The 41,011-nt window shown below is 68.1% G+C and carries 43 protein-coding genes; 25 read left to right on the top strand and 18 right to left on the bottom strand.

Features of this window, described 5'->3' with window-relative positions; genetic code table 11:
- The coding region (locus BLW84_RS41815; RefSeq protein ID WP_143061304.1) for a helix-turn-helix domain-containing protein at nucleotides 1–237 on the bottom strand (237 nt) is incomplete at its 3' end.
- Nucleotides 238–365: 128 nt separating this feature from the next.
- Nucleotides 366–581: an HC3 family zinc finger protein gene (locus BLW84_RS41810; RefSeq protein ID WP_093277601.1), complete on the bottom strand. Its 216-nt coding sequence runs from the start codon at nucleotides 579–581 to the stop codon at nucleotides 366–368.
- 106 nt (nucleotides 582–687) lie between these two features.
- Here BLW84_RS41810 and BLW84_RS41805 point away from each other — a divergent pair, with 106 nt between their 5' ends.
- The 5 genes from BLW84_RS41805 to BLW84_RS41785 all read left to right on the top strand — a co-directional run bounded on the left by BLW84_RS41805 (nucleotide 688) and on the right by BLW84_RS41785 (nucleotide 4,039).
- The gene (locus BLW84_RS41805) at nucleotides 688–1,524 is read left to right on the top strand and encodes a helix-turn-helix domain-containing protein (RefSeq protein WP_093277598.1); all 837 of its coding nucleotides are present in this window, start codon (nucleotides 688–690) and stop codon (nucleotides 1,522–1,524) included.
- A 5-nt stretch (nucleotides 1,525–1,529) separates the two neighbouring features.
- Nucleotides 1,530–1,715 (top strand): DUF397 domain-containing protein, encoded by a 186-nt coding sequence (locus BLW84_RS41800; RefSeq protein WP_093277595.1) that lies wholly within the window; start codon nucleotides 1,530–1,532, stop codon nucleotides 1,713–1,715.
- Nucleotides 1,716–1,749: 34 nt separating this feature from the next.
- Nucleotides 1,750–1,962, top strand: a complete 213-nt coding sequence (locus tag BLW84_RS41795) for a DUF397 domain-containing protein (RefSeq protein ID WP_093277608.1) — start codon at nucleotides 1,750–1,752, stop codon at nucleotides 1,960–1,962.
- A gap of 90 nt (nucleotides 1,963–2,052) precedes the next feature.
- Nucleotides 2,053–3,519 carry an AlkA N-terminal domain-containing protein gene (locus BLW84_RS41790; protein ID WP_093277606.1) on the top strand — a complete coding sequence of 489 codons (1,467 nt, stop codon included), beginning with the start codon at nucleotides 2,053–2,055 and terminating at the stop codon, nucleotides 3,517–3,519.
- Between the two features lie 22 nt (nucleotides 3,520–3,541).
- Nucleotides 3,542–4,039, top strand: coding sequence for a methylated-DNA--[protein]-cysteine S-methyltransferase (locus tag BLW84_RS41785; RefSeq protein ID WP_093277593.1), 498 nt, complete (start codon nucleotides 3,542–3,544; stop codon nucleotides 4,037–4,039).
- Between the two features lie 333 nt (nucleotides 4,040–4,372).
- Here BLW84_RS41785 and BLW84_RS41780 read toward each other — a convergent pair whose 3' ends face one another.
- On the bottom strand, nucleotides 4,373–4,954 hold the full coding sequence (locus BLW84_RS41780; protein ID WP_093277590.1) for a TIGR03086 family metal-binding protein: 582 nt from the start codon (nucleotides 4,952–4,954) through the stop codon (nucleotides 4,373–4,375).
- 62 nt (nucleotides 4,955–5,016) lie between these two features.
- Between BLW84_RS41780 and BLW84_RS41775 the strand changes: the two genes are divergently transcribed.
- Nucleotides 5,017–5,751 carry a helix-turn-helix domain-containing protein gene (locus BLW84_RS41775; protein WP_093277588.1) on the top strand — a complete coding sequence of 245 codons (735 nt, stop codon included), beginning with the start codon at nucleotides 5,017–5,019 and terminating at the stop codon, nucleotides 5,749–5,751.
- A gap of 302 nt (nucleotides 5,752–6,053) precedes the next feature.
- On the opposite strand, the gene BLW84_RS41770 is transcribed toward BLW84_RS41775, so the two are convergent.
- Together BLW84_RS41770 and BLW84_RS41765 are read right to left on the bottom strand one after the other, a co-directional pair.
- Nucleotides 6,054–7,214 carry an alpha/beta hydrolase gene (locus BLW84_RS41770; RefSeq protein WP_093277584.1) on the bottom strand — a complete coding sequence of 387 codons (1,161 nt, stop codon included), beginning with the start codon at nucleotides 7,212–7,214 and terminating at the stop codon, nucleotides 6,054–6,056.
- An 84-nt stretch (nucleotides 7,215–7,298) separates the two neighbouring features.
- Nucleotides 7,299–8,051 (bottom strand): MerR family transcriptional regulator, encoded by a 753-nt coding sequence (locus BLW84_RS41765; protein ID WP_143061303.1) that lies wholly within the window; start codon nucleotides 8,049–8,051, stop codon nucleotides 7,299–7,301.
- Nucleotides 8,052–8,230: 179 nt separating this feature from the next.
- Between BLW84_RS41765 and BLW84_RS41760 the strand changes: the two genes are divergently transcribed.
- The 4 genes from BLW84_RS41760 (at nucleotide 8,231) to BLW84_RS41745 (ending at nucleotide 13,779) form a co-directional block, all read left to right on the top strand.
- The gene (locus BLW84_RS41760) at nucleotides 8,231–9,514 is read left to right on the top strand and encodes an MFS transporter (protein ID WP_093277577.1); all 1,284 of its coding nucleotides are present in this window, start codon (nucleotides 8,231–8,233) and stop codon (nucleotides 9,512–9,514) included.
- A gap of 11 nt (nucleotides 9,515–9,525) precedes the next feature.
- A complete protein-coding gene (locus BLW84_RS41755; RefSeq protein WP_093277575.1) occupies nucleotides 9,526–10,491 on the top strand; it encodes a phosphotriesterase family protein in 966 nt (321 codons plus the stop codon).
- A gap of 289 nt (nucleotides 10,492–10,780) precedes the next feature.
- The gene (locus BLW84_RS41750; protein ID WP_093277572.1) at nucleotides 10,781–11,203 is read left to right on the top strand and encodes a hypothetical protein; all 423 of its coding nucleotides are present in this window, start codon (nucleotides 10,781–10,783) and stop codon (nucleotides 11,201–11,203) included.
- Between the two features lie 5 nt (nucleotides 11,204–11,208).
- Nucleotides 11,209–13,779, top strand: a complete 2,571-nt coding sequence (locus BLW84_RS41745; RefSeq protein ID WP_143061302.1) for a DUF4132 domain-containing protein — start codon at nucleotides 11,209–11,211, stop codon at nucleotides 13,777–13,779.
- A gap of 410 nt (nucleotides 13,780–14,189) precedes the next feature.
- Here BLW84_RS41745 and BLW84_RS41740 read toward each other — a convergent pair whose 3' ends face one another.
- From BLW84_RS41740 to BLW84_RS41730, 3 genes are all read right to left on the bottom strand, one after another.
- Complete coding sequence (locus tag BLW84_RS41740; protein ID WP_093277566.1) at nucleotides 14,190–14,372, bottom strand: hypothetical protein; 183 nt, start codon at nucleotides 14,370–14,372, stop codon at nucleotides 14,190–14,192.
- Nucleotides 14,369–15,061: a GntR family transcriptional regulator gene (locus BLW84_RS41735; RefSeq protein ID WP_093277563.1), complete on the bottom strand. Its 693-nt coding sequence runs from the start codon at nucleotides 15,059–15,061 to the stop codon at nucleotides 14,369–14,371. Before BLW84_RS41735 ends, BLW84_RS41740 begins: the two co-directional genes overlap by 4 nt.
- Before the next feature lie 143 nt (nucleotides 15,062–15,204).
- Nucleotides 15,205–16,686 (bottom strand): chlorohydrolase family protein, encoded by a 1,482-nt coding sequence (locus BLW84_RS41730; protein WP_093277560.1) that lies wholly within the window; start codon nucleotides 16,684–16,686, stop codon nucleotides 15,205–15,207.
- Between the two features lie 277 nt (nucleotides 16,687–16,963).
- On the opposite strand from BLW84_RS41730, the gene BLW84_RS41725 reads away from it, so the two are divergent.
- From BLW84_RS41725 to BLW84_RS41715, 3 genes are all read left to right on the top strand, one after another.
- Complete coding sequence (locus BLW84_RS41725) at nucleotides 16,964–18,310, top strand: DUF3100 domain-containing protein (protein ID WP_093277558.1); 1,347 nt, start codon at nucleotides 16,964–16,966, stop codon at nucleotides 18,308–18,310.
- Nucleotides 18,311–18,468: 158 nt separating this feature from the next.
- The gene (locus BLW84_RS41720) at nucleotides 18,469–18,966 is read left to right on the top strand and encodes a DUF2975 domain-containing protein (protein ID WP_093277555.1); all 498 of its coding nucleotides are present in this window, start codon (nucleotides 18,469–18,471) and stop codon (nucleotides 18,964–18,966) included.
- A complete protein-coding gene (locus BLW84_RS41715) occupies nucleotides 18,966–19,178 on the top strand; it encodes a helix-turn-helix domain-containing protein (RefSeq protein ID WP_093277552.1) in 213 nt (70 codons plus the stop codon). Before BLW84_RS41720 ends, BLW84_RS41715 begins: the two co-directional genes overlap by 1 nt.
- Before the next feature lie 491 nt (nucleotides 19,179–19,669).
- On the opposite strand, the gene BLW84_RS41710 is transcribed toward BLW84_RS41715, so the two are convergent.
- Nucleotides 19,670–19,909 (bottom strand): hypothetical protein, encoded by a 240-nt coding sequence (locus BLW84_RS41710; protein ID WP_218157691.1) that lies wholly within the window; start codon nucleotides 19,907–19,909, stop codon nucleotides 19,670–19,672.
- Between the two features lie 430 nt (nucleotides 19,910–20,339).
- Here BLW84_RS41710 and BLW84_RS41705 point away from each other — a divergent pair, with 430 nt between their 5' ends.
- Entirely contained in the window at nucleotides 20,340–20,942 is a 603-nt protein-coding gene (locus BLW84_RS41705) for an ArsR/SmtB family transcription factor (protein WP_093277547.1), read from the top strand.
- Nucleotides 20,939–22,192 carry an MFS transporter gene (locus tag BLW84_RS41700; RefSeq protein ID WP_093277545.1) on the top strand — a complete coding sequence of 418 codons (1,254 nt, stop codon included), beginning with the start codon at nucleotides 20,939–20,941 and terminating at the stop codon, nucleotides 22,190–22,192. The genes BLW84_RS41705 and BLW84_RS41700 overlap by 4 nt, the downstream gene beginning before the upstream one ends.
- Here BLW84_RS41700 and BLW84_RS41695 read toward each other — a convergent pair.
- The 5 genes from BLW84_RS41695 to BLW84_RS41680 all read right to left on the bottom strand — a co-directional run bounded on the left by BLW84_RS41695 (nucleotide 22,177) and on the right by BLW84_RS41680 (nucleotide 26,165).
- Nucleotides 22,177–24,570, bottom strand: a complete 2,394-nt coding sequence (locus BLW84_RS41695; protein WP_093277542.1) for an ATP-binding cassette domain-containing protein — start codon at nucleotides 24,568–24,570, stop codon at nucleotides 22,177–22,179. The two genes, BLW84_RS41700 and BLW84_RS41695, sit on opposite strands and share 16 nt — an antisense overlap.
- 67 nt (nucleotides 24,571–24,637) lie before the next feature.
- Complete coding sequence (locus tag BLW84_RS48095) at nucleotides 24,638–24,814, bottom strand: hypothetical protein (protein WP_177226989.1); 177 nt, start codon at nucleotides 24,812–24,814, stop codon at nucleotides 24,638–24,640.
- 10 nt (nucleotides 24,815–24,824) lie between these two features.
- Entirely contained in the window at nucleotides 24,825–25,235 is a 411-nt protein-coding gene (locus BLW84_RS41690) for a VOC family protein (protein ID WP_218157690.1), read from the bottom strand.
- A 10-nt stretch (nucleotides 25,236–25,245) separates the two neighbouring features.
- Entirely contained in the window at nucleotides 25,246–25,689 is a 444-nt protein-coding gene (locus BLW84_RS41685) for a helix-turn-helix transcriptional regulator (protein WP_093277536.1), read from the bottom strand.
- 53 nt (nucleotides 25,690–25,742) lie between these two features.
- Nucleotides 25,743–26,165, bottom strand: coding sequence for a hypothetical protein (locus BLW84_RS41680; RefSeq protein ID WP_143061301.1), 423 nt, complete (start codon nucleotides 26,163–26,165; stop codon nucleotides 25,743–25,745).
- Between the two features lie 508 nt (nucleotides 26,166–26,673).
- Between BLW84_RS41680 and BLW84_RS41670 the strand changes: the two genes are divergently transcribed.
- Both BLW84_RS41670 and BLW84_RS41665 read left to right on the top strand, forming a co-directional pair.
- Nucleotides 26,674–27,387 (top strand): alpha/beta fold hydrolase, encoded by a 714-nt coding sequence (locus BLW84_RS41670; RefSeq protein ID WP_093277531.1) that lies wholly within the window; start codon nucleotides 26,674–26,676, stop codon nucleotides 27,385–27,387.
- Between the two features lie 968 nt (nucleotides 27,388–28,355).
- Complete coding sequence (locus BLW84_RS41665; RefSeq protein ID WP_093277528.1) at nucleotides 28,356–28,661, top strand: hypothetical protein; 306 nt, start codon at nucleotides 28,356–28,358, stop codon at nucleotides 28,659–28,661.
- A gap of 27 nt (nucleotides 28,662–28,688) precedes the next feature.
- Here BLW84_RS41665 and BLW84_RS46925 read toward each other — a convergent pair whose 3' ends face one another.
- Nucleotides 28,689–29,699: a hypothetical protein gene (locus BLW84_RS46925; RefSeq protein ID WP_143061300.1), complete on the bottom strand. Its 1,011-nt coding sequence runs from the start codon at nucleotides 29,697–29,699 to the stop codon at nucleotides 28,689–28,691.
- A gap of 1,230 nt (nucleotides 29,700–30,929) precedes the next feature.
- On the opposite strand from BLW84_RS46925, the gene BLW84_RS46920 reads away from it, so the two are divergent.
- The 8 genes from BLW84_RS46920 to BLW84_RS41615 all read left to right on the top strand — a co-directional run bounded on the left by BLW84_RS46920 (nucleotide 30,930) and on the right by BLW84_RS41615 (nucleotide 38,216).
- Nucleotides 30,930–31,772 (top strand): hypothetical protein, encoded by an 843-nt coding sequence (locus tag BLW84_RS46920; RefSeq protein ID WP_143061299.1) that lies wholly within the window; start codon nucleotides 30,930–30,932, stop codon nucleotides 31,770–31,772.
- A 1,431-nt stretch (nucleotides 31,773–33,203) separates the two neighbouring features.
- A complete protein-coding gene (locus tag BLW84_RS41645; RefSeq protein WP_093277520.1) occupies nucleotides 33,204–34,409 on the top strand; it encodes a helix-turn-helix domain-containing protein in 1,206 nt (401 codons plus the stop codon).
- Nucleotides 34,410–34,468: 59 nt separating this feature from the next.
- Nucleotides 34,469–34,762: a hypothetical protein gene (locus BLW84_RS49620; protein WP_245761754.1), complete on the top strand. Its 294-nt coding sequence runs from the start codon at nucleotides 34,469–34,471 to the stop codon at nucleotides 34,760–34,762.
- Nucleotides 34,763–34,817: 55 nt separating this feature from the next.
- Nucleotides 34,818–35,159: a hypothetical protein gene (locus tag BLW84_RS41635; protein WP_093277517.1), complete on the top strand. Its 342-nt coding sequence runs from the start codon at nucleotides 34,818–34,820 to the stop codon at nucleotides 35,157–35,159.
- A gap of 192 nt (nucleotides 35,160–35,351) precedes the next feature.
- Nucleotides 35,352–35,603: a hypothetical protein gene (locus tag BLW84_RS41630; RefSeq protein WP_093277514.1), complete on the top strand. Its 252-nt coding sequence runs from the start codon at nucleotides 35,352–35,354 to the stop codon at nucleotides 35,601–35,603.
- A 152-nt stretch (nucleotides 35,604–35,755) separates the two neighbouring features.
- Nucleotides 35,756–36,109 carry a hypothetical protein gene (locus tag BLW84_RS41625; protein WP_093277512.1) on the top strand — a complete coding sequence of 118 codons (354 nt, stop codon included), beginning with the start codon at nucleotides 35,756–35,758 and terminating at the stop codon, nucleotides 36,107–36,109.
- Nucleotides 36,106–37,059, top strand: coding sequence for an ATP-grasp ribosomal peptide maturase (gene tgmB, locus BLW84_RS41620; RefSeq protein ID WP_093277510.1), 954 nt, complete (start codon nucleotides 36,106–36,108; stop codon nucleotides 37,057–37,059). The genes BLW84_RS41625 and tgmB overlap by 4 nt, the downstream gene beginning before the upstream one ends.
- Nucleotides 37,056–38,216 carry a methyltransferase domain-containing protein gene (locus tag BLW84_RS41615; RefSeq protein WP_093277507.1) on the top strand — a complete coding sequence of 387 codons (1,161 nt, stop codon included), beginning with the start codon at nucleotides 37,056–37,058 and terminating at the stop codon, nucleotides 38,214–38,216. The genes tgmB and BLW84_RS41615 overlap by 4 nt, the downstream gene beginning before the upstream one ends.
- Nucleotides 38,217–38,289: 73 nt before the next feature.
- Here BLW84_RS41615 and BLW84_RS41610 read toward each other — a convergent pair whose 3' ends face one another.
- The 3 genes from BLW84_RS41610 to BLW84_RS41600 form a co-directional block, all read right to left on the bottom strand.
- A complete protein-coding gene (locus BLW84_RS41610; RefSeq protein ID WP_093277503.1) occupies nucleotides 38,290–39,468 on the bottom strand; it encodes an IS30 family transposase in 1,179 nt (392 codons plus the stop codon).
- Nucleotides 39,469–40,170: 702 nt separating this feature from the next.
- Complete coding sequence (locus BLW84_RS41605; protein WP_093277500.1) at nucleotides 40,171–40,470, bottom strand: hypothetical protein; 300 nt, start codon at nucleotides 40,468–40,470, stop codon at nucleotides 40,171–40,173.
- Nucleotides 40,471–40,546: 76 nt separating this feature from the next.
- Nucleotides 40,547–41,011, bottom strand: a 465-nt coding sequence (locus BLW84_RS41600; protein WP_218157689.1) for a hypothetical protein, incomplete at its 5' end; no start/stop codon positions are given.

Below are 41,011 nucleotides of genomic sequence, written 5' to 3'. Positions count from 1 at the left end.
CGCCAACTGTTTACGGGCCCGCACGACCGCCTCACGCACCCGCGCCGCGGTCGTTGTCGGCCGTCGGTGCGGGGCAGAAGAGCGGCGGATGAACCCCGCCGCTCCTTCCTGCCGGAATCGGTTGACGTACTTGTAGAACACCGTGCGCGAGATCTTGTGCTCAGCACAGAACCTCGACACGTTGATCTTGTCACCGCCAGCCACCGCAGCCACCGCCGCGACCAGGTCCGGATCCATCGAAAACCCTGTTCCGCCCACCACTGATGATCACAGACAGCAGGCCAGCCAGTGTTCACGAGGTCCTGAGACACAAACTGTTCACGAGGTCCTGAGCGAAGACAGGTTGCTCTAGCGGCCATAGCCACTCACGACCACCCGGCGGTGATGCGCCGCCAGCAGTTCATGCAGGTGTCCTCGCGGATCCAGTCCACTTCGGAGCGGTCGTGCAGCTCTGCTGCGTCCGCTTCTGCTCCGCAGAACGCCGCCACTGGTAGACCGGCGGGGGTTTTCGTTGCTGTGATGGGGAAAGCGTGGCGGCCTCCCGTGACTGGGCGCCAGATGTAGGTCAAGTAGTCGGACATCGAAGCCTCCTTGGTGGTTCTCAGAATTTATCGGCAGTTTCTGAAACTGATCTATTCCCGTTTTGGGTGAACCAGGGACCCGAGTGGACGATCTAGGCTGCTCAGCATGAATGGCAGTGCTCGCGCACGAGGCTTGGGAGCCGAACTGCGACAGCTCCGGAACGGGAGCGGCTACAAGCAGGAGGAGGTCGCGAAGCGACTCGGCCTGTCCAAGGCGACGATGAGTCGCATCGAGAGCGGCGCGAAGGCAGTCACCGAAGCCGACGTGTCCGCGATCCTCGCCGTACTCGGCGTGACAGGTGAGGACCGTAACCGCCTACTGAAGCTTGTGCGCGAACAGGATCAGCCCGGCTGGTGGGAGACCGGTGTTCCAGGCTTGCCGAAGCAGCTCACCGGCTTGCTGGAGTTCGAGCGTGACGCAAGCCAGATCGGCTGTCTCGGCATGATCTTGGTTCCAGGACTGCTGCAAACGAGTGACTACGTGCGCGCCGTAATGCGCGGCAGCGGTGTCGACGCTGCCGACATCGAGGCGCGCGTTGCTATTCGCATTGGACGACAGGAGATTCTCACCAAGCCCACTCCTGTCGTGTTCCACGCTCTCATCGACGCAAGCGTGCTTCGGCGAGTTGTCGGAGGGCCGCGCGTGATGGCGGAACAACTGCGCCACATCTTGAAGATGGCCAGGCGTCGAAACGTGACCATCCAAGTCATCCCGGAAGAAGTCGCAACCCATCCTGGGCTCGAAGGCTCCTTCGTCCTGCTTGAGTTCCCGAAGGCCCGCTCGATCGTCCACCTGGAGCAGCGCAGGCTGGGCGCGTTCCTGGACGAGCCCGCTGACGTTGCCGATTACAAGAAAGTGCTGGATACACTCCAACGGGTGGCGTTGAGTCCTGCAGATTCGGCGAAGCTGATCGCAACGCGGGCTGACGAGCTAGAGGGGTGAGAGTCATGGCGTTCCAGACCTGGCGGAAGTCCAGCCACAGCGCGAGCCAGTCGGACTGCGTCGAGGTCGGCACCGGCACCGACGTGGTCGGGGTGCGGGATACCAAGGACCGGAACGGAGGGACATTGGTCTTCCAGCCGCAGGCCTGGGGATCTTTCCTGACAGCCGTCAAGGCGGAGCGCTTCGGCTGAACCGTGGGCAGCAGGGTTGTTGCTTCTGGAGGCAGTGACAGTGCTGGATTGGTCCCTAGCGGAGTGGCGGAAGTCGAGTAGGTCGGGGTCGACCTCGAACTGTGTCGAGGTTGCAAGGGCAGCAGATTTTGTCGGGGTCAGGGACTCAAAGGATCGAGGCGGGGCCGTGCTGGTGTTCGGGCTGTCGCAGTGGTCGGCGCTCGTCTCGGCGTTGAGGACTGTGAACCTGGCTTGTGACGGTGGTTGAGCGAAGCGCCAGGCGCGGAAGTCGAACGCGGGCACGTTGATGTCGTTTTTCCGCTAGCACCGGCTCCGTGGTGCGGTGATGCTGGGCGGCATGCACGAGGATGTGGCGCGGTGCGTTCGGGCCGTTCAGTCGAAGGACGCTCGGTTCGACGGGTGGTTCTTCACCTGCGTGATCAGTACCGGGATCTACTGCCGGCCGAGCTGTCCGGTGGTGCCGCCCAAGGTGGAGAACATGCGGTTCTACCCGAGCGCCGCCGCAGCTCAGCAGGCCGGGTTTCGGGCCTGCAAGCGGTGCCGGCCGGACGCCAGCCCCGGCTCGCCGCAGTGGAACGAGCGGGCGGACCTGGTGGGGCGGGCGATGCGGCTGATCGCCGACGGCGTCGTCGATCGGGAGGGCGTTCCCGGGCTCGCCGCGCGGCTGGGGTACAGCGTGCGGCAGATCCAGCGGCAGCTGCTGGCCGAGCTGGGCGCCGGGCCGCTCGCGTTGGCCAGGGCGCAGCGCGCGCAGACCGCGCGGCTGCTGATCGAGACCACGTCGGTGGCCATGAGCGATGTCGCGTTCGCCGCCGGTTTCGCCAGCGTGCGGACGTTCAACGACACCGTGCGCGAGGTCTTCGGGCTCGTCCCGTCCGAGCTGCGGGCGCGTGCTTCGAAGCGGCAGCCGGCCGCCGCCGGATCGTTGGCGTTGCGGTTGCCGTTCCGGGCGCCGTTGTGCCCGGACAACCTCTTCGGGCACCTCGCCGCCACCGCCGTGCCCGGGGTCGAGGAGTGGCGCGACGGGGCCTACCGCCGCACCTTGCGCCTGCCGCACGGGCACGGCGTCGTCGCGCTCCGCCCGCAGCCCGAGTACATCGACTGCCGGCTGACCCTGACCGATCTGCGGGATCTGTCGGCCGCCATCACCCGTTGCCGCTGGCTGCTCGACCTCGACGCCGATCCGGTCGCCGTCGACGATCTCCTGCGCGCGGATCCGATGCTCGCGCCGCTGGTCGAGAAGGAGCCGGGGCGGCGGGTGCCGCGGACCGTCGACGCCGCCGAGTTCGCGGTGCGGGCCGTGCTCGGGCAGCAGGTTTCCACCGCGGCGGCCCGGACGCACGCCGCTCGCCTGGTCACCGCCCACGGCGAGGCCGTCGACGACCCGGCGGGCGGGCTGACCCACCTGTTCCCGGACGCGGCGGCGCTGGCCGAGCTCGACCCGGAGACGCTCGCCTTCCCGCAGGCGCGGCGGAAGACGATCACCACGCTGATCAGCGCCCTGGCGGCCGGTGGCATCGATCTGAGCGTCGGCAGCGACTGGCACCGGACCCGCTCCCAGCTCGCCAAGCTGCCCGGTTTCGGCCCGTGGACCGTCGAGACGGTCGCCATGCGCGCCCTGGGCGATCCCGATGCCTTCGTGCCCACCGACCTCGGCATCCGGTACGCCGCCCGTACTCTGGGGTTGCCCTCGACACCCGCGGCGCTGACCCGGTATGCGGCCGCTTGGCGCCCCTGGCGCGCGTACGCCGTGCAATACCTGTGGGCGACCGGCGACCACGCGATCAACCGGCTTCCCGCCTGAGGAGAGGATTTCCGTGCACTCGATGAAGACCGTGATCGACAGTCCGGTCGGGCAGCTCACCCTCGTCGCCATCGACGGGGCTCTGACCGGCCTGTACATGGAGGACCAGCGCCACCGCCCGCCCGAGGAGACCTTCGGCGAGCCGGATGTCACGCCGTTCGGGCCGGTGATCGAGCAGCTGGACGAGTACTTCGCGGGGCAGCGCAGCGAGTTCGACCTGGCGATGGCGCCATCCGGCACGCCGTTCCAGCGCACCGTTTGGGCCGCACTGTGCGAAATCCCCTACGGCGAAACGATTTCCTACGGCGAGCTGGCCGAGCGGATCGGCAAGCCCAGCGCCTCGCGGGCCGTCGGCCTGGCCAACGGCAAGAACCCGATCGGCATCATCGTGCCCTGCCACCGCGTCGTCGGCTCCAACGGCGACCTCACCGGCTACGGCGGTGGGCTGGGCCGGAAGCAGCACCTGCTCGACTTCGAGCGGCGCAACACCGCAGGCGCCCAGGCGGCGTTCGACTTCTAGTCGGCCCAGGCCGCTCCGAAGCCCGGGCGGTTTCGCGCGAAACCGCCACCCACCCTCACGCGGAGTGCCGGTTTCGCGCGAAACCGGCACTCCACGCCGGTCCTGAAACGACCCCTTAGGTCGAGCTCATGGCACCGGCGTGGGCATCCGCCTGGCGGTTTGCCCGCCACCGCTTCGTGCTCTGCGCTATCGCGGGTTGGAAGGCCAAGCTCGACCGGCTCCGCGCCTCGGGCTGAGGCCGCACCGCTCGTGAGTGTTTTGGAGCGCCATAGCGCTCCAAAACACTCACGAGCCGAGTGACCAGTGGAAACCCGGAAGCTCCCGGTAGGCTGGTCATGGCGTCCAGGCGGGGTTTCGTCCGGTGCGGCCGAGGATGCGGTCCAATGTGGACGCGGTGTCCGGGACGGTGACTTCGGCGTCGTAGACGCCCATCGCCCGGCCCTGCTCGGCGGTCTTCACGACCTCGCCGTGCACGTAGTCGAGGACGTCGTCGTCCGGTGCCACGCGCTGTCCGGTGGCCTTCGCCAGATCCCAGCCGTGCACCACCAGTTCCACCACGATCATGCCGCCGACCAGCGAGGCGGGCATCTCCGTCGGGCCGCCCATGTGCGTGGTGCCCTCCCACGCGCTCGGCTCGCTCCAAGAACCCGCGGTGCGGTCCAGCAGCGCCGTCAGGTCCGCCGCCCAGTCGCCGCCGGTCAGGTCCAGGTCCTGCTCGGCCCCGGCGGGCGGCGGCACCGTCTCCTTGCGCGCGGCGGCCTCCAGCGACGGCCCCCAGAACAGCAGGTGGTTCACCAGCTTGCGCACGTCGTACTCGGCGCACGGTGTCGGGGCGTCGAGCTGGTCGGGCTTGATGTTGCGAACGATTTCCCGCAGCGACGCGGCCGCGCGGGTCAGGAACTGTGCTTCGGACATGGCCCCAGACAAGCACGGTGGGCGGCCGACGTCTTGAACGAACGCGACATAGGATCCACCCCGTGACCAGGGACGCCCGCGGACTCGGGGGCGCGTGGACGAAGTACCAGCGCCACGCCGCCCACACCCCGTCGCCGGACCTCGCCCGCCACGTCGAGCGCTACTGGGTCGTTTCCTGGGACTACCGCGAGCCCTACCGGCAGCTGATCGTGCCCTTCCCGAACGTGCACCTGACGTTCCAGGACGGCGGTGCCACCGTGAACGGCGTCTTCAGCGGCCACCAGACCAGGGTGCTGGAAGGCCGCAGCGGGGTGTTCGGGGTGGCGTTCCGGCCCGGCTGCTTCCGGCCGTTCCTCGGCGCGTCGGTCTCGACGCTCACGGACCGGTCGGTCGACGCGCGCGAGATCTTCGGCCCGGAGCTGCCGGACGCGCCGGACGTGGCCGCGGTCGAGCGGTTCCTCCGGGCTCGCTTGCCACAGCCCGACCCGCAGGCCGACGAGGCCGCGGAAATCGTCGCGATGATCGCCGCGGAACCGCGGATCACCAGGGTCGACGCGCTCGCCGATGAGCTCGGCACGAGCGTCCGGCGGCTGCAGCGGCTGTTCGCGGAGTACGTCGGGATCGGGCCGAAGTGGGTGATCCGCCGCTACCGGTTGCGCGAGGCGACCGAGCGGCTGGGGGAGGGGAACTGGGCGGCGCTCGCGGCCGAACTCGGCTACGCCGACCAGGCGCACTTCGCCCGGGACTTCAAGGACATGTTCGGCGAACCTCCCACCTGGTACGCCGAGCGGTGCTAGCGGCGATTTCGCGCGAAATCGTCGCTAGCCCGCCGAGAAGGGGTGTTGATTTCGCGAAATCGCCACCCCCGGAGAGGCGATTTCGCGTGAAGTGGCAGCGACCGGCCCAGAAGCCGCAGTGGTGCTCGGCCGCCAGGTCGACCGGCCCGATCCCGTTGGGAGCGAGCGCCTGGGTGTGCGGAGGGTTCCCGTCCGCGCGGAACTCCGGGCCGCCGGTCTCCGCCGGGTCGCCGACCCTGGCGAAGCTCGTCCAGTAGTCGATTGGCTCCGGGCGCGACTGACCACAGTGGACCCGTCGCCCGTCAGCGGGGTAGGTGTCGTGCGAAGAACGTGCGCACGTGGTCGCGGATCGCGGGCACCGATTCGGCCGGGTCGATCGCGCCGACCAGCTTCGCCCGGTCCTCGGCGCTCATCAGCCCGGCGTCCTGGAGCTGGGGCGCCTGGGCGCCGTAGTCGGTGAACACCCAGTGCGTGGCGTTGTCGAGCTGTTCCCGGCGGGTGCATCCCCGGTGCGCGAGCATCGCCGCCCAGGTGCGCTCGAACCGCTCGTCGCGGAAGCCGTCGGTGCCCAGCAGCAGCAACGGCCGGTCCACGCCGTCCCGGGCGACCGGCAGCAGCTCGCCTTCCTGGCCGGGTTGTTCCGGCAGGTAGTCGAGGTAGCCCTCCATGTTGACGGCGGCGTCGATGCGCCGGTCCTCGTGCAGCGCTTCGGCCACCGTCGCGCCGCCCGCGGAGTGGCCGTACGCGCCGACCCTCCGCAGGTCCAGCGCCCGGCCGAGGTTCTCGGGCAGCGCGCGTGCTTCCGCGTCCGGGTTGCGCCCGGCGGCCAGGTCGACCAGCCGGTCCAGGACGAACCGGGTGTCGGCGACCCGGGTGTCGAGCATGGTGCGGAACAGCTCGGGGTCGGTCCGGGGATCGCCGGGGACGTCGATCGTGCGCACCCGGCCGCCGGGGAACTCGACCTCGCTGGTTTCGCCGGGGTGGTCGATGGTCACCACGACGTTGCCGTGGCTGGCGAGTTCTTCGGCGAGCCCGGTGCCGATGGTGCGCGGGTCGGCGCCGCCCGGGCTGTAGAGCAGCACCGGACGCGGGATGGGCTGTGCGGGCGCACCGGTGTGCGAGTGGGTCGCGGTGGCCGCCCAGTCCACGCCCTCGTCCGGCAGCTCCGGATGCAGGTAGACCGGGTCGAGGCCCTTGAACACCGCCGCCGCCGCGGGCGTCAGCTGCGGTGCGACCGGGTATCCGCGGACGGTGCTCGCGGGGTAGAACACCGTGACCATCAGTTCCCTGGCGGTGCCGTTCCACGGGTCGGTCCGGTCGCGGTCGACCAGGTGCAGCATAGTGGTGCCGAGCCGGTGCGGGCCGGTAGGTGTCGGCAGCCGCAAGGTCGTCGGCTCCGCGTGCGCGATGCCACCAGTGGCGAGCAGTAGCGCGGCGGCCAGGATTGTCGTTCTGCGCAACATGTTTTCCCCTTCTGTTCCCAGGGCATGACAGGTCGAGCCCGCAACTTCCGTTCGGGCTATTCGGCTAACCGGCTGGGTTTCGGGTCAGTTCTCCCGCAGGGCCGCGTAGGCGCGGTCCAGGTAGTCCAAGAAGTCTTCGCCGAACACGAAGCCCCGGTCGTCGGGGGCGGCGCGTTCCCGGAGGAAGCCGAGCATCGACTGCAGGATCGCGGGGTCGCCGCCGGTGAACAGGTCGCCGAGCTCGAACAGGCGCCGCGTGGTGCGCTGCACCTCGGGATCGTCCACCGGGTCGTCGGCCAGGCAGTGCCGCACGAGTTTCGCCGCCACCAGCGGCCATTCCGCGTCCAGCAGCTTCCGGCCCTCCGGGCCGAGCGCGTCGGCGCGTTCGTCCAGGACGGCCTGCTGCTCGTCGGTGATGTACTGGTCGATCGTGGTCATCCGGCCCAGCGCGGTGAGGAATTCGCCGCTCTCCGGGCGCCACGAGCCGTCCAGCTGCTCCAGCAGGTTCCTGGTCCGGCTCCGCAGCGCGTCCAGCCGGCCGGCCTGCTCGTCGAGCTGGTCGAGGTGGCCGACGAGCACCTCGCGCAGCGCGGCGGGATCGGCCAGCACGTCGCCGATCTCCTCCAGCGACATCCCCAGCTGCCGCAGCAGCCGGATCTGGTAGAGCCGCTGCAGGTCGTGCTCGGTGTACCGGCGGTGCCCGGACCGGGTCCGCTCGCCGGCCCGCAGCAGCCCGAGCTCGTCGTAGTGGTGCAGCGTGCGCACGGTCAGGCCGGTCGCCCTGGCCAGCGCCCCAACGCTCCAAAGCGGCTGCTTCTCGCCCCCGGTTCCGGTCACGGAAACGACACTAGGACCTCCCGCTACGTCAGGTTCAACACCGGCGCCGGAAGAATCCACTTCGGACGTGTGGCGGAGGGCCTTGCGGCCCTCGACCGGCCGCCTTACGATCCCTGCTACTCGATCGATCGATCGACGGACGAGCTCCGATCGGATCGGCTCGCGGCGGGAGTGATGGGATGCACGGCACCAGAGAACTGCGGCGAGTCGCTTCCGCGGCGTTCATCGGCACGGCACTGGAGTGGTACGACTACTTCCTCTTCGGCGCGGCGGCCGCGCTGGTCTTCGACCGCGTGTTCTTCCCCGACCTCGACCCGGGCACCGCCCTGATCGCCTCCTTCCTCACGTTCGCGATCGGATTCGTCGTCCGGCCGCTGGGCGGGATCCTGTTCGGGCACATCGGCGACCGCCTCGGCCGCCGCCGGGCGCTGACCGCCACCCTGCTGATCATGGGCCTGTCCACCGGCGCGATCGGCCTGCTGCCGGGGTACCAGCAGATCGGATTCGCCGCGCCGCTGCTGCTCGCCGTTCTGCGCTGCCTGCAAGGGCTTTCCGCGGCCGGCGAGTGGTCCGGCGCGACGCTCATGGCGGTCGAGCACGCGCCCGAGGGGCGGCGCGGCTGGTACGGCGCGATGCCGCAGTACGGGGCGCCGGCGGGCACGCTGCTGTCCAGCGGCGCGATGGCGTTGGCGACGCTGCTGCCCGAGGAGCAGTTCGTGGCGTGGGGCTGGCGGATCCCGTTCCTGGTTTCGTTCGCGCTGCTGCTGGTCGGCTTCCAGGTCCGGCGCCGGATCGAGGAATCCCCCTTGTTCGAAAGGGAATCCCGAAAAGAGGCGCCCGTCCTGGCGGTGCTGCGGGGCCACTGGCGGGAGGTCGTGATCGCGTTGTCGGCGACCATCGCCAACACCGGCGGCCTGTACCTGCTGACGACGTTCCTGGTCGGCTACGGCACGACCGCGCTGGGCCTGCCCAGGCACGTGATGCTGGCGGCGACGCTGATCCCGGCGGCGCTGGAGTTCCCGGTGATGGCCCTGAGCGCCCGGCTGGCCGACCGGTTCGGCCCGGGCCGGATGTGCGCCTTCGGCTCGCTGCTCTCGGCGATCACCGCATTCCCGGTGTTCCTGCTGGTCGACACGCGATCCCCGGTGCTGGTGGTGCTGGGCGCGGCCGTCGGGATCGGCATGCTCACCATCACCTACGCGGCGCTGGGCACCCTGATCGCGTCGATCTTCCCGCCGTCGCTGCGCTACACGGGCGTCGCGATGGGCGTCAACCTCGCCGGGGTGGTCGGCGGCCTGCTGCCGTACTTCGCCACCCAGCTGCTCGTGCTGTCCGGCAACGCTTCCTGGCCCGCGGCGACGCTGCTGCTCGCGATCGCCGTGTGGAGCCTGCTCGGCAGCCTGGCCGCGCAGCGCCGCCTGAGGGCGAAAAGCCAAGCGCGCCAACCCGAATCGGTGGCCTGAGAGGAATAAGCATGCCCAGCGCGATGACCGCATCCGGCCCGGTCGACCGAGACCGGCTCGGCCCGACCCTGCCGCACGAGCACCTGTTCATCAACCTGCTCCGCGAGCGCCGCGGCGACGGCCTGATCACCGACGAGCGGCTGGTCACCGCGGAAGTCGGCGCGTTCGCCGAACTCGGCGGCAGCACGATCGTGGACCTCACCTCCGCCGAGCTGACCATCGGAGCAGCCCCGGACCCCCGCAGCGAGGCCGCAGGCGACACCCGCGATCCGGAGAACGTCCTGGCCGTCGCGCGCGTCGCGAAGGCCGCCGGGCTCAACGTGGTGCTGGGCACCGGGCACTACCGAGACCCGTTCCTGGACCGGGACTGGTTCGACCGGCACGACCCGGATCAGATCGCCGAGCAGCTGGTCCGGGACCTCACCGAAGGCTTCCCGGGGACCGGTATCCGGGCCGGCATCATCGGCGAGATCGGCGCCGACAAGTGGTACATCTCGGCGGCGGAGGAGCGCTCCTTCCGAGCCGCCGCCCGCGCCCACCGCGCAACCGGGGCGGCGATCTACACCCACGCGGCGCGCTGGCCGATCGGGCTGCCGCAGCTCGACCTGCTCGCGGCGGAGGACGTCGCGCCGGAGCGGATCGCGATCGGGCACTGCGACCTGGTCGAGAAGCCGGGCTACGCGCTGGAAATCGCGCGGCGCGGGGCCTACGTCGGGATCGACACCATCTTCACGGCGAACCCGCACGAGGTGCGGCGGCGCGTGGCGCTGGTGGTCGAGCTCGCGCGAGCGGGACATCTCGACCAAATCCTGCTCTCCCACGACGTCTGCGTGAAATCGCAGCTCAGCGCGTACGGCGGCACCGGCTACACGTTCCTGTGGTCGGCCTTCCGAGATGCCTTGCGCGAGGCGGGGATCGACGACGGGGAGTTCGAGCGGATCACGGTGGCCAACCCGGCCCGGCTGCTCTGCGGGTGAACCCGCCGACCGACACCCCGAGATCGCCACCGAGTTCGTCGAGAACCTCACACGCCCGAATGCTGGCCCAGCCCTGATGGTGCCCAACTCCAGCGATCGATCGCGGACACACCTGGCCCACCACACCTGGCAACCGCGTCAAGGCCGGGCCAGGCTGCTCCAAATGCCGACGCGCAGCAAAGCTGTCGGCAGACCAAGGAAGCGTCACGCATCAGGGGGCGCCGAGCGGTAGCGCCGGGTATTCCACTGTGGCCATTTCCTGACAGGGCGCTGTTCTATGGTGGCGGCCATGGTCGACATCGAGGTGCGCAGCCGGGTGCCCGGCGCGTCTGGCGATGACGTGCCGGCGGTGCTGGTACGGCTGGTCGGCGATCGCACGACGGTGCGGGAGCTGATCCGGCGCGCGGTCGAGGAGCAGATCCGGGAGTTGCGCGCCGACGCGGCGCGTTGTCGGCGCGTCCTCGACCGTCAGTACCTGTCCAACGACGATCTCCGGGCGCAGGCCCGCACCGGTGCGATCAGGTTGCCGCGGCAGGCGCCGGCGGACCCGGACGTGACCACGGAGGCTGCTCGGGCGCACCGGGCCTTCGCCCGGGGCACGTTCGTGGTCTTCGTCGGGGGACGGCAGGTCGTCGGCTTGGACGAGGAGGTCACGCTTCGGCCGGGGGAGCCGGTCGTGTTCCTGCGGCTGGTCGCGCTGGCGGGAGGCTGATTGTGGTGGAGCGATCCGTACCAGAGATCTACATCGACATCGTCCACGAACATCGCGAGGCGCTGTGGCGGCTGGTGGACCGGGCGCGGGTCGCGGTGAAGGCCGGCGACGTGGCGGGCCTGCGGGATACCGCCGGGGTGATCCGGCTCCGGATCAGGCAGGGCGAAGACCAGACGATCGGGAACCTGGCACCGCACGTGGCCGATATCGTCGCGGAGCTGGACGAGCTCTACGACGCCGGCTTCCCGGTCGACCGGCCGGACGACATCACCGGCCTGCTGGATGCGCCGTGGCCGACGGCTCATCGGAAAGCCCTGCTCGCTGCCTTTCTCGGGCGCGACGTCCGGCACCGGCTGTTGCTGGACGAGGTGGCGGAGCGGGCCATTGCCGCCATCGACACCCGCCTGCTGCGGGTGCTCGTCTGCACCCCGCTGGGCACCCTGGGCAGGGAGACCGTGGCGCGGATTCTCGACGCGCTGCACCGGGCCGGCGCCCTGGACGCCGCCGTGGTCGAACGGGCTTTCACCGATGACCGCTACCTCGGTTACGCCATCATCGGCCAAACTCCGACCGGTGATGCGACCGCGCCGCCGCTGGCCTGCGCGGGCGCCGTGCGGAACCACGTGGACGCGCTGACCTGGCGGCTCGTCTCCGCACCAGCCCCGGCCGACTGGGACGAGCTGCCCAAGGTGCTGGTACCGCGCGGCCTGCGGTTCGTTCGGGCGGCGCTGACCTGGCACGGCGACGAGCGGGTGGCCGACCACCTCGGCGCGGCGGAACTTACCGGCGCGGAATGCGCCGCCCTGCTCGACTTGCTGCGGGATCGGCCGGTGGAGGAGCAGCGCCGGGTATTCGGGTGGCGGCTGCGTGCGGGTGACGCCGACGCGCTGCTTCCGCTGTTCGGCTTGGAACGCGCCGCGCCGTTGCTGCGCCTGATCCGGGCGATGCCAGTCGGCGAAGCCACCCGCCAGGACCGGGCCGTCTTCCTCGCCGCGATCGAGGACGCCGGTGTGGACGCCGCCCGGCGCCTGCTGGAGCTCGAACCGAACGAGCTGGTCTCCGCGGTCATGGGGTGGAACCGTGCCCAGGTGCTGAAGCGCGTCAAGCACAATGCGCTGCAGGGTATCGCCGCATTCGGGATGCTGCCCCTGGCTTCGGACGAGACGGTCCTCGATCGCTACCTGGCGTTGCGCGAGTCCGCGAAGAAGGGCGCCAAGCTCGGTCCGAACCGCAGACACAGCCACGCCGCCGCGATCGCGGTCGCTCTCGACCACTTGGCGCAGGTAGCCGGAGTTCCGGAGGCGAGCCGCCTCGAATGGGACTGCGAGGCGCGCATCGCCATCGAGACCCCCATGGAGGCGGAGGTCGGCGACTACCGGATCGCGTTGCGGTTCGATGGTGCCGACCCGGCGATGACGGTCAGCCGGGCGGGCAAGACGCTGAAGTCGGTGCCGGCCGCCGTCCGCGCCGACCCCGGCTACCAGGAGCTGCGTGAGCACCAGGAGCGACTGCGGGACCAGGCTCGCCGGATGCGGACCGGGCTGGTGGAGCGGCTGGTCGCTACCGCCGGGACGCTGGCGCCTGACGAACTGGCCCGACTGCTGTCGCTGCCGGCTGGTGCGGCGATGCTGCCCGCGTTGCTCTGGCGAGACCAGGCGGGCGTGATCGACCTGCTCGACCAGGTCGACATCACCGGCCCGGTCACCGCTGTCCACCCGGTCGAATTGCACGAGCGGGGGGTGCTCGCCGACTGGCAGGCGGAGATCGTGCGGCGTCGGCTCCGGCAACCGGTCAAGCAGGCGTTCCGGGAGTTGTACGTGCTCACTCCGGCGGAACGCGAGGCGGGCGACGTGTCGCGGCGGTTCGCCGGTCAGACGGTCAACGGCAAGGTGGCGGGCCAGTTGCTGTCCGGTCGGGGCTGGTTCACCCACGGCGAGTACGACGACCACCAGGCGACCCGCACCGTCGGCGACGGCCTCATCGCCGCGCTGCGCTGCGATTTCCACGGCTACTTCGGGATGGGCGATGTCCAGGTCGGCGAGATCCGCTTCCTGACCGGCGGCGACCGTGACCCGGGCTGCTACGGCACCCCGACCGGCTCGGGCAGCGCCGGCGGCACCCCAGTGCCGCTGGTCGACGTGCCACCCGTGGTGTTCTCCGAGGTCATGCGAGACCTGGACCTTGCGGTGTCGGTCGCCGGCGCCCAGCCGGAGGAGTACCTATCGCCGACGCAGGCGGCGAGTCGGACGCAGGTGCTCGCGGCGCTCATCGCCGACCTCAGGCTGACCCAGGTCACCGTCGAGGGGCACTCGGCCGTGGTACGCGGCACCCGGGCGACCTACCGGGTGCATCTGACCAGCGGCAGCATCCACATCGCCCCGGCCGGCCACCTTTGCGTGGTGCCCGCCTCGTTCGGCGCCACGGCGCACCGACGGCTGTTCCTGCCGTTCGCCGACGAGGACCGGATGACGAGCATCATTTTGAGCAAGGTGCTCCTGCTCGCCGAAGACGAGAAGATCAGCGATCCGTCGATCCTGACCCAGCTCGATTCCCTCACCGGCAAGGCCGCTACTTGACGCGGCCGGCAAGGAAAATCCGCCTACTCGCAGCCACTCGGACGGTTGTCCCACGGGCAGGTTGGCCGCTGGTGCGGTCGATCCGCAGGTCAGCGTCGCTCCCGCAGGAGGCATGAACCACAAGCGGGCAGTTGCTTGCGGCTCGGTCCCACACCTCCGCGCTGCTGGCCGCCGCGTCCAATTGAGCACCTGAAGCCCAGGGATGTCGGACCGCTTCCAACGCCGGACGCCGTGAGCACCTGGAACCCTCCGCGCACGTCACCCAGGGGTGGGATCTTGGCGTTTTCGCGCGAAAACGGCGCGGCCACGCGTGCCGGACGCCGTTTTCGCGCGAAAACGCCGCCGGGGACGCGCCCCCCGGCGGCGTATGACCGACGGCGCAGTGGGGCACACCGCGCCGTCGGCGGCTCCTATTCGGTCAGGTTTCCGCCGTCGGCGACCACGCGGCCGTTGTGGATGACCGTGCGGTCGCGGTCGGCCTGCGGGGCGTGCGGCGTGATGGCGGTGATCCGCCCGTCCTGGATCTCCACATCCGAGGGTTCGCCGCCCCACGGGCGCACGTTGGTGATCAGCATCGGCTCTCCGGTGGTCACGTCGCTGGCAGTACGTCGACGAGGCTGGCCAGCGAAGGTGCCCGGCCAAGCTCGATGTGCGAGTACGCGAGCGCCGCCGCCAGATCGGCGTTGCCCGCGTAGATGGCCTGGCAGATGTCCTTGTGCTCGGAGCACTGGACGCGCATGTCGCGATCCGAGGTCATGGTGAACAGCCACTGCATCAGCCCGAGCGAGGGCTTGAGCGCGTTCTCCAGCATCCGGTTCCCGGTCATCGCGACGATCTCGGCGTGCAGCGCGGTGTTGGCGGCCGGGATCTCGTTGGCGTCGCCGCGCCGCGTCGCGTCCTCGGCGGCGTCCATGAGCTCCCGCAGCCGCGTTCCGCCGCCGCCCGTCGCAACGGCTTCGGCGGCCCGGCGCGCCGCCATCACCTCCAGGCTCAGTCGCAGGTCGAAGAGCTCGTCGACGTCCTTGAGCGTGAGGGCGCGGACGGTGGCGCCGCGGCGGGGCGACGCCACGACGAAGCCGTCGGCTTCCAGCCGCGCCAGCGCCTCGCGCACCGGGATGCGGGAGATGCTGAGGGCCTCGGAGAGATCGCGCTCGCGAAGCCGCTCGCCGGGCGCGTACTCACCCGCGAAGATCCGGCGGCGAATCTCGTCCGCGGCGCGGACCGCGGTGGACGGACCGAGGTCCTGACCCTGGCGGCGATCGGTGGCAGCTGGACCGGTCATGAGCCGACCCTACGCGCGGCGACGCGGCCGCGACTTCGACGCATGCCGGGGGAGAACGCCGACCCCGGCCCGCTGGTGATCAGCAGTTTCAATTGAAACCTCCCGCCGGGAACATCGGTTGACCGCAGTTTCAATTGAAACCGTCATCCAACCGGATCCCCGGTCGTGAACGCCGGGTACGTCGGCGGGAACAGCTCCGCGGCCGGCCGCCGCTGCACGTCGCGCTCGGAGTAGGCCTCGCGCATCTTCTCGAACAGCAGTTGCGCGCGCTTCCGCAGGTCTTCGAGGTCGACGCCGGGGATGCGGGAGTCCGCCAGGACGGTCCGGCCCGCGACGACCGAGTGCGTCGCCTGCCGCCCGGTTCCGTTGAGCAGGAAGGTGCGCACCGGGTCGTCCAGCACGCCGTCGCGGATGTCGTCGATGCGGAACGCCACCACGTCGGCCTGCGCGCCCGGCTCCAGCCGGCCGAGGTCGCCGCGGCCCAGCGCCCGGGCGCCGCCGAGGGTGGCGGCGTCGAGGTAGTCCTCGGCAGGCGCGGCGTCGAACCGGTCTTCCAGGACCTTCGCCAGGTGGACGCCGACGTCCATGCCCCGGATCAGGTCCGGTGGGAAGGAGTCGGTGCCCAGGCACAGGTTGATGCCCGCGTCCCGGTACCTGCCGAAGGTGTGCAGCACCTTCCCGTAGCGCAGGGACGTCTGCGGGCAGTGCACGATCGACACGCCCGCGGCCGCGAGCTTCGCGAGATCGCCCCGGTCTTCGCCGTGGACGTCCGGGTGCCGGTCGGTGACCAGGCCGTGCGGCACGAGCAGGTGGGTGTCGAGGAGACCGGTGCGTTCGAGCATCTCCAGCGGCGTGACGCCGTGCCGGCGCTCGACGAGGTCGCGTTCGATCAGGCCCTGCAGGCAGTGCAGCCGCACGATCGCGTCGCGCTGCCGGGCGGCGGCGGCGGTCTCGCGCATGAGCTCTTCGGTGATCGTTTCGATGCGGCAGGGCAGCAGGACGCCGGTCACCAGCGGGTCGGCGAGTTCGGCGACGTGGTCGAGGAATCGCACCGCGTCCTGCAGTCCGGCGCGCCCGCGTTCCTCGTCGAACGCCACGTCACGACCGCCCTCCGGCAGCGCGACGTTCACGCCCGAGCGGTAGGCCGGGCCGAGGTAGGCGCGCAGGCCCAGCTTGCGCGAGGTCTCGGTCATGGTGACGAGCTCGTCGTAGGGCTCGGCCCACGAGCTGTGGATCTCCGAGGCGATCGGCATGTAGGTGGTGATGCCGTGCAGGGCGAGCTGCACCAGGGCGTACTCGCGGATCGTCGCGCGTTCCTCGGGGGTGAACACGTCGCGGCGCCGGTGCTGGAAGTAGTCCAGCGACCACTGGAGCCCGTCGGCCAGCTCCGGCGTCGGCCAGGAGTCGAGCACCAGGTGGTCGATGTCGGTGAGGGCGTCCAGGTCGATGAGACCGGGCAGCACCAGCGATTCGCCGAGGTCGAGTTCGGCGTCGACGGGCCCGTCGACGCCGTGGCCGACGTGGACGATCACGTCGTCCTCCCAGACCACTTCGCCGTCGCGCAGGAGCGCGTGATGTCCGTCCTGGTGGGCGAGGATGTGGCTGGCCCGCCAACGCGTGCGCATGGAATCTCCTCGGGCTCGGTTCTCGGTGGCCTGGAAGCTCCTCGACATTAGCATTTGGCATACCAAACTCGGATGGTCATTTTGGTGAAGCTGGCCGTAAGGGGCGCCCACGGGGCGCTCCGTGGCGGGGAATGCCTAGCTAGATCGGTCAATATTAAGTCGAGGTAACTCTTCGTCCGTCCGATCTGGCCATTCCGGGGACGGCTCTCTACTCTCCCGTCGGTATACCAGCTAGGCCCGACCGGTCCAATTCACGGACCGTGCCCCGGAGGTAGCCATGGACCACAGCGCCGGCACGACGGCCGCGACGGAGCAGCCGATCACTCGCGCGAACTGGATAACCGCGATCGTGCTGTCCGCCGCGATCTCGGTGGTCGCGGTGCTGATCGGCGAGTACAAGTTCCAGGTCGGACCGGCGGCGATCGCGCTGTTCCCGATCATCTGGGCGGTGCTGATCGGCGCGATCATCGGCGTCCAGCGCTGGCGGCCGGTCTCCGGCGCCACGCGCTCGGTGGCGACCGTGATGCTGGAGATCAGCATCCTGCTGTTCCTCGCGAAGCTCGGCACCGAGATCGGCCCCTCGCTGGCGAAGTTCCAGAACCTGGGCCCGGCCATCCTGCTGCAGGAGGTCGGCCACATCTTCGGGACGGTCATCCTCGCGCTGCCGGTCGCGGTGGCGCTGGGCCTCGGGCGCGCGGCAATCGGGGCCACCTGGTCGATCGACCGCGAGTCCTACCTGGCGTTCGCGATCGAGCGCTTCGGCGTCCGGTCGCCGGAATACCGGGGCGTGTTCTCGGTCTGGCTGATCGGATCGGTGTTCGGCGCCCTGTACGTCTCGCTGCTCTCGGGCTTCATGGGCAGCCTGGGCATCTTCCACCCGCTCGCGCTCGCCCTGGGGCTCGGCCTGGGCTCGGGCTCGATGATGCTGGGCGGCGTCGGCGCGCTGTCGCTGATCTACCCGGAGCAGGCCGCGGAGATCGCCGCCCTGGCGGCGCTGTCCAACCTGGTCACCAACATCGTCGGCTTCTACTCGGGCGTCTTCCTGGCGCTGCCGCTGTGCCGCCGGCTCTACGCCTTCTGGAGCCGCGTCTTCGGCCGCGACGACGAGGGCAATTGGCGCCGCGCCGCTGCCAAGCCGAAGAAGCAGAAGAAGCAGCAGGTGCTTGAGGTCGTGCAGGACCCCGAGGTCAAGCTCACCCCGGGCCTGACGCTGCTGTCCTACGTCGTCGTCGGTGCGGGCGGGTTGCTGGCCAGCGCGATCGGAACGCGTTCCTTCGAGATCAAGGACGCCGTGGGCATCGTCGTCCTGCTCGTCCTCACGTGGGTGTGCGTCCGCCTGGGGAAGCTGGTGCCCATGGTTCCGGCCAGCGTCTTCGTGCTCGGCATCGGCACGCTGCTGTCGGCGAACTTCCTCCCGACCGGCCCGCTGGTGGCGGACCTGATGGAGAACATGAAGGTGATGCTGATCGGTCTCCCGGGCCTGGCCCTGATCGGCCTGACGCTGGGCCGGGACATCCAGGCGCTGCGCCAGCTGAGCTGGAAGGTCGTCCTGGTCGCGCTGCTGACCTACTCGTCCTCGTTCCTCGCGGCGGCGGCGCTGGGCCAGACGGTCCTCCACCTCTGACGGCGAAGGCGGAGCACGTCGACTCCGGGGTCGTGAGCGCTTTGGGCTGCTGTGGCGGACCGAAGCATTCACGGCCCCGGTCGTTTTCGGCCGGAGCGCCAGGCCGCCCGGGAATGGCACCGATTGACTTTCGATAGGTATCGATCGATAATCGATATATGAACCGCATCGTCATAGTGCTGCTCCGGGTCGGCATCGTCGCGGCCGTGCTGCTCGGCCTCTTCGGTCAGATCGTGGTCATCCCAACGGCGGCGGCCGACGAGGTCGACAGCTTCCCGCCGTACGCGCCGTTCGCCGCGCCCTACGTGGCGGTGACGATCATCGGTGTCGCCTGCGTCCAGGCGGTGCTCGTCGCGGTGTGGATGCTGCTGTCCATGGTCCGGCGCGACGCGATCTTCACGCCGCGAGCCTTCCGGTGGGTGGACATCATCATCGGGGCCTCGGTGGTGGCGACGCTGCTGGCGATCGGGACCGCCGGGCACCTGTCCGTGGCCGGCATCCCGTCTCCCGGCGATGGCATGGACGTCGTCAGCGCATTGGCCGCCGCGGTCGCGTGCGTCGGCGTGGGGACGTTGTTCGCGATGCTCGTCGTCGTCATGCGGAGCCTCTTGCGCAAGGCGACGGACCTGCAGGCAGAGATCGCCGAGGTGATCTGATGGCGATCATCGTCGACCTCGACGTCCAGCTCGCCAAGCGCGGCATGTCGGTCGGCGAATTCGCGGCGGCCGTCGGCATCACGCCCGCCAACATCGCGGTGCTGAAGAACGGCCGGGCGAAGGCGGTCCGGTTCACAACGCTCGACGCGATCTGCCGAACGCTCGAATGCCAACCCGGCGACGTGCTCCGCTGGGTACCCGACAACAGCTAGGCACGGCTGCGAACCTGCTTCCCGTGCAGGGTGTTCTGAGCGCCACGCGGACCACAATGGACACAAATGACGCCGGACGTGCATCCGGATGGTCGGCAAGGGCGTGATCAGTCGGCTTGGCTGATCGTTGGGCGCCCCAAGGCTGGCCTTTCTCGACTGCGTCTTAAAATTCTTTCTTGATGCTCTTGTGCTCGCTGTCCATTTTCTCGGCCGTCTTCTTGCCGGATTCGTCAGTAAATGGCGCGTTCCTCCAGCTGATTCCGGCCTAGCCGACCGTGCGGCTCAGCGCTAGCCGGAATACCTGGTACGCCTCCGCGCGCTTGCGGTCGTGACCGCACCACCGCCCGTACGCACGGCGGACACAATGCTGCCCCGGTGTCAGCACACCGGGGCAGCAGGACGTCCGGGACGCGGGTCCGAGGACTATCGGGTTCGTGACGGGGGTCTTGCGGGGTAATAGCTTCGCCCCTGCCACCAATGCGCGCTGGGGGTCAGCTCAGCACCTCGAGGAAGATCCAGCCCCTGTCGCCGATGTAGCACCTGGCGTCCTTGTAGGTGCCGTCGGCCTTGAGCTGCGCTGCCTCCTCATTGCACTGGTCCATCGAGGAATACACCGCGGGTCCGCCGCCGACGGTCTCCCAGCCGGACGCGGAAGCGGCGCCGATGGTCAGCGGCATGGCAACCACGGCGGCGCCGAGGGTCAGACCAGCAGCGAAAAGGGAACGCCGCATCTTCATATGCAACTCTCCTGACAAAAAAGGCCAAAAGGGCCTAGCCGGTTTCTTGCACGGCCGAAATTACATTCACCCGGTTCCGGGGCCGCAACGGTGCACCGAACATGTAGGGATTCCTTGCAGGAGGAGAGGCTCCGCGCGTCATCCGCCTCATCTTGGCCCCGTCGTGTTCGACGATCCCCGCCGGCGACGGACGCGGCAGCGTGGTGCGCACGGTGATGTTCACCCACTCCTGGCCCTCCGCGCTACTCCGGCGCCCCAACTCCTCGCCGCCGGAGTAGCCCTACGCGGACGTGGTGGATCCACTGTGGACTTTGGGTGGGGTTGGCGGTGTTGGCTTGGCGGATCGCGGTCATGACGTCGATGCCTCGCCGGCCATCGCAAAGAAATGTTTGCAAATGGTTCTTTGCAATCGTACGTTGGCGGCATGGCGGACTACGGACGAGACCTGCGGATGGTCACCCTCGACGCGAAACGGCTGCGCGCGCTCGCGCATCCGTTGCGGGTCCGGTTGCTGGGAGCCCTGCGGCTGGATGGGCCGGCCACCGCGACGGCACTGGGCAAGCGCTTCGGCGAGAACTCCGCCAACACCAGTTGGCATCTGCGCCAGCTGGCCGAGGCCGGGCTCGTGGCCGAGGACACCCAGCGCGGGAACCGGCGAGAACGCTGGTGGACCGCGGCCCAGGACCGCACCCAGTTCGACCCGGGAGAACTCTCGGAGGACCCCGAGCTCACCGGATCGCTGGCGTCGTACCTGCACGCGATCAACGCCGTCCACCACGACCAGGCCGGCACGTACCTCGCCACGATGCAGGACTGGTCGAAGGAATGGCGCGGCGCCGCGGAGCTGTCCGACTACCGCTTGTCCCTGTCCGCCCGGGAACTCTCGGAGCTCAACCGGCGCATCCAGGCTGTGGTCGAGGAGTACTGGCGCGAACCGGAACCGGGCGATGTCGAGGTGGTCACCCACTGGCACGCACTCCCGCTGCGCCGCCAGGAGCGCGCCACCGACGCCACCGACGTCTTATGAGGCACCCGCTCGCCGGGCTCATCACCGCGACGGCGATCTCCAGCGTCGGCACCGGAATGACCATGCTCGCGATCCCCTGGTTCGTGCTGGAGTCGACGGGTCGCGGCGTGGACACCGGGCTGGTCGTGATGGCCGAGGTCGTCGGTCTGCTGCTGGGTTCGGCGTTCGGCGGGCCGTGGATCGACCGGCTGCGCCCCCGCAGAGCGGCCGTCCTGTTCGATCTTGCCGCGGCGGTCGTGGTGCTCGGCATTCCGGTGCTCCACCACTACGACGCGCTGCCGCTGTGGTTGCTCGGAGCACTGGGCCTGCTGCTGGGACTGTCCCGGGCGCCTGGTGATGCCGCACGGCAGGTGCTGATCCCGGACATCGCCCTTCGCACCGGTATCGCGGTGGAACGCGTCAGCGGCGCCTACGACGCACCGAACCAGGGCGCGCGAGCGCTCGGTGCTCCGATCGCGGGCGCGGTCATCGCGATGCTCGGCGCCCCGGCGGCGCTCGTCGTCGACGCGGCGAGCTTCGTGCTCGCCGCCGTCATCACTGGCTTGACGCTCGACGAAGCAGCGATCGACACCGCCGGCGGCGGCGGTTACCTGCGGCAACTCGGCGAGGGATTCCGCTTCCTGCGCAACGACCGCACCCTGTTCGCGATCCTCTGCATGGTTGCGGTGACCAACGGGCTGAACAGCGGCTTCTTCTCCGTTCTCGTGCCCGTCTACGGCCAGGTGGTCCTGCACTCGTCGCTCGGGGTCGGGCTCATCTCCGGAGCGTCCGGCGCGGCGATGGTGTTGAGCACGGTCCTGTTCGCCTGGATCGGACTGCGTTGGCGGCGCTGGCCCGTTCTGGTGGTCTGCTATCTGCTGGTGCTCGGGCCGCGTTCCGGGATCTTCCTGCTGCAACCGGATCTCGCGGTACTCGTCGCCGTCAGCGGCGTCATCATGCTCGCGTTCGGGCCGCTGAACCCGATCATCGGCGCGGTCAAGGCGGAACGAACGCCGCCGCAGTACCGCGCACGCGTTTTCGGCGCGATATCAGCAGCAGCGCTGCTGGGAATGCCCGCCGGAACGCTCGCCGCGGGACTTCTCAGCGACCACATCGGACTGATGCCCAGCATCGCGGTGTTCACCGCCGCGTCCGCGACGATGTCCCTGTGCCCGCTGCTGTTCTCGGCGTGGCGCGCCGTCGACGAAAGGACTTCCCGGCCCGGGCGCGGGCCGGGGAAGTCCTTTGAGGACGGTCAGCTGCGGACGTAGTCCGCGAGGTGCTCGCCGGTGAGGGTGGCGCGGGCGGCGACCAGGTCGGCGGGCGTGCCCTCGAAGACGAGCCGGCCGCCGTCGTGCCCGGCGCCGGGACCGAGGTCGATGATCCAGTCGGCGTGCGCCATGACCGCCTGGTGGTGCTCGATGACGATCACCGACTTGCCGGCGTCGACGAGCCGGTCGAGCAGGCCGAGCAGCTGCTCGACGTCGGCGAGGTGCAGGCCGGTGGTCGGCTCGTCGAGGACGTAGACGCCGCCCTTCTCCGCCATGTGCGTGGCCAGCTTGAGCCGCTGCCGCTCGCCGCCGGAGAGCGTGGTGAGCGGCTGGCCGAGGCGGAGGTAGCCGAGCCCGACGTCGACCAGCCGGTCGAGGATCTTGTGCGCGGCCGGGAGGCGCGCCTCGCCTTCGGCGAAGAACTCCTCGGCCTCGGCCACCGACATCGCGAGCACCTCGCTGATGTCTTTACCACCGAAGTGGTGTTCCAGCACCGATGCTTGGAACCGCTTCCCCTCGCACTCCTCGCAGGTGGTCTCGATGCCGGCCATCATCGCCAGGTCGGTGTAGATGACACCGGCGCCGTTGCAGTTGGGGCAGGCGCCCTCGGAGTTGGCGCTGAACAGCGCCGGCTTCACGCCGTTGGCCTTGGCGAACGCCTTGCGGATCGGCTCGAGCAGCCCGGTGTAGGTCGCCGGGTTGCTCCGCCGCGAACCGCGGATCGGGGTCTGGTCGACCGCCACCACGCCGTCTTGCCCGGACACCGAGCCGTGGATCAGCGAGCTCTTGCCCGAGCCCGCGACCCCGGTGACGGCGACCAGCACGCCGAGCGGGATGTTCACGTCGATGCCCTGCAGGTTGTGGGTGTCGGCGCCGCGCACCTCGAGCGCCCCCGACGGCTTCCGCACCGACGGCTTCAGCGACGCGCGGTCGTCCAGGTGCTGCCCGGTGAGCGTGCCGCCCGCTCGCAGCCCCTCGACGGTGCCCTCGAACACCACCTCGCCGCCCTTGGTGCCCGCGCCCGGGCCGAGATCGACGACGTGGTCGGCGATCGCGATCGCCTCCGGCTTGTGCTCCACGACCAGCACGGTGTTGCCCTTGTCGCGCAGCCGCTGCAGCAGGTTGTTCATCCGCTGGATGTCGTGGGGGTGCAGCCCGATCGTCGGCTCGTCGAAGACGTAGGTGACGTCGGTCAGCGACGACCCGAGGTGGCGGATCATCTTGGTGCGCTGCGCCTCGCCGCCCGAGAGCGTGCCGGTCGGGCGGTCGAGGCTGAGGTAGCCGAGCCCGATCTCGACGAACGAGTCGAGGGTGTCGTGGAGCGCCTTCAGCAGCGGCGCCACGGACGGCTCGTCGAGCTCCCGCACCCACTCGGCGAGGTCGCTGATCTGCATCGCGCAGGCGTCCGCGATGTTCATCCGCCCGATCTTCGACGACCGGGCCGTCTCGCTGAGCCGGGTGCCGTCGCAGTCGGGGCAGGTGGTGAAGGTGACCGCCCGCTCCACGAACGCGCGGATGTGCGGCTGCATCGACTCCTTGTCCTTGGACAGGAACGACTTCTGGATCTTCGGGATCAGCCCCTCGTAGGTGAGGTTCACGCCCTCGACCTTGACCTTGGTCGGCTCCCGGTAGAGGAAGTCCTGCATCTCCTTCTTGGTGAACTTGCGGATCGGTTTGTTCGGGTCGAGGAAGCCCGACTCGGCGTAGGTCCGCACCGTCCACCAGCTGTCCGACTTCCAGCCGGGGATGGTGAACGCGCCCTCGGCGATCGACTTGGAGTCGTCGTAGAGCTGGCCGAGGTCGATGTCGTTGATCGTGCCCCGGCCTTCGCAGCGCGGGCACATGCCGCCGGTGACGCTGAAGCTGCGGCGTTCCTTGATGGTCCGCCCGGCGCGCTCCATCGTGACCGCGCCGGCGCCGCTGATCGAGGCGACGTTGAAGGAGAACGCCTGGGGCGAGCCGATGTGCGGCTTCCCGAGCCGGCTGAAGAGGATGCGCAGCATCGCGTTGACGTCGGTGGCGGTGCCGACGGTGGAGCGCGGGTCGGAGCCCATCCGCTGCTGGTCGACGATGATCGCGGTCGTCAGGCCCTCGAGCACGTCGACCTCGGGGCGGGCCAGCGTCGGCATGAAGCCCTGCAGGAAGGCGCTGTAGGTCTCGTTGATCAGCCGCTGCGACTCGGCGGCGATCGTGTTGAACACCAGTGAGCTCTTGCCCGAGCCGGAGACGCCGGTGAACACCGTCAGCCGGCGCTTCGGGAGCTCGATGCTGACGTCCTTGAGGTTGTTCACGCGCGCTCCGTGCACGCGGATCAGCTCGTGGCTGTCGGCGGCGTGCGGCGCAGGCGACTGCGCGTCCTTCCTCGTGGCCTTGCTCATCGTGTCTCCATCTGTCGGGCGGGGGCCGCGTTCGCGGTCTCCCTCGGCGTCGCCTGGCTCGATCCGATCAGCGTCGAGCGGTCCGGAAGCGGGTGCGGTCTGGCCTGGGGTGTCGTTCGGGGTGGCGCGGCGCGAGATCCGGTGCCGGCATCGTCAGCCCGGGCGGCGCGGCGCCGGTGGCCACCGAGAGGTCGCCGCCGGCGCCGCGCGCGGGCTCCTCCACGGTACCGTCCGCGCAGGTCATGGCCGGAGGGTCAGCGCTGTTGCTGGATGCGGACCATGTTGCCGGCGGGGTCGCGGAAGGCGCAGTCGCGGACGCCGTACGGCTGCTCGGTCGGCTCCTGGACGACCTCGGCGTCGCCGGCCTGCAGCCGCTCGAAGGTCCCGTCGAGGTCCTTGGTGGCCAGCACGATGATCCCGTAGGTGCCCTTGGCCATCATCTCGGAGATGGTGCGGCGCTCGTCGTCGGTGATGCCGGGGCTGGCGGCCGGCGGGAACAGGACGACGGAGGTGCCGGGCTGGCCGGGCGGACCGACGGTGATCCAGTGCATCCCGCCGTATTCGACGTCGTTGCGGACCTCGAAGCCGAGGGTGTCGCGGTAGAAGGCCAGCGAGGCGTTCGGGTCCTCGTGCGGGAGGAATGTCGAGTGAATGCTGATGTCCATGCCGGTCAGGCTATGTGCGGCCAGATGACGGCGCTTCTCGATTCCTGATCGGTCTGGTCACCTGCTTCGCCACGCACGACGGCATCCCGGCGGTGGCGAGCGCCGCCTGGGTCCGGTAGGCGCTGGGCGGCATGCCGACCAGCTCGGTGAAGCGGGTGCTGAAGGTGCCCAGCGAGGAGCAGCCGACCGCGAAGCAGACCTCGGTGACGGTGAGATCGCCCCGCCGCAGCAGCGCCATGGCGCGCTCGATGCGCCGCGTCATCAGGTAGCCGTAGGGCGACTCTCCGTAGGCGAGCCGGAACTGGCGGCTGAGGTGCCCGGCGGACATGTGCGCGTCGCGGGCGAGCGCCTCCACGTCCAGCGGCTGGGCATACTCCCGGTCGATACGGTCGCGAACGCGGCGCAGCCGGGCGAGGTCGCTCAAGCGCTGGGCCTCGGATGGTCTGCTGGTCACCTGCGGAATCGTGCCACACGCGACGCCGGGCCGAGCAAGGCGAACGCGGTGCGTCAGCGTTCCTCGAACCACGGGTCAGCAGCGGTGCCCTTGGCTTCGATGAGCTTGGTGTGGCCGTTGTGGCAGAAGGAGAAGTCCCTGCTCTTGAACGGGTTCCCGAACGCGGCGACCGCCTCGACGTGGACCGGGGTGTGCTCGCCGACCCCCACGTCGCCGACGTCGAGAGTCCTCGCTTCCGACCGGCCGAAGTAGGTCGTCCATTCGGTCGAGAACGGATCGCTGTTCTCGGCGCGAACGGTGAACGCGACGGCGAACGCGCCATCGTTGCTGACCGTGACCGACTGGTAGCAAGGCTCGAGCAGGGCGCCGGGGTCATCGAGCTTCACCGTCGCCTGAGCGGAAACGCCCGCAGCCATCGGCGCAGCGGCGGCCAAGCCGACGACGACACGGATCAACCCGCGATGCAGAGCACGCACGACAAAACTCCTCAATCCAGGGGGAATGTTCCGGAACACGGCGGAGTCAACTGATCCCCGGGGGCGGCGACAACGAGAAGGAGACGCATTCACCCAATACTCCAACATCGTCACCTGTCCGAGCAGCCCACGACGGCCAGATTGTCGCGTGATCGTGTTGCGGGAGCCGGCGGATCGAGGTGCGAGGATGCCGTCACCCCGACGTCGAACCGGCCGACGCGCCCCCGCCGCGGATCGTCTGGAAGGTCCCGGAGATCAGCTTCCGCAAGCGAACGGTGAAGTGGCCGGACGGATCGAGTTTCAGGTTCCCGCTACAAGGCCGAACGGAACAACAACACCTGCGCAGGTACCACGAGCCCCCGGACACCATCCACTGGAACGGAAGGCGTGCATGATCCTGGTTATGGTCCTTTCCGGACAGTCAACGGTTTCCGGCTGTGAGCGCTTTGGCGGTTCGGCGAGGATCTGGTGACGAGTACGTGATTGCACACCCGATTAGTCTTGGATCATGTCGCGTCATCGTTTCGTTGACGTTGGAGGGATTCGGCTCGCCTACCAGGTGTACGGCTTGCCGGACGCTCCGGCGATCGTCCTGCTGCACGCACTGGGTGAGAACTGCGAGGACTGGAGCACGGTGGCGCCCGTCCTCGCCCGAGGCCGACGGGTCCATGCCCTGGATCTCCGCGGGCACGGGCGAAGCGACTGGCCAGGGGAGTACTCCCTCGAACTCATGCGGGACGACGTCCTCCGGTTCCTGGACGTGTTGGGGCTTGACCGGGTGGACCTGGTCGGGCACTCGATGGGCGGCATCGTGGCCTACCTGCTCGCATCCGAGCAGCCCCAGCGGGTGACACGGCTCGTCCTGGAGGACATCGCGGCCCCGCGGCCGCGGCGGGCCGTTGCTCCGGTCAGGCCGGACGGAGACCTGACCTTCGACTGGGACATGGTCCTCGCGGTCAGGCGCCAGATCGATACGCCTCCGGCCACCTGGCTGGCGGGTATCGGCGGGATCACCGCCGATACCCTGGTGGTGGCCGGTGGGCCCAGCAGCCACGTGCCCCAGGACGGCGTCGCGGAACTCACCCGCATGATCCCCGGCGGCCGCACTGTCACCATCCCGGTCGGACACCTGGTCCACGACGCGGCACCGGAAGCGTTCATCGAGACCGTTTCCGATTTCCTCGAGACGGAGCAGAACACCAGCCCCGACGGCCGTTCGTGAGCCCATAGTCGACGACTTGGTAGCGCAGCTCGGCGTCGTTGGGCAGTCGAGGCTTCCGGCTGGACCGGATCGCAGCGGCGGCACGGACGAGCAAGCGCAACCCCCATGCCCTGGCGGAACTCCTTCTCAGCTCGGTGCGGTACAGCTGACAACGCTGGCCGTCCTCACGCCCTCGCGCTGAGTGTCCGAAGGCAACCGCAAGCATGACGCAGAAAGCAGAAGCATCTCTCGACGGCAGCTGGCCTTGCCTGGTCGAGGAACTTCACAGCCGAGCTACTGACCGCGTACGTGACGGGAGCCCCGATCGCATTGATCGGGGCTCCCAAAACCCTAGGCGCTTGAAGCTACCCGCGATCCTGCGTATCGCCACCCGTAACTCGGTCCCCCGGGCGACACCAAGCAATGGAAACCTGCCCGCTGCCTACCAACCTATCTGGTCCGAATACCGTGTAGGGGCCGCCCCTGCTCGCGCAAAACGCCACCGCGCGGAATCTTTCCCCTGGGTATTCGGCATGAAAACAATTGGAACCTGATCCCTCTTGATTTCCGCGCACAACCCGTCCCGACGAACAGGAACCGGCTCGCGTGTCGACTCCTGCCGCCCCTTCGGCTGCGCTGGTTCCTGCGAGCGCCACCGAGGTCATTCCTGCGATCATCACAGCAGTAATAACGCGCCGTCGCATCATCCTGAAAACCTTTCGAGTAGACGGTTGGGGGACGAATTGAAGAATAGGTGCTCGTCGCCGCGTTCCGCCTCGCAAAGATCTTTGGTTCACCAAATCAGGGTCAATGTCCACCGTTGGGGGCATGTCAGGCGAGGAGGAAACCGCAAAAGCGGATTGTTCCCCTTGTGTCGGCAAAGCATATTCCATGGCGATGAATGCCAAAGCTCAGGTCGGATTCATGCGCAGGGGTGGATTGGAATGCCACTCCAAGGCAGCCCCCGGTCGCGGATTCTGAGACGCGAAATGCGCGACTCCGGCGGCGCCCTGCTCGACCGCTCGTTTCCCGGCGGGCTGCTGGCCGCGGCGGTGTTGGTGAGTGGGTGCACGTCCCTGGCCGGGCAGTCGGCATCGACCCCGCCCGGGCTGGCGGTGGGTGTTGCGAGTGCCGGGGGTGCGGCCAGCTCGGAGTCGGGCGCTGGGGCAGACGTCATGGCCTCGGACATCCACGCCGTCGACATTGCCGTTGATCTGGAGTTCGCCGAGAACGGCGGGGGCTGGATGGTCTCCTACGTCGAAGGCAAGTGGGATGGTTTCGCGATCACCAAGTGATGCGTCGGCCGGCAGCGGTGTCAACGTTCAGAGGCGCGGACGGAGCCCGGCCTTCCGCACTCGCTCCAGTTGAGCCCTCCGCCGGATCGCGTGGATGGCAGGCGGGACGATCACGACCAACACGGCCAGGGCGGTCCAGGCCGTCTCGGTCTTGGAGGTGTCGCTCAAATCCAGTGCGAACCACACTGCGGGGACCGCCGAGACGAGAATCGCGCAGGTCAGGTTCCGCCGCAGAAAAGTGCTGTCACCCCGGTCCGGTTGGCTGCCCGCGAAGGCGGCCCCGATGAACATGGCGGTGATGGCTCCAGCGCCGAGCGCCGGCCAGCCGAGGTAGCTGCTGATGTCGTCGACCAGCAGGTGAACACCGGGCTCCTGTGGAACGCACGTGAAGTCACGCTCGCTCCCGTCGGGGAACTCCTTGATGCAGTAGCCGCCGCTGCGCCCGATGAAGTACGAGAACCAGAGCAGAACTGGGAACAGCGCGACGGACGCCGCGGCGGCGAGGACATCGGCTCGTTTCTCGGTGCCGGCGAACCGGCGCAGGAGACCGAGGCAGAGCAGGCCGAACACGATCGCCCCCGACCCCGCCACCAGCAAGGTCGTCGCAGTGAGGGACCTGAACTCGATGTCCCCTTGGATCTGGAGGTGGTGGAGCGCGCCACCTGCCAGCGCCAGCACCAGCTCGACCAGGAGAACAGCTCTGGCGCCAGTCGCCAAGCGATCGCTCCGTTGCTCCTCGGGCGTGCTTGCTGGTGTTGGGGCAGCCTCTTCGAGTCGGTCATCTCCGCGTTCGTGGTCCTCCAGCTGCCGTTCGCGGAGTGTTTCGCGACTCCCGCCGATAGGAAGGTCAACAGGCTGAAGGGGACGATCCAGGTGGTGTGCTGCAACCACAACGCGGTGATGTGCGCGCTGAGCGACAGCGGAGCAACGCCCCAGAGGACGATCTGGATCGGCGTCCGCTTCGGCAGTGGTCGGAAGCTGGTCAACATCACTCCGCTCGGCCAGGTGGTCAAGGTCAGGTGTGATCACGGCGAGCATCCGGGATCAGCTTCGCACAGAGCTCCAATCCGACATTAGTGATCACCCGACCTCGCTCGCTGCCTACCTCGCGGGCCGCTGGAAACGACGAACGCGCCCCGCACCCGATGAAGGGTGCGAGGGTCCTGCGGCGGATCCTGAGCCCCCACAGTGGGCCACACCAGACGCGACCAGATGCGCTGAACCCACCGATACAGCTGGTTCGGCACATGGGCGCAGGAGAGGACTTTCGGCCCTTACTAGCCATGCCCGCCCGAGTGTGCTTGAGGGGAGGAGGGCATGGCGACGGATGATCGTCGCTCGTGCTCAGACACCGTCAAGCGGTTCAGCGAGGCTTACAACCAGCGCGTGATTTCCGTGGCCGAGACAGCAAGAGATGTTAGTTGAATCCCGAAACCCAGTTACAAGAAGCGGATCTCCAGAGGCGAAGGAATCGAAGACGGAATGGCAGTTCTTAAGGTTTTCCCACCCGCATACGGCGCCGACCGGAACATCTATCAGTTCCTTGCTGATGAGCTCTCGGGAATGAAGGCCGATCAAGTTTGCCTGCAACATTATCTTGAACGAGTGAAAACCCAAGATCCTGCAAACCTGGACTTAACTGGGGACCACACGTATCAAGAAGTTATCGACATGTGCAGGAAAGACATCAAGGGACGCATGCGGGCGATCGACCAAGCTCTTGACGCGAACGCTCAAGGGAAGGACGCGCTGAAGGAATTTTTGCGGGAATATTCCAAGGATCCTCCCCCTCGTCCGCCCGCACCGCGGCCCCCTTGGGAGCCTGTCACTCGTGAAGAAATCGAGAACATTTATCGAATGTTCGGCAGGGAACCCCCGCCCGAGTTACCGCCCGCTGATCAGCTACCAAACCCGCCCCAGCAGCGGATTCGAGTAAGAGCTAAAGACGCTGATGATAATGCCGGGCCTTCCCGGGATCCCGGCGCTGAGCCCAATCCCACAAAACCACCACAGGCCCAATCGCCACCGTCCCCACCACAAACAGACCCAGCACAACCTCCCCCGACTGACGCCGGGGACAGTCAAGGACCCGCACCAACCAAACCACCGAGCCCACCACAAACACGCCCAGCACGGTCCGCAACTGGCGCCGGTGCCGACGGCGGCACCTCCGTGGCCGACGGTTCTGGGAGTGGCGCCGGTGTGACCGGAGATTCCGGCTCTGGTGCTTCGAGTTCAAGTTCGAGCGCGGATGGGCTGTGGAGCCGTGTGGGTAACTGGGTCGCCGATGGCCTGGAAGCGCTCGGTTTGGCCGCGGTCGGGACCTGGGTGCGGGAAAAAGCGGCGGAGGTGGCGATCGGCCTAGTTCTCGGCCTCGCCGGGATAGCGCTCGGCTTGGGGCTCGGTGGCTGGCTACTGTCGGGTAGTGATTCCGGTACTCCAACACCACCGTCACCGCCGGATGTCCAGGCGCCGCTGGTGCCGAATCCGGTACCAGCGCCTCCGCCGGGACCTCCGCCAGCGCCTGGCGGTGGCGACAACCCCGCAAGCTCCAATAGCGATTCCAACAGCGGGTCCGGCGGAGCGGGTAATAGCAACAGCCCTGCCGTCCCCAACGGCAGCCCAAACAGCGACTCCAACAGCAGCAGCGGGAATCAGTACCAGAGTCCGTTGAGCAACGGTGGTGGGAACGAAAACTCCAACAGCGGCAGCGGGAACCAGTACCAGAGTCCGTTGAGCAACGGTGGTGGGAACGAAAACTCCAACAGCGGCAGTGGGAATCAGTACCAGAGCCCGTCGAGCAACAGTGGTGGGAACGAAAACTCCAACAGCGGTAGTGGGAATCAGAACCAGAGCCCGTTGAATAACGGTGGTGGGAACGAAAACTCCAACAGCAGTAGCGGGAATCAGAACCAAAGCCCGTCGAGCAACAGCGGCGGGAACGGCCAGCAGGGGGTTTGTCCGCCCGCCGGTGGCAACATCGATAACAGCGGTGGCAGCAGCGACAACACCGGCGGCCAAAGCAACATCGGCGGTGGCGGCACTGGCGGTAGCCCCGGCGCCGGCGGCTACGGTTCGAGCTTCACTCACATCAACAAGGCCAACTGCTGAGGAAGTAAGCTACGGCCCCGTCATCTGGTTTCGTCGCGGGCTGGACGAGCCCAGCACTACAGTCCATCGGCGACGTTGCGATCGCTTCGATGTGCGGTGCAAGATCCCAGGACCATGCCATTGGCACGCCAGGGGCGGAAAAGTTAACTTGCCCGGTAAACCTGCCGTTGTTGTCCGACGCATCAAAAGCCGGATAGTTGAGGAAAAAGTCGTGATAATATGCGGCCTGGGCAGTCCCTGTAAGGCCGACAAACGACAGCGCGGTAGCGGCTAGAACGCCAAGCGAAGAGAAAATCTTTCGCAAATCAAGGCTCTTTCTTGATCCAGGTGGCGCGCCAATGGTAGCCATCTTGCTCTGCGGGCTCAGCCTTGATTTTCACTCGATCGCCAACGGCAAGTGAACGAAATCCTGAAGCCTCTATGTGCGAATAATGGCCCCAGATTTTGCTACTTTGACCTTGCACGCTGATAACCCCCAGCCGTCATTGACGTGCCAGATTTCTACATGTCCGTTGTATTCAACACCAGATTCCATGTCGAAATGCTAGCACGATATCGCGTTCAGTACCCCCTTTGTCTGAACTGTGCGACGGGTCGATCTTTTCATGATTCTGAGGAGAAATGCAGCACTGGCACATATGACGAAGATCATATTACTCTTTTGGGATGACGGCGAAAATGGTATGGGAACAGAGTCAGGTATTAGCGTGAGTGTCGGACAAGTTCGGGTGTCCCAGTAAATCGACAGCTGGTCGGGCTCGCGTCGGCCTGACCGTCACCCCAGATGATCAGGTGGTGTGGATCGACCAGTCGACCAGCGAGCACCATCGGAGGCCCGGAACCGACTCCGGATGAGCTGAGTTCCGATGCGATCGCCGAGGCGGTGCGCGCACTGGCCGAGGCGAAACCCGAGCGGTGGGCGGCGGTCGCCGCAGCCCTCGGCGGGGAGCAGGCTCCGATTTCTGCTCCCATTTTGCTCCCTTCGGGGGGTTCCGAAGGGAGCGCCAAGATCATCGATCTGGCGTCCCGCCGCAGGTCAGCTGGCTGACCTTGCTTGCGCCCCCGGCAGGATTCGAACCTGCGACACCCGCTTTAGGAGAGCATTTCAGCAGGAATAGCATCCGCTAGCGTTTCATAGCGCTCCGTAGTATCAGGAGGTCATGAGGCATATCCGAGGTATTCGTAAGGTAGCGAGACATAGCGGGGTCTAGCCGTCGCTGCTGCCCGTTTGCTGCCCGCGAAGACCATAGTGGACTGATTGGGAGCTCGACCGGGTGCCGCTGCTGCTGAACCCTCGTATCCAGCAGGCTCGTCACCCGGTCGGCTCGTCGCTACCCTGGCGGGGCACCTTCTCGCGGAGGTCATGACGCCCCCGGCTGGCCCCCGGGGGCATTCCGCGAGAAACCCCGACTCCGCGAATCGAGGGTGATCATGGGTAGCTTCACCGAGCCGGACCAGCCGATCGGCGACCGCCTCCGCCAGCTACGCGGCAAGCTCTACACCCAACAGGAACTCGCCGATAAGGCACAGGTGTCCGTCGACCTGGTGCGCAAGCTCGAACAGGGCACCCGAACCACTGCCAGGGTCGAGAACCTGCACAAGCTCGCCCTCGCCTTGGACACCACGTTGGCCGACCTAATCGGCCCCGCCCGTATCCCGGACCAAGCACCGAATGAGGGCGCGGTGGAGCTGCGGCACGCCGTCACCGACCTGGACGACCTGATCGGCCCGCCGGCCGACACCGACCCCCTCGACGTCGACGACGCACAGCGCGCCGAGGTGTACGCCTGGGGCATCTACTGGTCCGGGGACCACGACGCCGCCGCCGCGGCCCTCCCGAGCCTGATCTACGGGCTGCGCGCCGGGTACGCGACCGCGAACCTGCCCGACCGTGCGCCGCTCGCCTACGCCCTGTCCCGGACTCTGTGGGCTGCGGGGTCGACGTTGATGCACCTCCGGCACAACGACGCCGCATCTGCTGCCACCCGGTGGGCGGTGCGGCTCGCAGCCGAGGGCAACGACCCCTGGATGCACGCCACCGTCAAGGGATCGTTGGCGTGGCAGCTCATGGTCTCCGGCCGTTACAACGAGTCGATGACGCTGACCGAACGGGCAGCGGTCGGCATCGAGCCGGACGGGTCCGCGCCGGCTCCGCACCTGTCGGCCTACGGTTCCCTGCTGATGCAGTCCGGCAACGCCGCAGCACGAGCCGGGAACGGCGGCGCAGCACGGGACTACCTCGACGCAGCCGCCGAGGTGGCCCGGCGGCTTGGTGAGGACCGCAACGACTACAGCACCACGTTCGGGCCGTCGCTGATCGCGATGCAGTCCGCCGATGTCCACATTGCACTCGGCGACTACGACCGGGCTGTGGACGCTGCGGCGACGATGCCCCGTCAAGGTGCGGCGCTGCCGACGATGGCGCACTGCCGCCACCTTGCCGACCGGGCGCTTGCCCACGTTCGGCTCGGCCAGCCCGAAACGGCTCTGCCGCTCATGGCCACGGCGGTGCAGTCGTCGCCGAACTGGGCCAAGCACCAGCAACTACCGAAGGTCGTTGTGCGCGAGCTGCTGCACACCACCAAACAGCGGTCGAGCGTGCTTCGAAACCTGGCCTCGACGCTCGGAGTGAGCTGATCGGGTAGTAGGACAAAGCGTCCTACCCGACAGAAGATCACCGCTCATACGTTCCAGGTATGAGCATGGTCGACAGCTGCCCCACCAGCCCACACATCCACCGGGTGTTCTGGATGCCGGTACCCGACCAGGTACCGGCATCCGGTGAGGCTGGCGACGGGGCTGGGGTGCGAGCGGGCACCCGTCATGCGTTCTGGGGTCGCCGCTGGGACGGCCAAGAGGCCGAGTGCAAAACAGTGTGCGGCGTGGTGGTCAACCTGGATGAGTCGTCACCGCTGGACTGGATCAGTATGGCGGAGTGCGGCGATTGCCGGGCCGAGATCCTGCGGGTTCGCGGCGAGGTACGGCCATGACCGTGATTCTCGCCCGCCGCACAACCGGATCTGCAACCCAACGTGTAGCGATCCGATGATCACCGTGCTGATTGCAGCCGTCGCGGTTGCCGTTGCACTTGCCGGGTTGTTGGCCGTGCGCTACTTCAGCGAATTCGGCAAGCACGCCGGTGGTGGCGAGGGTGCGCTGACGGTTGAGCAGCTGCTCGCCCAGGCCGACGCCGAGGACGAGCCCGGCGGCCGGCACCGGCTCCGCGAACCGGTGGTGATACGCGGCGACCTGGCCGACGACCTCGCAGTGGTGGAAACGCGGCTTCTGTCGCGGGCCTCGGCCGGGGTGCCATTCGATAATCCCGACATCATGGCGACCCACCGGTGGACCTTGCGCCACCTCCTTGTCGGGCTTCAGAACTTGTAGAGCTCGGCGGAGGCATCGCGCCGCCTTCCCTCCTGGGCCGGTGCTTTCGCCGTCATCACGTGCCCGTACTGCTGACCCCCAGGGCGGCCGGGCACCCGGATGGCCGGGCGGTGCGTCGCTCGTCGACGCCCCCGGCACTGCCCGGTCATCCTCACGACAAGCCATCAAAGGAAAACAACGGAAAGGAAACCAGTGTCGATCACGTTGTCGGACGCGCCGGTCACGCGAGGCCACGTTCGGCCGTGGGGGCTGCAAGGAATGCAGACCCCACCCCGGGTAGGCATCGAGATTGGCGAGTGGCGCTACGACCACGAAAAACAGATCGCCGTCGATGGACAGGGCGAGCGGCTGCGCGGCCCGGCCATGAGCGCGCGCAGCTACAGCGTCCCCGACCCCAGCACCGAGGACACGTTGCCGGACTTCGTGCCTGACGCAACGTCATGAGCTGGTGGGGGCCGATCAACGGCGCTCGGCCCCACCTTTCCCGGTCCGGCGGATCTCTCCGTATCGGGAGTCGCACGGGATTCGGCCGGCCACCGGGCCGCCGATGCCGTGTGGCCGACAGGTAGTAGGACTCGAACAGGAAGGAAGGCGCTATGCCTGAAACGCTGACCCGTTTCGCGCACGACCCGATCGCCCCGGACAGCGCGCAATTCCCGCTCGGGCGTCCACTGGGGACGCCGAACAACGCCGACCCGGCGTCGGGCGAGGGCGTTCGGGCGTGGGGGCTGCGCGGAATGTCGACGCTGTCGAACAAGACCGTGGAGCCGCTGCCCGCGTGGCGGTATGACCACGAAAAGCAGGTCGCCGTCGACCTCGACGGAATCGGGCTGAACGAGTTGCGCTGCGACCCGTCGGCGAACTCGGTTTCGAACCTCGACGGCGACGAGGGCGCGTCCGAGGACTGGTCGTACGACTTCGTCGGCGATGAGCCGGTGCAGCCTGTATGACGGTTCTGATCCTCGCGAGTGATCTCGACCCGTCGGCCGACGCGATGGTCACCGCATTGCGGGAGCGCGATACGGCGGTGTGTCGAGTGAATACCGCGTGGTTCCCTGCGCAGCTCAGTGTTTCCGCTGGGCTGCGCGGGGGCCGTTGGTCCGGGTACCTGCGCACACCCGCGCACTGCGTGGAGCTGGAAGATGTGCACGCGGTGTGGTACCGCAGTCCTGAGGCGTACCAGATGCCCGACGAGCTGTCGGCGCCGGAACGGCATCATGCGTTCCTCGAAGCGAAGTACGGTCTCGGCGGGGTGCTGTCGAGTTTGCCTGCGTTCTGGGTGAATCACCCGGCGCGGATGGCCGATGCGGCGTACAAGCCGGTGCAGCTCGTCCGGGCGCACGAGTGTGGGTTGGCGGTGCCGGACACGTTCATCACGAACGAGGCCGACTCGGTGCGCAGGTTCGCAGCTGGGGGCCGCACGATCACGAAGTTGTTGGGGTCGAACACGATCTCGGAAGAGGGCACTCGCAAACTGTCCTGGACTCGTGTCCTCGGAGAGGATGACCTCGGCGACCTGCGCGGTGTCGAGGTCACGACGCATATGGTGCAGCGGTGGGTGCCGAAGTCGTTCGAGGTGCGCGTCATCGTCATGGGTGATCACCTGACGGCAGCGGCGATCCACGCGGGCAACGCGACGTCCTACGTCGACTGGCGATCCGACTACGACGCCCTGTCCTACAACCTGATCGACCCGCCTACCGAGGTGACCAAGGGGATTCACGCGCTCATGCTGGCCTTCGGGCTCGTTTACGGGGCGCTCGACTTCGTGGTAACCCCGGCGGGTGAGTGGGTCTTTCTGGAGATCAACCCTGGTGGGCAGTATGGGTGGATCGAGTCGCACACCAGCGTGCCGCTGACCGGTGTTCTCGCCGATCTACTGACGAAGGGGCAACCATGACCGCCCAGCTCGATACAGCGTGGAAACCCCGCGCGCAGGCGCTCGCCGACGAGCTCGAATCACGCGGCGACCTCACCGACCCGGCATGGAAAGCTGCGGTGGCCGCGACTCCGCGGCACGTGTTCGTGCCGGAGGTCTACGAGCAGGACACCAACGCCGAATGGCGACCGGTCGACGTGACGTCTCCGAGCGGGCTCAACAGGGTGTACTCGCCGACAACGCTCGTTACCGCGCTGGCGGACCGGGGCACGCACAGCGAGGGCATTTCCAGCAGCACGAAACCCGATCTCATGGTGCGGATGCTGGAAGCGCTCGACGTGCACAACGGGCACAAGGTGCTGGAGATCGGCACCGGGACCGGCTACAACGCCGGGTTGTTGTCGCACCGGCTCGGCGATGAGCAGGTGTTCTCCGTCGACCTTGACGCCGAGCTGGTCGACCCGGCGCGGGATCGGCTGGCATCGATCGGGCTGCATCCGACACTCGTCACGCGCGACGGCGCCGAGGGCTTGCAGGAGCACGCACCGTTCGATCGGATCATCGCGACGTGCTCGGTGCCGACGATGCCGCGGGCATGGTGCGAACAGCTGGAGGACGGCGGGCTACTCCTCGCCGATATCCAACTCGGCGTTGGAGCGGGAAATCTGGCGTTGCTACGTCGGGACGGCGACCAGCTCGAAGGACGGTTCACGGATCGGTGGGCGGCGTTCATGCTGATCCGCCACCACAACGAACGCCCACGGATGCTGCATGCGCCGGCCGATGCGGGTGCGCGCACCAGGACCACGAGCACGCCCCCAAATCCATGGCAGGACAACCGAGTGGTGTGGTTCCTTGCGCACCTGATGGGGCTTCCACCGGGTGTTCGGTACGGGATGCGGTTCGACCCGGACACCCGGCAGCCCACGGCCGGGACAATCACTGCGCCGGACGGGTCACACGCGTTCGTGATGCTGGAACCGACACCTAACGGGACATGGTCGGTGACCGAGACCGGGCCGACACCGCTATGGGCGGCCGTCGAGAGAGCACAACGACAGTGGCGGGAAGCGGGCGAGCCGGGTTGGACTCGCATCGGCCTGACCGTCACCCCAGATGATCAGGTGGTGTGGATCGACCAGCCGACCAGCGAGCACCAATGGAGCCTGACCGCATAACCGCGCCCGAAGCGACGAACGCGCCCCCGCACCCGGTGGGCGGATTCTTGGGGTCCTTGCAACACCTGATGACCTATGTGGTTGTCAGTAGATCACGCAGACGCTCGGCTGGGGTTCTCCAGCCGAGCGTTTTGCGTGGTCGGCCGTTGAGTTGCTGGGCGACGTGCTCAAGGTCCGCCGCAGAGTGGATGGACAGGTCGGTGCCCTTGGGAAAGTATTGGCGCAGCAGGCCGTTGGTGTTTTCGTTGCTGCCACGCTGCCAGGGAGAGTGCGGGTCGCAGAAGTAGACCGGCACCCCGGTCGCCACGGTGAACTGCTTGTGGGCGGCCATTTCGCAGCCTTGGTCCCAGGTCAGCGAGCCGCGCAGGTGCTCGGGCAGGGTCGCGATCAGGGGTACCAGGACGTCGCGGACCTCCTCGGCGGTGTGCCCGCCGGGCAGGTGCCCGAGCATCACATACCGGGTGGTGCGTTCGACCAGGGTCACGATCGCCGACTGCGACCCGGTGCCCACGATCAGGTCGCCCTCCCAGTGCCCTGGCACGGCCCGGTCCTCGACCTCGGGGGGCCGGTCGGAGATCATCACCATCTCGTCGACGAAGCGAGGCGTGCGTTGATCGGGCTGCCGGTGTGGCTTGCGGCGGGTGCGTCCAGTGCGCAGCGCGTCCGCGACCTCGCGTCGTAGCCCGCCGCGGGCCTGAACGTAGATCGCCTGGTAGATCGTCTCTGTACTCACCCGCATGCTCTTGTCGCCGGGGAACTCCTCCACCAGAGCGTGACAGATCTGCTCCGGCGACCACCGTTGCCGCAGCTTGGTAGCGACGTAGTCGCGTAAGGGCCCGTCCTGAGCGAGCTTGGCCGTCTTCGGCCGGGCGCGACTGCCCGCCCATGCCCGCTGCGCCGCGTGCGGCCGATAGACCCCGTCGGCCGAACGGCCATCGATCTCGCGCTTGATCGTGGACGCCGACCGGCCCAGTGCCCGCCCGATCGCCCGCAGCGAGGCGTCCTGACGAAGTAGATCAGCGATCGTCTCCCGCTCCGTCACCGTGAGAAACCGGGGGTGCAGGTCAGCCTCAACCGCTGCGAGGGACGGTGCTGACGAGGCGGCGACGATCGTGGTCACACCGGCTTCGTAGTCGATCTTGCGGCCATCGTCATGGATCCGCACGTGCCCTTGCTTACGCCAGCCGCGATCCCAGTCCTGCGCGGTGCGCACGTGAACACCCACCTGCGCGGCAGCAGCACGCCGCGACACACCCGATGCACGAAGGCGCTCGTAGGCCGGACGCCCCGGGTGCCTGGCAGGACCCGCCTTTCCCTGCCCTCGGATGCCGGCCTTGCGCGCCCACCCGTAGGCCGTGTTCCGGTTCACTCCCACCACACGGGCAGCGGCCAGAATGCTGCCCGACTCCCGGTCGAGCGCCTCGAAGAACCGAGCCCTTAACTCCCCAGAAACCACGATCCTCGCAACTCCCTGAAATCCAGGGTGTTGCGAGGATCGCTAGAACCCGCCGTGAAGGGTGCGGGGGCGCGGTGCCCTAGAGCTCAGCAGAACCGGGCTTTACTACTCTTTGCGCATGAACAGATACAGAAAGCGATCGTGGGGTGACGTTTTCCTGGTCGCCCTAGCCTGGATCATGACGGTCGCCATGCTGCTCTACGGATGTCTCCTCGTGTTCGCAGGGAATCCGGGCATGCTCGCGATTGCTATCCTGCTGTCCCTCATCACCTTGTTCATGAGCGCCATATGGAGCGTCACACGACCACCGCGACCGCTGGTTATGCACTTCGGCCTGCTGCTGGCCAATGGGCTGCTAGCAGTGCTTGCCGGGGATTCGGTTCTCGCGATTGCATCGCCCGAGGCGAGCACGTTTCATCGGCTTCTCGGCTTCGTAGCCATTGCGGTACCCATCTTTGCTCCAGCCCTGGTGTGGCGGGACTTTCCGATGCTTGACAGTCAGGCGCCGGAACGGTGCCGACCGGCGTCGGATTCATCCGCCGAGTCCGGAGAGGCGTAGATCGGGGGCCGGGCCGAGCCGAGCAGTACCCGAGAGATCGGCACGGGTAGCCGCGGTTCGGCCCAGCGCAGCAGGGCGTAGACGGCGGCGAGCACGACCGGCACGACGAGCGTGGGCCCGGCGTCGCCGAGCCCGTCGACGAGCCATGCGGGGGCGCCGGCGGTCACCAGCGCGGCGATGACCGCGGACCAGGCGGCTGGAACGATCGTGCGCAGCCACGCGGTGAACTGGTCGGACACGGTTTCCTCCTGGTGCAATAGAAAACGGGCACCGCGGTTTGCGGTGCCCGTTTGGGTTGCTGATAGTTGCCGCTGATCAGGCAGTGCGTCCTGCCGCGACGGCGATACCTGCGAATGCGCGTTCCAGCGCCCACGCGGGGTAGGTGTTCACCGTTCCGTATGCGGGGTGCTGCGTCTTGCCCGGTGCGCTACCGGTTTCGCGGAGGACGCGCCCCGCGGCGATTCCTACCCGCCGTAAGTAGCCCTGCGCGGTCGGCAGGTCGTGGAGCTTGGCGTAGCCGAGCGCGGAAAACCAGTCGTGGGCTCCTTCCAGCGCCTCGACACGTGCTGACACCTCACGCAACTGCCCGGCCTGGCGCTGCTGCTCGACTTCGAGCCTGCCGACCTGCACGAGCGTGGCCATCTGCTGCTGCACCCACTCGGGCAAACTGGCCAAGCTGGTCTCGGTCGTCTCGGCCTGACGGGTGCGCTCGGCGAAGTAGGACTGCGCCGCTGCAACTTGGGGCTTATTCGGGTCGCCGTTCATGGCCACCAGGTAGGC

It is taken from the genome of Saccharopolyspora shandongensis (assembly GCF_900106995.1).
Classification (GTDB): domain Bacteria; phylum Actinomycetota; class Actinomycetes; order Mycobacteriales; family Pseudonocardiaceae; genus Saccharopolyspora; species Saccharopolyspora shandongensis.
This window is presented reverse-complemented; position numbering and strand designations above follow the sequence as displayed.

Bases quoted from the DNA above. Each gene is read 5' to 3' on its own strand.
- BLW84_RS41810 (WP_093277601.1), bottom strand. From the start codon at position 581: ATGTCCGACTACTTGACCTACATCTGGCGCCCAGTCACGGGAGGCCGC.
- BLW84_RS41805 (WP_093277598.1), top strand. From the start codon at position 688: ATGAATGGCAGTGCTCGCGCACGAGGCTTGGGAGCCGAACTGCGACAG.
- BLW84_RS41800 (WP_093277595.1), top strand. From the start codon at position 1,530: ATGGCGTTCCAGACCTGGCGGAAGTCCAGCCACAGCGCGAGCCAGTCG.
- BLW84_RS41790 (WP_093277606.1), top strand. From the start codon at position 2,053: ATGCACGAGGATGTGGCGCGGTGCGTTCGGGCCGTTCAGTCGAAGGAC.
- BLW84_RS41785 (WP_093277593.1), top strand. From the start codon at position 3,542: ATGAAGACCGTGATCGACAGTCCGGTCGGGCAGCTCACCCTCGTCGCC.
- BLW84_RS41780 (WP_093277590.1), bottom strand. From the start codon at position 4,954: ATGTCCGAAGCACAGTTCCTGACCCGCGCGGCCGCGTCGCTGCGGGAA.
- BLW84_RS41770 (WP_093277584.1), bottom strand. From the start codon at position 7,214: ATGTTGCGCAGAACGACAATCCTGGCCGCCGCGCTACTGCTCGCCACT.
- BLW84_RS41760 (WP_093277577.1), top strand. From the start codon at position 8,231: ATGCACGGCACCAGAGAACTGCGGCGAGTCGCTTCCGCGGCGTTCATC.
- BLW84_RS41755 (WP_093277575.1), top strand. From the start codon at position 9,526: ATGCCCAGCGCGATGACCGCATCCGGCCCGGTCGACCGAGACCGGCTC.
- BLW84_RS41750 (WP_093277572.1), top strand. From the start codon at position 10,781: ATGGTCGACATCGAGGTGCGCAGCCGGGTGCCCGGCGCGTCTGGCGAT.
- BLW84_RS41735 (WP_093277563.1), bottom strand. From the start codon at position 15,061: ATGACCGGTCCAGCTGCCACCGATCGCCGCCAGGGTCAGGACCTCGGT.
- BLW84_RS41730 (WP_093277560.1), bottom strand. From the start codon at position 16,686: ATGCGCACGCGTTGGCGGGCCAGCCACATCCTCGCCCACCAGGACGGA.
- BLW84_RS41725 (WP_093277558.1), top strand. From the start codon at position 16,964: ATGGACCACAGCGCCGGCACGACGGCCGCGACGGAGCAGCCGATCACT.
- BLW84_RS41720 (WP_093277555.1), top strand. From the start codon at position 18,469: ATGAACCGCATCGTCATAGTGCTGCTCCGGGTCGGCATCGTCGCGGCC.
- BLW84_RS41715 (WP_093277552.1), top strand. From the start codon at position 18,966: ATGGCGATCATCGTCGACCTCGACGTCCAGCTCGCCAAGCGCGGCATG.
- BLW84_RS41710 (WP_218157691.1), bottom strand. From the start codon at position 19,909: ATGCGGCGTTCCCTTTTCGCTGCTGGTCTGACCCTCGGCGCCGCCGTG.
- BLW84_RS41705 (WP_093277547.1), top strand. From the start codon at position 20,340: ATGGCGGACTACGGACGAGACCTGCGGATGGTCACCCTCGACGCGAAA.
- BLW84_RS41700 (WP_093277545.1), top strand. From the start codon at position 20,939: ATGAGGCACCCGCTCGCCGGGCTCATCACCGCGACGGCGATCTCCAGC.
- BLW84_RS41695 (WP_093277542.1), bottom strand. From the start codon at position 24,570: ATGAGCAAGGCCACGAGGAAGGACGCGCAGTCGCCTGCGCCGCACGCC.
- BLW84_RS48095 (WP_177226989.1), bottom strand. From the start codon at position 24,814: ATGACCTGCGCGGACGGTACCGTGGAGGAGCCCGCGCGCGGCGCCGGC.
- BLW84_RS41690 (WP_218157690.1), bottom strand. From the start codon at position 25,235: ATGGACATCAGCATTCACTCGACATTCCTCCCGCACGAGGACCCGAAC.
- BLW84_RS41670 (WP_093277531.1), top strand. From the start codon at position 26,674: ATGTCGCGTCATCGTTTCGTTGACGTTGGAGGGATTCGGCTCGCCTAC.
- BLW84_RS41665 (WP_093277528.1), top strand. From the start codon at position 28,356: ATGCGCGACTCCGGCGGCGCCCTGCTCGACCGCTCGTTTCCCGGCGGG.
- BLW84_RS46925 (WP_143061300.1), bottom strand. From the start codon at position 29,699: ATGCTCGCCGTGATCACACCTGACCTTGACCACCTGGCCGAGCGGAGT.
- BLW84_RS41645 (WP_093277520.1), top strand. From the start codon at position 33,204: ATGGGTAGCTTCACCGAGCCGGACCAGCCGATCGGCGACCGCCTCCGC.
- BLW84_RS49620 (WP_245761754.1), top strand. From the start codon at position 34,469: ATGAGCATGGTCGACAGCTGCCCCACCAGCCCACACATCCACCGGGTG.
- BLW84_RS41635 (WP_093277517.1), top strand. From the start codon at position 34,818: ATGATCACCGTGCTGATTGCAGCCGTCGCGGTTGCCGTTGCACTTGCC.
- BLW84_RS41625 (WP_093277512.1), top strand. From the start codon at position 35,756: ATGCCTGAAACGCTGACCCGTTTCGCGCACGACCCGATCGCCCCGGAC.
- tgmB (WP_093277510.1), top strand. From the start codon at position 36,106: ATGACGGTTCTGATCCTCGCGAGTGATCTCGACCCGTCGGCCGACGCG.
- BLW84_RS41615 (WP_093277507.1), top strand. From the start codon at position 37,056: ATGACCGCCCAGCTCGATACAGCGTGGAAACCCCGCGCGCAGGCGCTC.